A 56,213-nucleotide genomic window follows, 5' to 3' on the forward strand; every position below is an offset into this window, starting at 1 on the left:
AACAGGCGAGTCCTGCAGCGGAACAAGGCCGATAACAACGATGATCCCGGGGATCGATTGAACGCTTGGCCCCCGCTGCGCGAACTACAGAATGGCCAGGGCGGAAAGCCCAGAACAGGCCGGATATACGAATGCAACCGCGCTGACGATAAGTGCAAAAGAAAAGCTTTGCCCACTATTTGTGGGGAGAGTCCATATACAGTTGTTAGGCGCGACCACTGATTAGCCTCAACTCAAGCGCCCACTCAGAAATCATATGGTCAATGCCATGCTCATGTAGAAGCACCGATAGATGATCAATGTCTTGTTCTGTTTGCTTATGAACGAACTGCCCTTGATACATGTCGCAGAACTCGAAGCGACGAGGGATTATTAGATGTGCGATGGATGTGTAGGGGAATGGTTGCCCCCAGTTTCCTCCATCGTTAACACCGTGCTCCCCGTACTCACCTGTTTTGGGAAGGCCTCTTGCCCAATAAAGGGCGTCACTAGTTACTCGTTTGAATGTAGTCCAGGAGCACCAGTTCTTGGAGTGGTAAAGATAATAGTCTCCTTCACCGAGTACTTGATTGCACAGGTCGAAGAATTTGATCCAGTCCTTGGTGTTCATAGAGTGCCTAACGTTTGGTTAAGGGGCGGGCTTTAGCCCGTCCCAGTGAGCGAAGCGAACGGTTTGAACCATTTGTTAGGGTTTTGCCGATTTGGAGCGCCATAAATAATAAGCCCAAACAAATATTAGTATTTCAAGAGCAAACGACCAGTGCAGAATAAAATTTAGCCACCAAGGCTTATAAACAGCTTCTACAGTGAAAAGTGCGTAAGGTTTATCTATGAATGGAGCAAGCCACCATATATCGCCTACTATTGAATCTAACAGCATGTGAATAAATCCGCTGATTGAGAAAATTAGCACGAGTGCTGCGATTGATTTATTGTTGGCGAGTTTAAACCAGATGCTCGACGCTGCCAGGATAGTCAGCCAAACTACAGGGTAGTGCGGCCAGTATGTATGATGATGATTCTGCCTATTGTCGATTAAGTAAAAGTAGAACATATCAAAGTCTGGTGCGACTCCGCCAAGCACTCCGGCCAAGACAAAGAGTTTTGCGGAAATTCCAGTATCTGCGAACTGCTTAAACAGCAATTTCGCGGAAATATACCCAGCTGGGAGATGGCCAATGAACATAAAGACCCTAACATTTGGTTAAGGGGCGGGCTTTAGCCCGTCCCAGTGAGCGGAGCGAGCGATTTGAACCACTAGTTAGGGGCAACCTAGTTTGGTTCATAAATGACCTCAAAATCAGGGCCAAGCTCCGCTTGAAGCTCCGATAAAAAAGCGAGTGCTTCTGTCTCGAATTTTGCGTATTCGTCGGGACCCCAAGGGCCTGGATCGGGTGGATACTCCCAATTTAAGGCCGTGTCGTGCCATTGCGATAATGCGTTTAATCGTTCAAGCACTGTGTTGCTCAGAGATAATTTATCTTCTACAGGGCCGACATCAAACTTTCTTGATGCTGATTCATTGCCGCACCACAAAGAACCTCCGCCCCATTCGAACATCAGTCTTATTCGGTACGCGCGGGACATTGATGTTGCCTCTAACGTTTGGTTAAGGGGCGGGCTTTAGCCCGTCCCAGTGAGCGCAGCGACCGGTTTGAACCAATTGTTATAGGAATTCACCACGAGCTCTATTTTGTGCGGTAATGGTTGTAAATGTCTTTAGCCTTAGAGCAGCCATAAAAGGCCAAGTAGCAGAAAGCAAAAATAGTTATTGTTGGCCCCATCACATTTATCTCAGCCATATAAGTTATATAGATTGCGCTAAGAATGATCAGGGTCACGTAACTGGCGGATGTTTTGTTTTTTGCAGACAGAATTAATGGCGCTGCTGACAGAACAATTATGTGGATTGAAATTGCGGTGATGATTTCTAGGGCTAGTTCCGTTGGGATTGTGCCGGTTTGTGCCTGGGTGATTAGAATAATAGCTTGGTACGAATAATAATTTAAAACAGACGCAATAGCTGTGCTGATGAAAAGGATTGGTGCATATTTTTTAATTGCGTTGTACATAGAGGCAGAATGATCCCTATAACGCCGCCAACACGGGCCGCAATGGAGCTGCGAAGCAGCGGAATGCAGGTCCAGCCAGCTTTGCTGGCGATCGTGCTTGGCTTTGTTATGCATTTTTCATGCGCTAACTTCTTCGCTGCGGACCCAGCTATGCTTAATATAAACCTCATCTATGAGCTCTAGGCCAGTTTTCTCATTAAACAGGCTGCAGTACGGATTTCGAAATGAAATATAGAATCCATTTTCGTCTTCAGCTTCCCTAGTGAAGCAAGGATGTAGCGGGTTTACCAAATTTGCGCAGGCCTGACTAATTGGGCCTTTAAACGCTTCTTCAGTAAACTTCATAACTTCAATTAATTCATTTTTCTCTGGCGTGAGGTTTTCGAAAAAGTCAGCCATATTTGAATCTATCTCAGCTTTCCACTGGACTTTTACGTAATCTCGGATTGCGGGATGAATTTTATAGAGATCGGTATCACTATCAATATTTGTGGTGCGAATAATATATTTGTTGGTTTTGAGAGAGTCTACATACTCTAAATGCCACTCCATTCTTTGCTCCTTATCTATAAGGAGCCTAAGAGCATCCCTTTTCCAATAAGGGAAATGTTCAAATGCCTTTTTGAACCCCTCTAGAAATTCTTCATTTGCTTGATCTACTGATCGTTGTTGAGCTTTCTCAAATTCGTCTTTTTTCTGCTTCTCTTTCTTCTCCTTGACAGAAGTTTCAATTTTCTCCCATATTGAAGAAACTACAACGTAGATAGCCTGACCAATAAGAGATCCGATACCAAGCCCAATTAGCAATACTATAAGGCTATGATGTTCTTTTGGTGCGCCCAAAGAAGCTAGGGTGTTATCGAGATACTTCCATGAAAGCACAAGGAAAATACCCACTGATATGTATTTGACTGAAGCCTTTGGCGAGGTCAAAGCGGACAATAGCTTGATCACTGTGCCTGCAGTTTCACTCATATATTGATTCTCCGGTACTTAGTGCATAACGTTGCGCACACCGGCGCGAGCTTGCGAGCGTCCGGCAGCCGAAGGCTGCGTAGTGCTGCGCTTGGTTATGCATTTTTTAGTCTTGGCTGATTGTGTAAAAACAACACTAAATCTTTCACCGAATTGACTTTGTTCCAATAGGGATTATTTTCAGGGTTTGACGTATCTATTGCCAACCGATCAGCAACTGCCCAATACGCGTCATCGAGGTCATCTGGATCGAAGTTATAGGTACTCTCGAAAAGATCTTCGGCTTTAATAGGAAACATTTGGCCATCGTAGCTCCCAAGATTTAGCCCTATTTCATTCCAAACTTCCCGTATTATCTTTGTATCTATTTCTCTGTAATCGAATGAGCGTGCAAACTCACAAATGTTAGGCTGCCCTCTCTCGCGGGCAATGCCTTGCAGTCTTCGGTGGTCATATATTGAGTATATAACTCCAAAGACAAGGATCGTCCCGATGATGTAGAGAAACTCCATAAGTCACCCTAGTGCATAACGATTAAGCTGAGGGGCCGGCTTTAGCCGGTCCCAGTGAGCGAAGCGAACGATTTGAGCGCATTGTTAGCTGCCAACGCCGCAGTTTTGCGCATACTTTATAAGAGCCTTTATTGCACTTGCTTCGTTGAGTGAGTGGCTGCAGTAAAACTCCCTACCAACTAACTCAATTGACTTGTCCGACAATGTGATAATTATGTGCTCTTTGTCAGTGGCTGTGGTCATTCTGGAGTTTAATAAGCGATATATGCGGTAGGACTCCAGCTTTAACTCTTTTGGTGGTTTGCCCTGAATATTGAAGTAGGATGTTTCTTCAGCGCTCATGTGTATTGTTATAAATTCATGTGGAGCACCGACAGGGCTTGTGCGGAAGGTAAGCATGTAATCGATGATTGGCTCGCAGTCGTCCCAGTGCATGAAAGCGAAATCGTCACTTGATGGTGGCAGTATGTCTGTTATTGGTATATAGCTCTGATTCATCTTTGGCCGCTAACAGTGATTAGATGGAAGGCGGTACTAATCCGATAGTAGAGCCTTCCATCTAACTCCGCACTATCGTCATCGCCGCCCCGGAAAAATTCTTTTCAAATCATGGCATTACCAGCCAGCCCCTGATGTCTGGATGTATTCGCTTGACTTCCTCTTTTTGCGCTACCATTACTACTGTACAAAAACACAGCCAGGGAGTCGGCCATGGAAACCTCCAGCAAACCTCGCCTGCAAGAGCAATTCAGGGCGGTGATGCGCTTGCATCATTACAGCATCCGCACAGAAAAATCCTACTGGTACTGGATTCGCTATTTCATCCGTTTCCATCAACTGCGCCACCCGCTGGAACTCGGTGCTGCCGAGGTCAACACCTTTCTCACCTGGTTGGCAGTTGAACGTCAGGCGGCTGCCGCCACCCAGAATCTGGCGCTCAATGCACTGGTTTTCCTTTACGCCAAAGTGTTGCAACAACCCCTCGGGCAAGTTGGTGAAGTGGTGCGAGCAAAACGCTCGGCGCGTATTCCCTGCGTACTTACGCATGAGGAAGCCACGGCGCTCATTTCCAGGCTTGGCCAACCGCATCAGCTACTGGCTTCGCTGATGTACGGCGCCGGTTTGCGTGTAGTGGAGGCCGCACGTTTGCGTATCAAGGATGTGGATTTCGATAAGCAGGTCATCACCATTCACGACGGCAAAGGCGCCAAGGACCGAACAACACTCCTGCCGGCGCCCTTGATCGCGCCGCTGCTGGAGCGCAGAGAGCGAATGTTTCGCGCCTGGAAACAGCGGGACAGTTTTTATCACGCTCCCGTCAGCCTGCCATTTGCGTTACGTCGCAAATACCCCAAGGCCGGATGTTCATTCGAGTGGCAATGGTTGCTCCCTTCGACGGGACTTTGTACGGATGAGGACGGGCAGATCGTTCGTCATCACCTTCATGTCAGTGCAATTCAGAAAGCTGTCAGACATGCCGTCCGGCAATCCAATCTTCACAAGCCTGCCAGTTGCCACACTTTTCGCCACAGTTTCGCCACCGAGCTGCTGCGTCGGGGGAGCGACATTCGCACAGTGCAGACGCTACTGGGGCACGCCGATATACGTACGACGCAGATTTACACGCATGTGCTGGGCCAGGGGTTTGCCGGTGTAGTCAGCCCGCTGGGTTGAGCGCAGCAGGCGCTTGGCCGGATTGTCGCGACGGCCATTCCCCGGATTGCATCCGGGCTACGGAGGTCTGTGCTGCTAAGCCTTGGGCAGCGCCTCCAGCACCTGCCGATACAACCCCTGCAGACGCTGGGCATCCTCTTCTTCCAATGTCTCTTGCTGCAGGCGGCGCGCGAAGACGTCTTCCACTGACAGCTCGTCCAGCGTTTCCCGTGCTTCGCTGGCCAGGCTGGCGGCCGCATTGCCACGCTCACGGCGAATGCGCAGCACTTCCACCGGCAGCCCCTCACAGAGTGCGTTGATGCGGCTTTGCAGGTCGCTCAGGTAGTCGTCGGTGCTTACTTGCACTTCCAGCCATACGGGCCGCTCAGGTGTGCCCTGGTCTGCTACCTCGGCGATAGCATTGGCCAGTTCCTTGAGCGAGCCGCGCAGGCTGGCCATGGGCTGGAATATCGGCACGGGCAGTGGCGTGATCGACTGCAAGGTGGCGCCCTCGAACGTCAGCAGCAGCACTTCCTTCTGCTGGCGTGCTTCGTCGAAGGACAGGGCAATCGGCGAGCCGCTGTAGCGGATGTGTTCCAGGCCGCCGACCTTCTGCGGGCGGTGGATATGGCCAAGGGCGATGTAGTCCGCCGGCGGGAAGGCGCTGGTGGGGAAGGCCTCCAGGCTGCCGACGTAGATCTCGCGCACCGACTCACTGGCGCTGGCGCCAACCGTGGTGAGGTGGCCGGTGGCAATGATCGGTAGCGTCAGGCCCAGCTCGTCACGCTTGCTCGACGCCAGCTCGTACAGCGCCCGGTAATGCTCGGCGATGGCTTGCTGCAGTGACTGCTGCTTGTCCTGCGCGCTCTGCCCAGCCTGGCTGGCCAGCACGTCGCGCGGGCGAATGAAGGGAATGGCGCAGAGGATGGCGCCCGGCCGGCCGTTTCGTCCGTGCAGCACCAGTACCTGTTCGGCCAGGTCGACGCCCACGCTCGGCACCACCTGGGTGCCCAGTTGCGCCAACAGGCTGCGGCTTTCACCGAGCATGGCCGGTGAGTCGTGGTTGCCGCCAAGTACGACCAGGGCGCAGCCTGCGTCGCGCAGCTCCACTACCAGCCGGTAGTACTGCTCGCGGGCGTAACTGGGCGGTGCGCCGGTGTCGAACACGTCGCCGGCGATCAGCAGCACGTCCACGTCGTGCACACGCACCTGCTCCAGCAACCAGGCGCAAAAGGCCTGGTGTTCGGCCTGACGGGTCTTGCCCATGAAATGCTGGCCCAAATGCCAGTCGGAGGTGTGCAGGATGCGCATGCGAAAACGACCAAGGCGAAAAACCCGCCTACAGTGCCTGCGCGCCCACAGGCTGGCAATGCCGCAGTGACGGATCGGCCGATTACATCCGGTTACACAGCCGCAGGCGCTGCGGTTAGTGGCCTGAAGCGCGTTCTTGCCCGATCCTGCCGCACATCGGTACGAACCTCGCCCCCGCTCACCAGTCGGAAAAAAATCGCCACCCGTGAGGAGCTTTTCCCGATGAGCGCTCTATCCGTTCGTAGCTTCGCCTCCTTCACCCTGCCCGTCGGATTGCTGGCCGGTCTGCTGATTAGCCCGGTGCAGGCCCAACAACCACCACGACTCGACGTCCCCTATGTGCCCACGCCGGAGCCTGTGGTGGCGCATATGCTCCAGCTGGCCGAAATCGGCCCGGACGATTACCTCATCGACCTGGGCTCGGGCGATGGTCGCATCGCCATCTCCGCCGTGCAGGATCACGGTGCCAGAGCGGCCTACGGCATCGACCTGGACCCCGAGCGCGTCAGCGAGGCGCAGGAGAACGCCGAACGCGAGGGCGTGGCGGACAAGGTCACGTTCGAGCAGGGCGACCTGTTCCAGAAGGATATTTCCGAGGCCGACGTGCTGACCATGTACCTGCTCTCCACGGTCAACATGCGCCTGCGCCCGGTGATTCTCGACACCCTCAAGCCAGGTACTCGGGTGGTGTCGCACGCCTTCAACCTCGGCGACTGGGAGCCTGATCAGAGCGATGTGATCAATGGCAGTTCGGTGTTTCTGTGGATCGTGCCAGCCAAGGTCGCGGGGCAGTGGACTCTCGAGCTGGATGGCCAGAATTATCAGGTCGAACTCGACCAGCGCTTCCAGAAGGTGGTCGGCAAGGTCGATGGCCAGCCCGACATGCTCAGCGGCCAGCTGAAAGGCAGCGAGCTGCGCTTCACCCTCGATGACAGGCTGTATGTCGGCCAGCTCAATGGCGACCGTATCGAAGCAGTGCCAGCGGATGGTGCGCAGCAGGGCTGGGTCGCGCGCAGGAGCTGAGTCATGACCTCACTAGCGTCCTCCAGGCGCGCCGGGCTGTCGGTCGTCGATGCCGTCGCGATGCTGGTCGGCGTGGTGATCGGTGTTGGCATCTTCGGCCTGCCGCCGCTGGTGGCGCAGCATGCCAGCAGCGCCGAGCTTTATCTGGCCCTGTGGCTGGTCGGCGGGCTGGTGATGCTGATCGGCGCGCTGTGTTACGGCGAGCTGGGTGCGGCGCATCCGGACCAGGGCGGCGAATACCATTATCTGAGCCTGGCCTGGGGACCGCAGATCGGCCTGCTGTTCGCCTGGGCTCGCGGTACGGTGATCCAGACCGGCGCGATCGCCGTGGTCGCGTTTATATATGGCGACTACGCCCAGCGCCTGCTACCGCTCGGAGACTATGGCAGCGCCTGGCATGCCGCCCTGGTGGTGGTGGCGCTGACCCTGCTCAATGTGCTCGGCACGCGCGAATCACGACGTGCCCAGCTGTTCTTCACCAGCGTTACGGTGCTGGCGCTGCTGCTGGTGGTGCTGGCCGGCCTGGTGCTGGCCGAACCGCAGCCGAACACCGCCAGTGCCGCACCTGCCAGCGGCAACCTGGCGGCGATGCTGGGCATGGGCATGGTGTTCGTGCTGCTCACCTATGGCGGCTGGAACGAAGCGGCCTACCTGTCCGGCGAACTGCGCAACCCGGCGCGCAACATGAGTCGCGTGCTGCTGATCGGCACGGCGCTGGTGACGGCCATCTACCTGCTGGCGAACCTGGTATTTCTCAATATCTTCGGCCTCGACGGCCTGCGCCAGAGCGATGCCGTGGCGGCGGACCTGATGAACATAGTCGCCGGCCCCCGAGCCGAGGTCATGCTGGCCGCGTTCGTCTGCCTGACCGCCTTGAGTACCCTGAACGCCACGCTGTTCACCGGTGCGCGGGTCTACTACGCGCTGGGCCGCGACGTGCCGCAACTGGCATTCATCGGTCGCTGGAACGAACGCGGCGCGACCCCGGTACGCGCCCTGCTGCTGCAGTGCGCTCTTACCCTGCCACTGATCCTGTTCGGCGCCCTGACTGCGAACGGCGTGCAAACCATGGTGGCTTACACCGCGCCGGTGTTCTGGCTGTTCATGTTCCTCGTCGCGCTGGCGCTGATTCGCCTGCGCCGTCGGCAACCCTGGGTGCGGCGGCCATTCAGCGTACCGCTGTATCCGCTGACGCCGATCCTGTTCGCCCTCACCTGCCTGGGCCTGTTCTACTCCAGCACGCTGTACGCCGGCAGCGGCGCGTTGCTGGGTCTACTGGTGCTCGGCGCCGGTCTGCCACTGCTGATATTGCAACGCCCACAAGCCGTCGAGCAGGACGAACACGCCGAGTGAGCAACGCTACATCGCCCAGTCCTTGACCACCACATGGGTCTTGACCTTCTGCATGCCGGGGAACGCCTCGATGGCACCGCGCACCTCGCTCAGGCGCGTCATGCTCGGCGCTTCGATGAACACCAGCATGTCGGTTTCCCCACTGATGCCGCTGCAGTGACGCACCTCGGGCAGGGCGCGCATGCGCTCGACATAGTCCTCGCAGCGTCCGCCCTGATAGAAGAGTTCGAGAAAGGCCTTCACGCTTGCCTCGCCCGGTTCGGCCACCTGCGCGTGATAACCGCGAATCACGCCGCTGCTTTCCAGATATCGAATACGCTCGCTGACCGCCGAACGTGACAGGTTGACCTCACGGGCGATCTGGCTGACGGAGGTGCGCGCATCGCTGCGCAGCAGAGCGAGGATCTGGCGATCGAACTTGTCCACGGGGGCTTCTCGGGCGGCAATCGGATTGACGGTGAAAACCGCCATTTCGTCGGCAAAAGGCGACAGCCTGCAACTGGCCGGCGCCCTACCATGGCGGTATCTGAAAAATGATGAGCATACCCCATGAGTCGATTGAACAAGGAATTGGGCCTGCTGCAGGGCATCGCCCTGCTCAGCACCTCGCTGCTCGGCACCGGCATCTTCGTGGTGCCGGCGCTGGCTGCCACTGCGGCTGGCGAAGCGTCGCTGTGGGCGTGGATGATCCTCATAGCCCTGGTGCTGCCGGTGGCCTTCACCTTCGCCCAGTTGGGCAAGCGCTTCCCTCATGCCGGCGGCGCGCCGCACCTGATCGGCCGTGCCTTCGGTCTGCGCATGGAGGGGGTCAGCGCCCTGCTGTTTCTCGCCGTGCTGCCGGTCGGTTTGCCCGCAGCCCTGCATATCGCCAGCGGCTTCTGGCTGGCCTTGTTCGATCTCGATCGCGCCGGCCTGCTGCTCATCGAACTGGCCACACTGGGCGCCATCCTCCTGCTCGGCCAGCGCCCGCCGAAAGCATCAGGCATGCTGCAGGGGCTGATCGCCGTGGCCATCGTCGCCAGCGTGGCACTGATCTGGTGGGTCGGTGACCTGCCGCGCGCCAGCAAACCGCTGCTACCAGCTATGGACGGCCAGTGGCACCTGCTGCCAACAGCACTGGGCGTGATGTTCTGGTGCTTCGTAGGCATCGAGGCCTTCACCCACCTGGGCGAAGAGTTCAAATACCCCGAGCGCGACTTCCCACTGGCGCTGCTGCTCGGTGTGCTGCTGGCCGGCCTGGTGTACTGGGCCTGCTCGGTGGCGGTACTGAGCTTCGCCACCTACGGCGACGTGCGCAGCGACACCACCGCCCTGCCGCGCCTGTTCGAGCAACTGCTGGGTGAGCAAGCGCGCGTGCCGGTGGTCGTGCTCGGTTACCTGGCCTGTTTCGCCTCGATGAACGTTTACATCCAGGGCTTCGCCCGGCTGATCTGGAGCCTGGCCGACGAAGGACGTCTGCCGGCCAGGCTGGCCATGCGCAACCACCATGGTGTCCCCGGCAGCGCCCTGCTGCTGGTGGTGATCAGCTGCGCGCTGTGCGCCATGCTCTCGGCGACCTTGAACCTGTCGGTGGACGATCTGATCCGCTACGCCAACGGCAACTTCGTGTTGATCTACCTGCTGAGCATGGCCGCCGGCTGGGTGCTGCTGCGTGGTATCTGGCGCCTGCTGGCCGGGCTCAGTGGGCTGCTCTGTGCAGCGGTGCTGGCGATGCTCGGCAGCGATGCGCTGTATGCAGTGGCCTTGCTGGGTACATTGCTGCTGCTCAGCCATCTACGCGAAAGGCAGAAGATGCTGACGTAGGGTGCATCACGGCTCACCGATCCACCGCGCGCCTGACGGTGGATGAAAGAGCGTCATCCACCATCAGGATGACCTTGAGGCGCATGGGGTTCTATCCTTACCCTGAATTCGCTGAAAGGAAGCCCCATGCGCCGTGTACTCAATGACCTGAAAATCATGATCCTGGCCAACCTGTGGATAGTCCCGGTGGTGGCTGGCCTGGTCTGGGCACTGTTCCAGTTCGTCGCGCCGCCACCGCCGATGAGCGCCAGCATGGCCACCGGCGCCCAGGGGGGCGCCTATCAGCAGTTCGCCGAACGCCTGAAGGAAGAACTGGCCAAGGAAGGTTTCGAACTGAATCTGGTGCCGACCTCGGGCTCGCGCGACAACCTGCAACGTCTGCTGGCGAAAGACCCACAAGTGGAGATCGCCCTGGTGCAGAGCGGCCTGGAGCGCCAGCTGGCACCCGAGGAGCAGCGCAAGCTGGAGAGCCTGGGGGCGATCTATCAGGAACCGCTATGGCTGTTCTACCGGCGCGAAGTGAACCTGGATCGCATCGCTGATCTGTTGCCACTGCGCCTCGGTCTGGGCGGCGAAGGCAGCGGCACCCGTGCCGCCAGCGACGCCATTCTCGGCGCCAATGCCATCGAGCCCGAACAGTATCCCGATACCTGGCAGAGCATCGGCGGCGGCAAGGCGGCGCGCGCGCTGCTGGCCGGCGAACTGGACGCCGCCTTCTTCGTCGGCCCGGCAGAAAACTCACTGGTGCAGCAACTGGCGGCCAACCCCGACATCGCCGTGGCACACTTTCGTCGCGCCGCCGCCTACGAGGCGCGCCTGCCGTTCTTCAATCAGGTGAAGGTCGGCGAAGGCCTGCTGGATCTTGCCAACAACGCACCGGACCGCGACATCGTCACCCTGTCTCCGGTCGCCACGCTGGTGGTCAACGAGGACTTCAACCCCGGCCTGGTGCCGCTGTTTCTCGAGGCTAGCCGTGAAGTGATGCGAAGCGGTACCCTGCTCGATGCCGCCGGCACCTTTCCCAGCGCCGAGCCCCGCACCTTCGAGCTGCACAAGGATGCCGGGCATTACTACGACAAGGGCCTGCCGATCCTGCAACGCTACCTGCCGTTTCGTATCGCCTCGCTGGCCGACCGCTACATCATCCTGCTGATCCCCTTGATCGTGGTGATGATTCCGCTGTTCAAGGCTGTCGGACCGATCTACCAGTGGCGCATCCGTGCGCGCATCTACCGCTGGTACAAGTACCTGCGCGAGATCGACCGCAAGCTGCACGCAGGTTCCTTGCCCGGCGAACTGGACAGCGAGATCGAACGCCTGGAGCAGATGGAAGACGAGCTGGCCGCGGTGGAAGTGCCGCTGTCGTACTCCAACGAGTTGTACGAACTGCACATGCATGTGCGTTACGTCATCGAGCGGCTGCGCGTATTGCAGCGGCGCCGCGGCGATGACCCGGAACAGGCACCCTCGGTGGTGCCGAGCCCGGACCGCCGCTAGCCAGGGCAAGCGCTCATGACAAAGGTTCTTCGCGTTCTCGCGGGGAGGATACGCTTGACACCGGACTGGCAATTACGTGTGAGCTGTCGATGACTTGGCACTCTCCATTACCGAGTCCACTGAGCGTTTGGGTTGCGCCCCTTACGGGCGCCACACCTTGATTCGCTTTGCTCACCCTTCGGGCCAGCCTGCGGCTGTTACTGCGCTTCGCTACGTTTCTATGCTTGCCCAAGAAAGGTGTGCCAAAGAAGGGCACCCCGACATCCGGGTTTCGCTGCGCGAAACTTGATTCGCTTTGCTCACCCTACGGGCCAGCCTGCGGCTGTTACTCCGCTTCGCTGCGTTTCCTCGCTCCGGTGCTGCTCCGGGGGCCGGCTTACATGGGCCATCCCTGGCCCATTAAGCCTCTCGCCGCATCCATGCGGCTCGCTCCCCTACACAGCACCTCTACTCGGCCTCCTGACGGGACCGGGGCGCGAGCTTGCGAAATCTCCGGAAGATCAAAGTCGGTAGCGTTTGGTTTTTGCTCTTGAAGCGCGATCTCACAGACGACGCCCAAATCCCCTTCAGGAGGCCGAGTGGAATCGCCGTGGAATGGGTTGAGCGGCATGGATGCCGCGAGAGCCGTGATGGGCCAGGGATGGCCCCTCACGGCGTGCCCCTGGAACGGTGATGGAACGAGGGAACCCCGGCGCAGCCGGGGCCGTATGTAGGGGTGTGTTTCTTTGCTTACTTTCTTTGCACAAGCAAAGAAAGTGAGTCGCCCGTAAGGGGCGAAACCCATAAGACCAGGCGGCGTGCTAATGGAGAGTGCCAAGTCATCGACAGCTCACACGTAATTGCCAGTCCGGTGTCAACCCGCACTTTCTCCAAACTATGCGAAGAACCATGAAAAAGCCCGCGATGCATTCGCGGGCTTTTTCATGGGCGCGCCATGCGCACCGGCAGGGGTGCGCACAGCACACGAGGCTATTTGACCCAGTGCTTGCCCCAGTGGGTGATTTCGTAGGTTTGGGCGCTGCGCATCATCGTGCGCGAATCCCTGGACGCGGCGATCTCGTCATCGACGATCTTGGTCGACAGCGCCAGCCAACTGGCGACGAAGGCCATGGCATCGCCATTGACCTCCAGCGCGCGCAGATCGACGTTGTTCAGGTCATCGCAGGCTTCGTGGTAGCACGGATCGAAGGCCTCGCCCGCAGTACCACCATAACGGCTGGCCTGCTCTTCGGACTTGACCACCTCGGCCCCGGTGAACAGCCCGCCGAAGGCGATGCCATCGGTGAAGAACTGCGCATAGTCGGAACGGAAGCTGATCTCGTCACCCTCGAACGGCAGACCGCGCAGGCGGTAGTACTCGCCGAACAGACGCTCGATCGCGGCCGAACCGGGCGGGCCCTGCAGGCCGAAGTCCGAGCCGTCGCCGTCATAGACGAAGTAGGCGAAGTTCGGCGAGGCGATCATGTCGAAATTGAGGTACGCCTTGATCTTGGCCTTCTCCTCGTCGGGCAGCTGATTGACGTAGAAGGTCGAGCCCACCAGCCCCGACTCTTCGGCGCCCCACCAGGCAAAACGCAGCTTGTTCTTCGGCTTGGCCTTGGCCATCTGCACGGCCAGCTCCAGCAGCGCGGCGCTGCCCGAACCGTTGTCGTTGATACCGGCCCCCTCGAACACCGAATCCAGATGCGCGCCGAGCATCACCACGTTGCCCGCGTTGCCGCGCTTGCTCTCGGCCACCAGGTTGTGGGTCTGGGTCCGCTCACGCACCACGTCGGTGACCATGCGCACCTGCTGCTCGGCCGTCTGCGCCAGGCTCACGCCCACGTCATAGGTGGTGAACAGCACCGGAATGCCACCGGCATAGGCATCGCCCAGGGTCGCGTTGAGCAGGCCCTTGCGGTCCTCGCTGTCGCCCTGGTTGAAGATCACCACACCCACTGCGCCAGCAGCGGCAGCGTTCTCGGCCTTGATCTGGAAGTTGCAGGTCCCGCGCTGCAGCAGGGCAATGGAGCCAGCCGGGAAACCGGCGAAATCCTCGGCCTCGCAGCCGCTGCTGGACTGGTTGCCCTCGCCCAGGGCAACGTCCACCGCCGCCACCGGTGCGCTGACATCGCCGGCATCGGTCTGCGACAGGTAGGTGAAGTCCACCTCCCACTCGAACTGCGCCGGGGTCGGCGCCAGGCTCTGCAGCACGCCGGGTCCCTGTGGGTAGAACGCGCTGAACGGGAATGCCTGACGGGTGACCTTGTAGCCGGCACTTTCCAGCGTCGCCTGCACATAGTCGAGCGAGCGCTCGTAACCGGACAGGCCGGCGGCGCGGTTGCCACCGTTGGCCAGGGCGATGTCATTGAACATCTGCAGGTGGGTCATGCTGTTGGCCGCCTGCATGCAGCGAGGCAGCAACAGCGGCGTAGCACTCAGCACAGCGGAGCGGCACTCCGCCGGCCCGAGCCGGGTGGGGCTCCAGAACTGATCGAACAGTTCGGTGACGTCGAGCCCCTTGGCCGCAGTGGCCTGCCCGGAAATGGCCGCCAGCAAGGCGGCGCCCAGTAGACGGCGATTATTGGTCTTGTTGCGCATGTAATCCTCCAATCCATATCTGGAGATCGAGAAAGGCGGCAACGCTTGTGGCGTCACCGCAGTGCGTCCCTTTACTACGTCGTGTGGACGTGAAAAACGCTAGACCGAGTTACGCCATCGCGCGAATCGAGAATCGTGCTTTTTTGTAGAAAATAGAGCTCTATCACTGCAGATACCGGCAATTAGCCAGCAAAGACTTATCCTGCCGCTGCGCCCGTCGGCATCTCATGACGATGTCAGGTAGACTTTGCCCATGCCGCTGCGCCGCTGGCCTGAGCACTCACTCGCCCGGCTGCGCGGCCAACCCCCATCGCGAACCCGCCAAAGACCGAAGCCCCATGCCGATCCGCCACTGCATCGTCCACCTGATCGACAAGAAACCCGACGGCAGCCCCGCCGTGCTGCACGCCCGCGACAGCGAGCTGGCCACGTCGCAAGCCATGGAGAACCTGTTGGCCGACCTCAACGAGAGCTACAACGCCAAGCAGGGCAAGGCCTGGGGTCTGTTCCACGAAGAGTCCGGCGCCTACCCGTTCAGCGGTTGGCTCAAGGCTTATCTCGACGGCGAGCAGGATTTCACTGCCTTCAGCCGCCAGGCCGTCGAACACCTGCAAAAGCTGATGGAAGAGTCCAACCTCTCCACTGGTGGCCACGTGTTGCTGGCCCATTACCAGCAAGGCATGACCGACTACCTGGCCATTGCCCTGCTGCACCACAGCGAAGGCGTGGCGGTGACCGACGCGCTGGACGTGACCCCAGCCAAGCACCTCGATCTGAGCCAGCTGCATCTGGCCGCGCGCATCAACATCAGCGAGTGGCAGAACAACAAGCAGTCCAAGCAGTACATCTCCTTCATCAAGGGCAAGAACGGCAAGAAGGTCTCGGACTACTTCCGCGACTTCATCGGCTGCCAGGAAGGCGTCGACGGCCCGGGCGAGACCCGCACCCTGCTCAAGGCTTTCAGCGATTACGTGGAAAGCGAGGATCTGCCCGAAGAGCAGGCCCGTGAGAAGACCAAGACCCTGGTCGGCTACGCCACCGGCCAGGCCAAGATGGGCGAGCCGATCACCCTGGAAGAACTGTCCGGCCTGATCGACGAAGAGCGGCCCAAGGCCTTCTATGAGCACATCCGCAACAAGGACTACGGCATGGCCCCGGAATTTCCGGCGGACAAACGTACCCTGAGCCAGTTCCAGCGCTTCACCGGGCGTGCCGAGGGCCTGTCGATCAGCTTCGAGGCGCACCTGCTGGGCTCGAAGGTCGAGTATGACGAGGGTCGCGACATGCTGATCATTCGTCAGCTGCCGACCCAGTTGAAGGATCAGCTCAAGCGCCGTCAGGATTGATACATTTGTAGGGTGGGCCGGGCGGCGATCCGCTTTAGCCCACCGAAATAGAACAGATGGGCCAAGATCGTTCTGGTGGGCTGAAGCCCACCCTACGCCCACCCTACGAGCCACGGGCTGATATGGCGGTATGACCTGGCGCGGTTTACCCTGAGATGACCGCGCCATCACACAAGGACGCGAAAAGATGAAAACGATTCTGCTGATTCTCGCCGCCCTGGCCCTGTGGCAGAACTGGGACAAGATCGAGCGCTGGATCGACCCACCCCAGGCGGGCAACGCCAGCGGCGAGGTGGTGCTCTACGCCACTCAATGGTGTGGTTACTGCGCCAAGGCTCGCGAGCTGTTCGCCGAGGACGGTATCGCCTATCGCGAAGTCGATATAGAAAAGGACAGCGCCGGCCGCGCCCAGTACCAGGCACTCGGCGGCCGCGGCGTGCCGGTGATCGACCTGCGCGGGCAGGTCATTCACGGCTACGACGTACGCGCCATCCGCGCCGCCTACTGACAGGCGGCGCAGCAGGCCTCAACGCGCCTCGATACGGAAACCCAGCCGCGGGAAGTGCACGTGCACGACACCAGCGCGCTCATCCTCACGACGCAGAATCAGTTCGTCACGCCCGGCGTGGAGCAGCTCGCCCTGCACCGGGTCGACGCCATAGTCCACTGCAGCAATGCTCACCTGCTGGCCAGCCTGGAAGCCATTGGGGTCGACGAAAGCCTCGTCCGGCAGCGCTGCCGGGCTCGCCTCACGCGCCACGGCGATCGCCTGCTCGCCGCTCATCTCGCTCAACGAGCCATGGCCGAAGCCGAGCACACGACCGAGCCAGGCAGCGACCTCAGGGTAATCGTCGACCAGCGGCGAGGTAACCGGCGTGCCACGCAGGAACCACAGGCAATGGGCCACGGAAAAATCGGCGAGCGACGGTTCACCGAAGAGGAAATCGCCCTGCTCGCGCTGCAGCTGGCGTTGCAATGCGCCCATCAGTGCCGGCCATTGATGCTTGGCCTGCTCCAGCGGCAGACGGCTCGCCGTCCCCCCGGAAAACAGCGCACCACGGTCGGCGGCGAAGGCCTTGGCGAACTCCGGCGGCGCCTTGGCGAAGCGCAGCGCCATGGACTCGGGCTGGAACACCAGGGCCACGGCATGCTGGAACAGCACCGAGTCTGCCCACTGCGCCAGCAGGCTGACATTGAACTCCTGGCCTTCGGGCAGCAGCGCCGGGGTTGCCTTCTCGGCTTCCAGGCGACGAGCGATCAGCGCGGTATCGCAGTAGATGTCGGCGCCAACCTGCAGCACCGGGGTCTTGCGGTAGCCGCCGGTCAACGCGGTGAGATCGGGCTTTGGCATCAGTGGCGGGATCATCACCGAACGCCAGGACAGTTGCTTGAAGCCCAGCATCAGGCGGGCCTTCTCGGCGAACGGCGAGGTCGGATAGTGATGAAGGATCAACTCATGCATGGCGCGCTCCGCGTCGGATCGAAAGCCCTCAGCTTACCCGCGCAGCCGGGGCACGCAACCGCCTCAGGCTGATGAACCGCCATCAACGGCCAGAATGAGCGCCTCTTTGGCGCTTTTGCTCAGGCGCTTGATCGCGCGTTCACGACGCAGCGCATCGCCCTTGCCGGCGCAGGCTTCGACGTAGGCCAGCGCCAGCGCGGGGCTGGTATGGAAGAAACGGGCGCCCTTGCCACTCTGGTGCTGGGCGAAACGTCGCTGCGGATCGTCGCTGATACCGCAATACAACGCGCCATTGGCAGCGCGCACCAGGTAGACGAACCAGGCTTTTTCGACGGCTGCATTCATCCGCGAGCGGGAAACCACTCACGCGCCGAACGCCACAGGCACATGCCGACGAAGTAGGCCGAAGCCAACCACCACAGTGCCAGCAGCCAGAACTGATTGACCGGGTACTGCAGAATCAGCAGCGCGCTTGAGAGCATCCAGACGAAGGTCACCAGAATGTTCAGCGGCATGAACTGGCGCACGCGAAACGGGTGCAGGAATTTCATCTTGGTCAGGGTCAGGCCGGCCAGCAGCACGATCATGCCCAGCGTGATCCAGGGATGGACATCGAGGATGTAGAAATACAGCACGACCACGTTCCACGCCGCCGGGAAGCCGACGAAGTAGTTGTCCTTGCTCTTCATGTTCAGGTTGCAGAAGCAGAACAGCGAAGACAGCAGAATCAGGCCCACGGCAAACAGCGGCGTGTAATCCGGCAGCGGGATGAAGCGGTAGAGAAAGATCGCGGGAATGAATACGTAGGTGAGGTAGTCGATCACCAGGTCGAGGGTCGAGCCATCGAAATGCGGCAACACGCCCTTGACGTCGTAACGTCGCGCCAGCGAGCCGTCCAGACCATCGACCAGCAACGCCAGGCCGAGCCACAACAGGCATTGCTTGGGTTGACCGTCGAGTACGGCCAGCAATGCCAGCAGGGCGAGGATCACGCCGCTGGCGGTAACAGCATGGACCCCCCAGGCTTTGGCCTGTTTTACGGCAACGATCAATTCGGTCACGGCAGGTCTCGATTGGCAGTGGAGGTGCGGCACCCGGTGTGCGCACTCTTTATTGAAGGATAAGACCGGCTAGCCTACCACTGCGTTCCTTCGCCCGCCTCAGCGCGTGCCGCGAAACTGGGCCAGACCGCGTGCCGCCTGTCGACGAATGGCAGCCTGAACCGGTGGCGCCCAGCCCAGCAGAAGCCCTTTGCCACCTAGTGCCTGACGCGTCCAGCGCCATAGATCGAAGTGATCGCGATGCTCGACGATCAGCCCGTCGCGAAACACGAAGCGCGCCTGGATATTGTTGACCACCTGACGACCGGTGGCGCTGAAACGGTAGCTGGCTACCCAGCGTGCGCTGCCGGCATGATCGTCGGCGTGCACCGAGTCGAACGTCAGCGAAAAGTCTTCGGCGCGGCTGCACAGCATACGCCACATATCGCCCGCCTCCGTGCCGCGCAGATCGACGAAGACCGGGTCAGAGAAGCGCACGTCCTCGGCATAACAGCCGGCCATGGTATCGGCATCGAGCTGCTGGAAGGCGCTGTAAAAACGCTGGATCAACTCGGCGTTGGCATGACTGCTCATGGGGCGCTCCTGGGGGCTTGTTGGTGATGGCGGCGGTGCGCGCGGCGCATCCTACGACTTGTGGGTGAATGCAGCCTAGTTTGTGCCTCGTCCGCCATCGTGGCGATTGGCGCCAAAGACATCTTTGTGTCAATAATCGCCAAACTCATGACAGGCCACCGCCATGCTGCGTATTGCACTTTATGTCTGCCCGCAAACCGTCTGCTCCAGCCTGAGCATGGCACAGGACGCCTTCAGCCTGGCCAATCGCCTGGCGGGCGCGCCCCGCTTTCAGCTGCAGCGCTTCAGCCTCGATGGCCAGCCAGTACAGTTGGAGTTCGCGCAGATTCTGGTCGATGGCGGCCTTGAGTTGGCCGAGCAGGCCGATCTGCTGATCGTGCCGGCCACCGGAAGCGCCATCAGCAGCACCCTGGAGAGCAACGCCAAACTGCTGCCCTGGCTTGCCCTGCGCGACCAGCAACAGGTGGCAAGCCTGTGCAGCAGCGCCTTCCTGCTGGCGGCTGCCGGCCTGCTAGATGGTCGCCAGGCGACCACCCACTGGGCCCTGGCTGACGCCTTCGCCCGGCGCTTTCCCCAGGTGAAGCTGCGCAGCGACCTGCTGCTGACCGAAGATGGCCCACTGTTCTGCTCCGGCGGTGCCCAGGCCGGGCTCGATCTGTGCCTGCACCTGATTGCCCTGCATGCCGGCGAATGGCTGGCGCAGCAGGTCGCCAGCGCCATGGTGATCGAGCGCCAGCGCGGTACGCAGAGCCGATTCGCACCGTTGCTGCCCGACAGCGAGGACAAATCCCTTGCCCCGCTGCTGACCTGGCTGCGCGAGCATCACGCCGAGGCGATCGACCTGAATCGCCTTGCCCAGCAGGCACACTGTTCTGCGCGCACCTTGCTGCGACGCTTCCGCCAGGCCACCGGGCTGACGCCTGGAGACTACCTGCAGCGCCTGCGCATCAGCCTGGCACAACAGGCGCTGGCCGAGTCGGCGCAGTCGCTGGAACAAATCGCCAGCCAGGTCGGCTTTGCCGACCGCGCGACCTTCGCCAAGCGCTTCAAGCAGCTGTGCGGGGAAACACCAGGGGCCTTTCGCAAGCGCATGCGGCGCAGTTGAGGCCCAGCAACGAAAAAGGGAGCCCGAAGGCTCCCTGATCGATGGCGCGATCCCGGCTCAGTGCAGGATCTGGCTGAGGAACAGCTTGGTGCGCTCGTTCTGCGGGTTGGTGAAGAAGGCGTTCGGCTCGGCCTCCTCCACGATCTCGCCCTTGTCCATGAAGATCACGCGGTTGGCCACGGTACGGGCAAAACCCATCTCGTGGGTCACGCAGAGCATGGTCATGCCGTCTTCGGCCAGGCCGATCATGGTGTCGAGCACCTCTTTCACCATTTCCGGGTCGAGTGCCGAGGTCGGCTCGTCGAACAGCATGATCTTCGGCTTCATGCACAGCGCGCGGGCAATCGCCACACGCTGCTGCTGACCACCGGAGAGCTGGCCCGGATACTTGTGTGCCTGCTCAGGAATACGCACGCGCTCGAGGAAATGCATGGCAACTTCCTCGGCCTGACGCTTGGGCATCTTGCGCACCCACATCGGCGCCAGGGTGCAGTTCTGCAGCACGGTCAGGTGCGGGAACAGGTTGAAGTGCTGAAACACCATACCCACTTCGCGGCGAATCGCCTCGATGTGCTTGAGGTCGCTGGTCAACTCGGTGCCATCGACGACGATGCGCCCCTGCTGATGTTCCTCCAGACGGTTGATGCAGCGAATGGTGGTGGACTTGCCCGAACCGGACGGGCCACACAGGACGATACGCTCGCCCGGCTGCACGCTGAGGTTGATGTCCTTGAGCACGTGGAACTGGCCGTACCACTTGTTCACGCCCTGCAGCAGGATCATCGGCTCGGCGCTAGGTTGCTTGATTGCTTCACTCATAATTCACTCCTCTCGAGGGGCTGATTCAGGATTTCGAGCCAGGGCCAGGCGCTTGCAACAGCGCCTGGCCGACACGCAGCAAATACTGATCAGCTCCTAACGCTTGTGGCCGGTGTCCAGCTTGCGCTCCAGATGCATGGAGTAGCGGGACATACCAAAACAGAAAATCCAGAAAACCAGAGCGGCGAATACATAGCCCTCGGTGGCCATGCCCAGCCAGGCCGGGTCGGTGGTCGCCTGCTTGATGCTGTTGAGCAGGTCGAACAGACCGATGATGATCACCAGACTGGTGTCCTTGAACAGCGAAATGAAGGTGTTGACGATGCCGGGGATGACCAGTTTGAGTGCCTGCGGCAGGATCACCAGGCCCATCACCCGCCAGTAGCCCAGGCCCATGGCCGCAGCGGCTTCGTACTGCCCCTTGGGAATGGCCTGCAGACCACCACGCACCACTTCGGCGACATAGGCGGACTGGAACAGGATCACCCCGATCAGCGCACGCATCAGCTTGTCGAAGTGCATGCCCTCGGGCATGAACAACGGCAGCATCACCGAGGACATGAACAGCACAGTGATCAGCGGCACACCGCGCCAGAACTCGATGAAGGTAACGCTGATGACCTTGATCGCCGGCATGTTCGAACGCCGTCCCAGCGCCAACAGGATACCCAGCGGCAGAGCACCGGTGATGCCAACGGCGGCGATCACCAGGGTCAGCATCAGACCACCCCACTGGCTGGTGGAAACCACGCTCAGGCCAAACACACCGCCGTGCAGCAGACACCAGGCGATCACCGGATAGATCGCCAGGAAGGCCAGGCCGTAGATCGCCTTGCGCGGCATTTGCGGAACGAACAGCGGCGCTGCACCGATGATGGCCAGCCACAGGGTAGCGTCCACCCGCCAGCGCAGTTCACTGGGATAGAAACCGTACATGAACTGGCCAAAACGCTGCTGGATGAACACCCAGCAGGCGCCTTCCTTGGTGCAGTCGGCGCGAGTGCTGCCGACCCAGTTGGCATCGATGAAGGCCCACTGCAGCAGTGGCGGCACGATCAGCCAGATCAGGTAGGCGGCGAACAGGGTCAGCAGAGTGTTGAACCAGCCGGAAAACAGGTTGGCCTTGAGCCAGCCCACCACGCCGACGCTCAGGCGCGGCGGCGGCAGGTCGGGTTTGAAGGTATGAGTTTGCATGGCTGCTCCTTACCGCTCGATCAGCGCAATGCGCTTGTTGTACCAGTTCATCAGCAGGGAAATGCTGATACTGATCGCCAGGTACACGCTCATGGTGATGGCGATTACCTCGATGGCCTGGCCGGTCTGGTTGAGCACGGTACCGGCGAACAGCGACACCATGTCCGGGTAACCGATACCGGCGGCCAGCGAAGAGTTCTTCGCTAGATTGAGGTACTGGCTGGTCAGCGGCGGGATGATCACGCGCAGTGCCTGCGGGATGATTACCAGGCGCAGGGTGATGCCCGGGCGCAGCCCCAGCGAACGCGCGGCCTCGGTCTGGCCATGGCTGACGGCCATGATCCCGGCGCGTACGGTCTCGGCGATGAAGGCAGCGGTGTAGATGGTCAACGCGAGGGTGAGCGCCATCAACTCGGGAATCATCACCCAGCCGCCGCGGAAGTTGAAACCACTCAACTCCGGCACGCTCCATACCAGCGGGTTACCACCGATCAGCACGGTCAGCGCAGGAATACCGACGATCATCGCCAGCGACGTCCACAGCAGCGGGAAGATCTTGCCGGTGGCCTCGCGCCGCTTCTTGGCCCAGCGTCCCAGGGCAATGATGCCGACGATGGTCGCCACCAGGACCACGGCGAACAGACCGAAGCTCTCCGACGGACCGGGCGACGGCATGTACAAACCGCGACTGTTGAGAAAGAACACTTCGCCGACATCCAGGCTCTGCCGTGGGCCAGGCAGGGTCAGGAATACCGCGAAATACCAGAAGAGAATCTGCAGAAGCGGCGGGATGTTGCGGAAAATCTCGATGTAAACGGTAGCCAGCTTGCTGATCAGCCAGTTCGGCGACAAGCGGGCAATCCCAATAATGAAACCAAGAACGGACGCCAGCACGATACCGATGAACGACACCAGCAGCGTATTGAGCAGACCGACCAGAAAGACCCGGCCATAGGTATTGCTTTCGGTGTACTCGATCAGGTGCTGGGCAATGCCGAAGCCCGCACTGTTGCTCAGGAAACCGAAGCCGGACACGATACCGCGCCGCTCCAGGTTGGTCTGAGTGTTCTGGTACAGGAACCAGCCGAGCGCCACGACGGCGACTACGGCAATAATCTGGAATAGCCACGCGCGCACCTGAGGGTCGGTCCAGACCGAACCTCGCGGGCGCGGGACATTAGCACTAGTTTGCATAACAGCCCTCTTGGAAGCTCCATGCCCGCATTCGCGGGCATGGAGTTCACCTCATCAGAACAACCGGCGCGCCATGCTGCGCGCCGTACAGACGATCAACGCACTGGCGGTGCGTATTGCAGACCACCTTTGTTCCACAGGGCATTGAGGCCACGCTCGATCTTCAGCTCGCTGCCGGCACCGACGTTACGGTCAAAGGACTCACCGTAGTTACCGACCTGCTTGACGATCTGCACTGCCCAGTCCTTCGGCAGCTTGAGGTCTTTGCCAAACTCACCTTCGCTACCCAGCAGACGCGCTACATCCGGGTTCTTGGTGTCTTTGGCAGTGGCTTCGGCGTTGGCCGAGGTCACGCCCAGTTCCTCGGCGTTGACCATGGCGAACAGGGTCCAGCGCACGATGTTGAACCACTCGTCATCGCCCTGGCGTACGACCGGGCCCAGAGGCTCCTTGGAGATGACTTCCGGCAGCACCACGTAGTCGTCCGGGTTGGCCAGCTTGATGCGCTGTGCGTACAGCTGCGACTGGTCGGAGGTCAGTACGTCGCAACGACCGGCTTCGACCGACTTGGCGCTCTCGTCGGAGGTATCGTAGGTAATGGGGGTGTACTTCATGCCGTTGGCACGGAAGTAGTCGGAGAGGTTCAACTCGGTGGTGGTACCGGCCTGGATGCAGACAGTAGCGCCATCCAGTTCCTTGGCGCTGGAAACACCCAGCTTCTTGTTCACCAGAAAGCCCTGACCGTCGTAGTAGTTCACGCCAGCGAAGTTCAGGCCCAGACCTGAATCGCGCGAGCTGGTCCAGGTGGTGTTACGCGACAGGATGTCGACTTCGCCGGACTGCAGCGCGGTGAAGCGCTCCTTGGCGGTCAGCGGGCTGTACTTGACCTTGGTGGCGTCACCGAAAACCGCAGCTGCAACAGCGCGGCAGACGTCAACGTCGAGCCCCAGGTAATTGCCTTTTTCATCGGCGTAGGAGAAGCCAGGCAGACCGTCGCTGATACCGCACTGCACGAAGCCTTTCTTCTGCACTGCATCCAGGGTGGCGCCTGCCTGAGCAAAGCCACTGACACCGAGCACAGCTGCGGTGGTCAGCACAGCCAGGGTGGATTTCACCATCTTCATCAAAAACCTCCAGTTGCTCTTGTTGTGTTGGAGTCTCCGTCCGCCTTCCCCACCCTTTTGAGGCACGCGATCCGCTGGCAGCAACGGTATCGACGAGAAGTTCGAACGTAAGGCGGGAGTCTAGTCGGCTTTACCCTCTGCTGGCCAACTGCTCCTACCCTGCCCATTGGTTGAACGGGCCTGAGACGGATCGTCATCCGTCTGGGCGGTTAACCACCCCGACGGTCTATTAGGAACCCCACACAGCAGATTCCTGCCTGTTGAGCGGTGCGCAGTGGCACAGTGTTACCGTTAGCGCACCGCGTCGTCAGTTCAAATGAGCCATAGCAAGCCCCGTACCAGCACATGGCAAATTGCCGGATATGCGAGGGTCAAGGGCAAAAGTTTCACCCGTGCGACAACTTATTCACAGATTAGCCAAGCCTTGAACAGGGCGTCGCCCCAAAACAAGGCGCCCGCACCACACTGGAGCTACCAATGACCGCACCCATGATTTTGCAGCCCCCACAATCCGCCGATGCCAGCGTGATCTGGCTGCATGGGCTGGGGGCTGACCGCTACGATTTCCTGCCGGTCGCCGAGATGCTGCAGGAACGCCTGCCCACCACACGCTTCATCCTGCCGCAAGCGCCCACCCGCCCGGTGACCATCAACGGCGGCTGGAGCATGCCGAGCTGGTACGACATCCTCGCCATGAGTCCGGCACGGGCCATCGACCAGGCACAACTGGAGGAGTCCGCCGACCAGGTTATCGCCCTGATCGAAGCAGAGCTAGAGAGCGCCATCGCCCCTGAACGCATCGTCCTGGCGGGCTTCTCCCAGGGTGGTGCGGTGGTGCTGCACACTGCCTTTGTGCGCTATCTGCAACCCCTCGGTGGGGTACTGGCGCTCTCGACCTACGCGCCGACCTTCAGCGACGACATGCATCTGGCGGATACAAAAAGACAACTGCCGGTGCTTTGTTTGCATGGCAAATTCGACGACGTGGTGACACCCGACATGGGGCGTGCCGCGTATGACCGCCTGCACGCCTGTGGGGTGCCGGTGCAATGGCGCGACTATCCGATGGCGCACGAGGTGCTGCCGGAAGAGATTCGCGATATCGCCCAATGGTTGGGCCAACTACTGGCCGACTGACCGAACCGAAGAGATGCACGATAAATGAGCACAGCGCCCCTCATTCGTACACTGCAGGATATCGAGCAGATCGAGAGCACCCCGCTGAGTGATCGCGACCTGCCCAGCAGCACCTTCGAGCTGATTCGCCGCACGGCGCAGGCCAGCCCCGATGCACCGGCGCTGTCGTTCATTCTCCAGGGTACGGGGGAGGAAACTCCGCTGCGCCTGAACTATGCCGAGTTGCTCGGCAAGATCACCCAGACCGCTAACGCATTCCACCGCCTGGGCCTGCGTCCGGGCAAGGCGGTATCGTTCCTGCTGCCCAACCTGCCCCAGACCCACTACACCATCTGGGGTGGCGAGGCGGCCGGCATCGTCAACGCGATCAATCCACTGCTCGATCCCGAGCACATCGCCGAGCTGATCCACGCATCCGACTCCGAGCTGCTGGTGACCCTGGCGCCCTTCCCCGGTACCGAGCTGTGGGACAAGGTCGACTCCCTGCGCGATCAGTTGCCGGAGCTCAAAGCAATTCTCTGTGTGGACATGGCCAACCTGCTGCCAGAACCGCAACGCAGCGCGCTCAAGGCACAGCGCGGCCCCTTGCCTGACGGCGTGCTGGATTTCGATGAAACCATCGCCGCCTGCCCCGCCGACCACCTGGAAAGCGGCCGTGTGATCGCCGCCGACGACATCGCCAGCTACTTCCATACAGGCGGCACCACCGGCACGCCGAAACTGGCGCCGCACAGCCACGGCAATGAAGTGGCGATGGCCTACAGCATGAATCTGGTCACCCGCTTCTGCCAGGGTGACGTGACGCTCTGCGGCCTGCCGCTGTTCCACGTCAACGGCGTGATCGTTACCGGGCTTACGGCCTTCATCGGCGGCGCCGAGGTGCTGCTGGCCACCCCGCAGGGTTATCGCAACACCACACTGATCGGTAACTTCTGGAAGGTGATCGCGCGCCACAAGGTCAGCTTCTTCAGTGGCGTGCCGACCATCTATGCCGGCCTGCTGCAGATTCCCAGCGAGGGCCATGACCTGTCCTCGCTGAAATACGCCCTGTGCGGCGCCGCGCCGATGCCGGTGGAACTGATCCGCCAGTTCGAGGCCAAGACCGGCCTGACCCTGATCGAAGGTTACGGCCTGACCGAGGGCACCTGCGGCAGCTGCGCCAATCCACCGGCAGGCGAACGCCGCCCCGGCTCCATCGGCCTGCCAATGCCCTATTGCGACGTGAGCATCAAGGTGCTCGACGAGCAGGGGCAGTATCTGCGTCAGGCCGCGCCCAACGAGATCGGCAACCTGTGCATCCGTGGCGCCACGGTGTTCAAGGGCTACCTGCAAGCGAGCAAGAACGCCGGCATCTGGGTCGATGGCGACTGGTTCAACACCGGCGACCTGGGTCGCGTCGATGCTGACGGCTATATCTGGCTGACCGGACGCAGCAAGGATCTGATCATCCGTGGCGGGCACAACATCGACCCGCAAATGATCGAAGAAGCCCTGCACAAGCACCCCGCCGTGGCCATGGCCGCCGCCGTGGGCAAACCGGATGAAAAGGCCGGTGAACTGCCGGTGGTCTACGTGCAACTCAAGCCGGGCAGCCAGGTCAGCGAAGCGGAACTGCTGGAGCACGCCGCCGCGCACATTCCCGAGCGCGCCGCAGTGCCCAAGGACGCCTGGATCATCGATGCCATTCCGCTCACCGCGGTGGGCAAGACCTTCAAACCAGCGCTGCGCTTCGATGCCATCGCCCGTGTTTACCAGGCCGCCATCGGTGAGTTACACCCGGCTGTGCGGGTCGATGTGCTGAGCGACGACAAGGCAGGTCAACTGGCCCACATCCACCTGCCGAATCAGGATCAGGCATTGGCGGCAGCCATCGGCGAGCGCCTGGCCGGCTACGCGGTAGGCCATCGCATCCACTTCGCAGCGTGATCCAGAGCGCACCGAGACGCGCGCCAGTTAACAACTTCGCACTTTAGTGCAACCACTGGTCGGCCGAGCTTCAGGCAAGCATTGCCACGCCTGAAGCCCGGGAATAATGTCGAACGCTATTCTTCGTAGATTCAACAAGGAGCGTTGGTGGTGCCTCCGGCCTTTATCGCCCGGTCAGGCCCGACGAGATTGCAATGAAACCGGCGCACTGGCAGGCAGACCTGCAGCAAGTTCAACAGTTGCGACTATTTCATAATGTCGCCACCAGCAGCCTGGATCAGTTGCTGCGGGAGTTTCGCGCCTGCGAGCTGGAAGCCGGTGAAGTACTGCTCTCCCCCTTCAATCGCAACCAGCATCTCTACCTGCTGATCGAGGGCCAGCTACGCGTCTACCTCGGGTCACTGGAAAACCAGGCCGTCAGCACCCTCGAAGTCGGCGACTGCGCCGGTGAAATCAGCTTCATCGACAACGAACACCCCTCCGCCTACGTGGTCGCCGAACGCCCCTCCATCGTCCTGCGCCTGCATCGCGAGTCTCTGGTGGCGCTGTTTCAGCAATCCCCGCAGATGATGCAGAACCTGCTGGAACTGCTCTGCGACCGCGTGCGCAAGGGCAACCGGCAGATTCTCGACAGCGAGCAGAACGCCAACGTCGACACCCTCACCGGTTGTTTCAACAGGCGCTGGCTGGAGCACGTGTTCGAGCGCGAGAGCACCCGCTGCGCCTTCAACGATGAACCCATGGCGCTGCTGATGCTGGATGTCGATCACTTCAAGGCCTACAACGATCAGCACGGTCATCTGGCCGGCGATTACGCCTTGTGTCTGGTGGCGCATACCCTGAGCAGCCAGCTGAGGCCCAAGGACAGCCTGATACGTTTCGGCGGCGAGGAGTTCGTCATTCTCCTGCCGGAAATCGCCGATGAGGCTGCACGCGGTATCGGTGAGCGCCTGCGTATCAGCCTGGAGCAGATCGCCTCCTTCTACTCACCGGTTGGCGTTCTGCCCGGCGTCACCATCTCCATCGGCCTGGCGCAGATGCAGCACCAGGACAGCCTGCAAAGCCTTATCGCGCGTGCCGATGCGGCGCTGTATCAGGCCAAGCAACAAGGGCGTAACTGCCTCTGCGGTTGAGCCACCAGCACCGCCCCCTGCTAGAGTGCCGGCATAACAACACGCCTGGATGGCTCCTCATGCGCAAACTGCTGATCGCCCTGCTTCTGCTGGTTCCCCTCTCCGCTCTCGCCATGCTGGGCCTGCCTCAGGTCATCGACGCACAGATGAACAGCGTCGCCAGCCCGCCTCCCTATCCGGCCAGCGCCAGCGCACAGAAGCTGCACCAGGGGTTGTTCGTCGCCGACCTGCACGACGATGCCCTGCTCTGGGAGCGCGACCTGCTCAAACGCTACGACTACGGTCACTCCGATCTACCGCGCATGCTCGAAGGCCGCCTCGGCCTGCAGGTGTTCTCCACCGTAACCAAGACCCCGCGCGGGCTGAACATGGAGAGCAACGCCGCCGATAGCGACAACATCACCCTGCTGGCCATGGCCCAGCGCTGGCCGCGGGAAACCTGGAGCAGCCTGCTGCAGCGCGCGCTGTACCAGGCGCAGAAGCTGCAGGACGCGGCCGACGCCAGCGAAGGTCGCCTGGTGCTGATCCGCAGCCGCGCGGACCTGGCCCGTTTCATCGAGGCCTGGGACAAAGACCCGCAGCGCGTGGCAGGCCTGCTCGCCACCGAGGGCCTGCAGCCTATCGAGAACCAGCTGGAGAACATCGATGCACTCTACGCGGCGGGCTTTCGTATCGCCGGCCTGACTCACTTCTTCGATAACGAAGTGGGCGGTTCGGCTCACGGCATGGGAAAAGGCGGCCTGACCCCGCTGGGGCGCCAGGTGATCGCGCGCCTGGAAGAAAAATCCATGCTGGTGGACCTGGCCCACGCCTCGCGCCCATTGATCGACGATGTACTGGCGATGGCCACGCGCCCGGTTTTGGTCTCGCACACCGGGGTCGAAGGCACCTGCGCCGGCACCCGCAACCTCAGCGACAAGCATCTGCAGGCCATCGCCGCCACGGGTGGGGTGATCGGCATCGGCTACTGGAGCACTGCGGTGTGCGACACCTCGGTCGCTGCCATCGTCAAAGCCATCCGTTACACGGCAGACAAGGTCGGCGTCGAGCACGTCGCCCTGGGCTCGGACTTCAACGGCACCGTGCATACGCCGTTCGACGTCACCGGCCTGGCGCAAATTACCGAGGGCCTGCAAACCGCCGGTTTCGATAATGACGCCATTGCCGCAATCATGGGCGGCAATGTACAGCGCCTGCTGCTGACCAGCCTGCCGGAGAAATGAGGCGCCGGGCGCACGGTCCTCTTGACAGACGCGAGCGAAGCACTTCGCCCCGTCCGCGTCTTGCATTACACTGGCGGGCGTTCACTCCTTAACCAGTCGATGAGAAGCCCGTGCTCAAAGCACTCAAGAAAATGTTCGGCAAAGCCGAAGACGAGCAGCCACAACCAGCGCCGTCACCCGTAACAGCGCCCGCCCAGAGCGGTGACGCAGAGCAGAAGCGTCCCCGCAAGAACAAGCCCGCCCGCACTGCCAGCGAGAGCGCAGGCGATAGCCCGGCGCAGCAACAGCCCCGCCCGCCCAAGGCCGACAAACCGCGCCGCGAGCGCCCAGCCAAGCCAGTAGATACCTGGAAGCTGGAAGATTTCGTGGTCGAGCCTGCCGAAGGCAAAACCCGTTTTCATGACTTCAAGCTCGCTCCCGAGCTGATGCACGCCATTCATGATCTGGGTTTTCCCTACTGCACGCCGATTCAGGCTGAGGTACTGGGTTACACCCTCAAGGGCCAGGACGCCATCGGCCGCGCCCAGACCGGCACCGGCAAGACTGCGGCCTTCCTCATCTCGATCATCACCCAGCTGCTGCAGACCCCGCCGCCGAAAGAGCGCTACATGGGCGAGCCACGCGCGCTGATCATCGCGCCGACCCGCGAACTGGTGGTACAGATCGCCAAGGACGCTGCCGAACTGACCAAGTACACCGGCCTGAATGTCATGCAGTTCGTCGGCGGCATGGACTTCGACAAGCAGCTCAAGCAACTGGAATCGCGCTTCTGCGACATCCTCGTGGCCACCCCGGGCCGCCTGCTGGACTTCAACCAGCGCGGCGAAGTGCACCTGGACATGGTCGAGGTGATGGTACTGGACGAAGCCGACCGCATGCTCGACATGGGCTTCATCCCGCAGGTGCGCCAGATCATCCGCCAGACGCCGATGAAGGGCGACCGCCAGACCCTGCTGTTCTCCGCCACCTTCACCGACGACGTGATGAACCTGGCCAAGCAGTGGACGGTCAACCCGGCCATCGTCGAGATCGAGCCGGAGAACGTTGCCAGCGATACCGTCGAGCAGCACGTTTACGCCGTGGCCTCGGCGGACAAATACAAGCTGCTGTACAACCTGATCAGCCAGAACGACTGGACGCGGGTGATGGTATTCGCCAACCGCAAGGACGAAGTACGGCGCATCGAAGAGCGCCTGACCCGCGACGGCATCAGCGCCGTACAGATGTCCGGCGACATTCCCCAGCACAAGCGTATCCGCGCCCTGGAAGGCTTCCGCGAAGGCAAGATCCGCGTCATGGTAGCCACCGACGTCGCCGGTCGCGGCATCCACGTCGATGCCATCAGCCACGTGATCAACTTCACCCTGCCGGAAGACCCGGACGACTACGTGCACCGCATCGGTCGTACCGGCCGCGCCGGCACCAGCGGCACCTCGATCAGCTTCGCCGGCGAAGACGATGCCTTCGCCCTGCCGCCGATCGAAGCGCTGATCGGCCGCAAGATCCAGTGCGAAATGCCGCCGGACGAACTGCTCAAGCCGGTACCGCGCAAACACTGAGCAGGTAGCTGGAAAACAAAAGGCGAAGCCGTGCGGCTTCGCCTTTTTCGTTTGTAGGTGCTGCTCAGGGATTCACCATATGCGGCTGCCCCTCCAGCCGAGGCGCCCAGTCCTCGACCTCCGCCTTCTCCAGGCGTCGCTCCAGGGTTCTTCGCCAGGACGGCACCAGCGGCAGGGCCAGGCATTCACGCAACAGCTCGGGCTCCACACGCCTGTCGAACAACACCGCCGAAAGACGCCTGAGCGGCCAATCGACATGAGTGCGCTCCACCACCTGCAACCGGTCTCCCACGCGAACTACGCCTTCCTGCAGAACCCGGTAATACCAACCCGTACGACCGGACTGCTGCACCCGTAACGCCAGATCAGCAACGCCGAAGCGATCGCTCAGTTTCCAGCACGGCATGCGCCCCTGGGAAACCTGCAGCAGGGCTGACCCCGCACGTATGAGGTCGCCCAGGCAGACATCGTCCTCGGTCCAGCCCGTGGTGCTGAAGTTTTCGCCGAAAGCACCGGGTTGCGTCAGCAGTGGATGCTCGCCCAACTCGGCCAGCCAGGCGGCGTAGTGTTCGCGCGGGTAGTGATGAATAGCCTTTTCCACGCCGCCATGCACCCGCAGGTCGCCCTGCTCGTCTCCAACCAGCCCCAGCGTGGTCACCGCCAGTGCTTCCTGGCGTGGCGCCTTGGCAATGCCGCTGCGCGAGCCAGGCCGGGTGAAAGGCTGGGCACGGCCCGTCAGCAGTGCATCGAGTTGCAGGCTGTTCATGCGGCCTCCGGGGGCTGATGTTCACGGCAGATCAATTTGGCATCGCCTGGCTGCAGCGGCTCCTGGGTCAGGCCGCAGAACGGCTGGCCATCGACCTGTTGATGAAAACGGCAGCTACCACAGAGTCCGAAGCCAGGCACATCGGTGTCGCGCTGAATTTCCCGCAGAAGATCGGTCAGCAGGGTTTTCAACTGCCCAGCCTGAGCACCCAGGCGCGCTTCGCCAGCAGCAAGAAAGTCCGGCGGCAGCAGCGTCTGCAGCAACGCCCAGGCCGGCTCGGTGAGCGCCAGGTGCACGCTGCGCTTATCGCGCGCGTCCTGCGTCTTGATGATCAGCCCCTTGCCTTCCAGCGCCTTGAGCGACTGCGACACCGTGCCCTTGGTCAGGCCGAGGTAATCGGTCACCCCCAGCGGTGTATTCGAATAGTGATTGCAGCGCGCCAGGTACATCAGCGCACTGAGTTGGATGGGCTGCAACTCGGCCAGCAGCGGGTGCTGGCGAAACCAGATACGGGTCAGGCTGGAAAGTCTTTCGAGCAGATCGAAGAGAGTCGTGTCGGTCATGTATCACTCCTGTCGAAACATAGTATCGACTAAATACCATATTGACAAAGATCGATTTGAGCGTAGCCTGTGATTAAGTATCGATTCGATACCAAATTGACGAACAGGAGATTGACCATGACTCAAGCACGCTTCTATCACGCCGGTTGCCCCGTCTGCGTATCGGCCGAACAGACCCTGTTGAACCTGCTGGCTCCGGAGGTGAAGGTGGAGATCGTTCACCTCGGCGAACAGGCCACCCGCGTGGCGGAAGCCGAACAGGCCGGGGTCAAGTCGGTCCCCGCACTGGTGGTCGACGGCCAGGTGCTGCACCTGAACTTCGGCGCCTCCATCGACGACCTGAAGTAACCCAGAGCGTGCGAGACGCCCTGCGGCGTCTCGCTCCCCAGCGAGGAGAAACGATATGAAGGTGAATGTTTTCGATACCCACGTACGCACGCGCGACGGCCGCTACCTGCACTTCGATGTACTGATCGAGGGTAACGACCAGGGGCGAGCCAACCAGTTCGCCCAGGACTGGATGGCCGAACGCGGCCTGCAAGGCGACGATATCGAACAAAGCCGCTGCCAGTTCTGCCACAGCGAGCCCGCACACCCCGAAGTCGCTGCGGCCATCAGCAGCAAAGGCTATTTCATCATTCCTCTGCAAGGCTGCTAGGAGACACCCCATGAACGCGTATCGCCCCTTGAATTGCGACCTGCACGACTACCTGGAAATTGCCTGCATGCATGACTATCGCTTGCTGATCGAACGACTCGAGGGTCCGAGCGTCGAGGCCAGGGCGCTGACCACGCGCACGACAGCCAGCAAGGAAGAATTTCTGGTGGTGCAAGGCGACACCGGCCAGCAGGAGCTACGCCTGGATCGGTTGCTGGCCATCACCCCGCTCAACACCGGCGCCAGCTTCGGGCGGATCGTGCTGGCCGACAGTTACTGCGCCGTCTGAACGCCTCTCGTCTGCCTGAAATCAGGTCGCATTGCATCCGAGGATGAATCATCCATGCCCATCTTCCGCCTCACCATCCGCCATGACGATCAATTGCTCGGCCATTTTGAGTCCGATCTGCCTGCGGCACTGCAGGCCATCCGGAAAATCGCTGCCAGCCTGAGCGCATCAGGGTACAGTCTCGACCTGCTCGTGGCGCACAGCGAACGGCGCTTGCTGGAAACTGGCCCTGACGGCGTGCGCATGATCAGCCGGGAACCACTGTTCGCCCCTGCACCTCTCGAGCAGTACCTGGACAGCGCCCCCTGACGAAATCACCTTGCACACTGGATAGACGCGGCATGCAACATTGCGATTACCTGATCATCGGCGCCGGCATTGCCGGCGCGTCCACCGGCTACTTCCTCGCCAGCCACGGCAAGACGCTGCTGCTCGAGCGCGAGGCGCAGCCCGGTTATCACGCTACCGGTCGCTCGGCCGCACTCTACACCGTGGCCTACGGCACGCCGCAGGTCCGCGCGCTGACGGCCGCCAGCCGCGCCTTTTACGATGCGCCGCCAGCCGGTTTCGCCGAACATCCCTTGCTCACGCCGCGCGGCGAGCTGGTGGTGGATTTCAGTGGTGACGCTGCCGAGTTGCAGCGCCAATACGAGCAAGCCCGCGAGCATGTCGCAGAGGCTCGTCTGCTCAGCGCCGACCAGGCCTGCATGCTGGTTCCAGTGCTGCGTCGTGAGCTCGTGCATGGTGCGCTGTTCGACCCAAGCGCCGCTGATATCGATACCGCAGCGCTGCACCAGGGCTACCTGCGTGGCATCCGCCAGCAAGGTGGGGAGATTCACTGCAACCGCGAGGTGCTGACGATCACCCGCCACGCTGCCGGCTGGCAGGTGGATTGCGCCGGGCAAAGCTACCGCGCGGCCGTGCTGATCAATGCGGCCGGTGCCTGGTGCGACGAGATCACGGGCCTGGCCGGCGTGCCGGGCATCGGCCTGCAACCCAAACGTCGTGCGGCCTTCACCTTTGACGGTCCGCCGGGCGTCGACTGCCAGGCCTGGCCCGCATTGGTGAGCCTGGACGAGTCCTTCTACTTCAAACCCGATGCCGGCCTGCTGCTGGGCTCGCCAGCCAACGCCGACCCGGTGCTACCGCACGACGTACAGCCGGAAGAGTTGGATATCGCACTGGGCATCCATCAGATCGAGCAACACACCACCTTGCAGATTCGCCGCCCGGCGCATACCTGGGCCGGCCTGCGCAGCTTCGTCACCGACGGCGATCTGGTCGGCGGCTTCGATCCCCACGCGGATGACTTCTTCTGGGTGGCAGCACAAGGCGGCTACGGCATCCAGACCAGCGCCGCCATGGGCCAGGCATGCGCAGCGTTGATCCGTCGACAACCATTGCCCCTAGACTTGGCGGATTTCGGCCTGAGTGCGGAACAGCTCAGCCCGAAAAGACTGTTCTCATGAGCAACTCAGGTCCCGCGTTGAGCTGCTCGATACTGGCGCGCCGGTTGCTGCAGGGTCTGGGAATTCCAATGAGCGCGGGGCTGTTCATCGGGCTGCTGACCGGCAAACTCAGGTACGGCCAACTGACCCTGGAGTGGCCACAACTGCTTGCCACAAACAGCCACCCATTCGTCGAGGTGCTGCTTGGCTCGCTGCCCGGCCTGGTGCTATTCATCGCCTGCCTGGCACTGGGCGCGCTGCGCCATTCTGTGAATCTGCTGTGCGCCTTCGTGCTCACGAGTGCCATCTCGGCCTACTGCTGCGCGCTGTTGTTCGCCCAGGCATTCGGCAATACCTGGGCCGCTGGAGAAGTCTTTCGCGAACTGTACCTGGCGCAGCTGCCCCTGCTGGCAATGGCGCTGCTGCCTGGGCTGCTGATCGCGCTATGGCTACAACCGAGCTCGCGACCAGCGGCTTTCTAGACTCAGCCCGAATGCGACACGGCGCTGGCCGGCAGGCCAGCTACTACGGCAGCAGAATACGGGTGCGTGGGCCGAGCGATGGCCTAACAGGCCGTTGAAAAACGTAGGCGACGACTGCATGGATGCAGGAGGTAGAGCGAAGCAGGAAGCCCGAGCCGAGGCAGCCAGTGCAATACCGATGGCGGCCCCGCAAAAACAGGCGAAAAACGGTCGGAGTCGCGCTCGCCTTTACGGGCTGTAAATGAGCATTTTGATCGGACTCGCGCACGAGCCTGTTTTAACGCAGCAATGGCAACACAGGCAGTTTTTCAACAGCCTGCTAGAACAACCCGAGTTGCCCATCCACCAGGCGCTCGAAGTCGCCACCGACGAAGGGCAGGATGGCGTCGGCCACCGGCTTGAGTTGACGGCTCAGGTAGTGCTCGTAGTCGATGGGTGACTGCAGGCGCTCCAGCGGCTGCGGTCCGCCGGTGGTGATCAGGTAGCTGATCCAGCCACCGCGCTGGTACTGCAGTGGCCGGCCCAGGTGCTGATTGTACTCGTCGGCCAGGCGCGCGGCGCGCACGTGTGGCGGCACGTTACGCTGGTAGTCGTCGAGGCGCCGACGCAGGCGCTTGCGATAGACCAACAGCTCGTCCAGCTCGCCAGCCAGGGTGCGTTTGACGTAGTCACGCACGTAGTCCTCATAGGGCAGACCGGTGAACACCAGGCGATACAGCTCCTGCTGAAAGCGCTGAGCCAGTGGCGACCAATCGCTGCGCACTGTCTCCAGCCCCTTGAAAACCATGCGTTCGCTGCCATCCGCCTCACGCACCAACCCCGCGTAGCGCTTCTTGCTGCCCTCCTCGGTGCCGCGAATGGTGGGCATCAGAAAACGCCGGTAGTGGGTCTCGAACTGCAGTTCCAGGGCACTGACCAGACCATGTTGCTGCTGCAGATGTTCTCGCCACCAGGCATTGACCCGCGCCACCAGCGCGCGGCCGATCTGCGCCGCCTCGGCTTCGTCATGAGGGCGACCAAGCCAGACGAAGGTGGAGTCGGTGTCGCCATAGATCACCACATGCCCCTCCGCCTCGATCAGCTCGCGGGTGCGCTTCATGATCTGGTGCCCACGCAGGGTGATGGATGAGGCCAGGCGCGGATCGAAGAAGCGGCAACCGCTGGAGCCAAGCACGCCGTAGAAGGCGTTCATGATGATTTTCAACGCCTGCGAAAGCGGCTGGTTGTTCTCGCGCTTGGCCGCTTCGCGCCCCTGCCAGACGCGCTCGACGATGGCCGGCAGGCAGTGTCGAGTGCGTGAGAAGCGCGCGCCGCGAAAACCTTCCACCGAGTGCGCATCGTCCGGTTGCTGCAAGCCTTCGACCAGCCCCAGCGGGTCGATCAGGAAACTGCGGATAATCGAGGGATACAGACTCTTGTAGTCCAGCACCAGCACCGAGTCGTAGAGGCCGGGGCGCGAGTCCATGACGAAACCGCCAGGGCTGTTCTCACCACGGATGTCGCCGAGGTTCGGCGCGACGAAGCCGAGACGGTGCATGGGCGGCAGGTACAGATGGGTGAAAGCGGCCACCGAGCCGCCGCTGCGATCAGCCGCCAGGCCGGTTACGCTGGAGCGCTCCAGAAGGAAAGCGAGCAACTCGGTACGGGCGAAGATGCGCGTGACCAGCTCGCAGTCCTTGAGGTTGTAGCGGGCCAGGGCCGGTTTGTCCTCGGCGAACATGCGATCGATCTCGGCCATGCGCGCGTAGGGTGTATCGATCGCCTTGCCCTCACCGAGCAGCGTCTGCGCCACCGACTCCAGGCTGAACGAGGTAAAGCTCCAGGTCGCCGAGCGCAGCGCCTCGATACCGTCGATGATCAGTCGCCCGGCCGCTTCGGCGAAGTAGTGTTGGCTGCTGTTGTGCTGGCGCCAGCCCATCACGTCGCCGCCACGGCCCAGACGCAGCGGCACCTTGAATTGCTCGGCATGCTCATGCAGCACCCGCAGGTCGAACTGCACCAGGTTCCAGCCGATGACGGCGTCCGGGTCGTGCACGTCGAGCCAGTGATTCAGGCGCTCGAGCAGGGCCTTGCGGCTGTCGCAGTATTCGAGGTCGAAGTCCACCAGACTGGCGTCGCCGTTGGCCGGCCCGAGCATGTAAACCTGACGCTGGCCGCAGCCCTCCACGGCAATGGAATACAGCTCGCCGCGAGCGGTGGTCTCGATGTCCAGCGAGGCCAGACGCAGCGTCGGCCGATAGTCCTCAGCGGGTCTGAGCTGCTTGCAGAGCAGGCTGCCGTCGCTTTGCGCGATGCCGTCGAAGGCCACCGTCGCCGTGATGAAGCGCTCCATCAGGTAGCGATCCGGCGGACGTATATCGGCCTCGTAAACGTCGACGCCAACCTGACGCAGCTTCTTCTCCAACTGCAGCAACTGGCGATATTGGCGGCAGTACAGGCCCAGCACCGGGCGGCGCTTGAAGTCACGCAAGGCCAGCTCACGTAGCTCGGCGCCCTTTTCCTCGCGCAGCAGCGGCTCGACCCAGGCGCGCTGCTCGGCCGGGATGAAGGCCACCGACTCCTGGCACGGCAGGCGCACCTGGCGCGGGCCGTCATCGGTCGCCAGCCAGAAGGCCACCTCGGTGCCTTCCGGCGTGTCGCGCCAATGGCGGCTGAGCACGAAGCCTTGCTGGGGTTGCGTCATCGGGATTCGGTCACGTGTTGCACGGCGGGTCATGAGCCACTGTAGGAGCGGCTTCAGCCGCGAGAGTCGCCGCTAAAGCGCCTCCCACAAGATTTGGCGCCTCAAACTGGCAGGCCATTCTACGCGAGCGGTTACAATGGCGCCTTTTCCGGACAGCCTTCGATGAGCGACACACCTCCCTACGGCACCGGTGATGCCTCCTACCAAGCGGCTGGCGGCATCATTGGCCTGCGCCGTCTGGTCGACGATTTCTACCGGCTGATGGACGAGCGCCCCGAAGCGGCCGCCCTGCGCGCGCTGCACCCAGCCGACCTGAGCGCCTCGCGTGACAAGCTGGCCTGCTTTCTCAGCGGCTGGCTGGGCGGGCCGCGCCTGTTCGCCGAGCAGTACGGCAGCATCAGCATCCCGGCCTTTCATGCACAGTGGCCGATCGATCAGGCGCTGGCCGAAAGCTGGCTGAGCTGCATGGCTGGCGCCATCGCACTGCAGGGCTATACGCCCGCCTTCGCCGACTACCTGCTGACCCAGCTACGCGTGCCCGCCGAGCGCTCGGTACAGGCCAGCCAAAATCGTCACCGCAAGGAAAACCCGACATGAGTAACGAACTGATCATCGAAAACCTGCAACCCGGCGACGGCAAGGCCGTGGTCAAGGGTGCCCTGATCACCACCCAGTACCGTGGCTGGCTGGAGGACGGCAGCGAGTTCGACTCCTCCTATTCTCGCGGCAAGCCGTTCCAGTGCGTGATCGGCACCGGTCGGGTGATCAAGGGCTGGGATCAGGGCCTGATGGGCATGCAGGTCGGTGGCAAGCGCAAACTATTCGTGCCCGCGCACCTGGGTTACGGCGAGCGCGCCATGGGCTCCATCCCCCCGAACTCCAACCTGATCTTCGAGATCGAGCTGCTGGAAGTGCTGACCCGCGATGACTGAGACCGCCCTCGCCACCCTGCGCGAACATCTGCTGCAGGCGCTGGAAAATCACCCTGGCCCGGAAACCCGCCGCCTGTTCCATGGCCGTGGTCGCTGCTGGCCTGGGCTGGAGCAGATCACCGTCGATTGGCTGTCAGGCATCGTGCTGGTGATGCTGTTTCGCGAACCCGAAGCGAAGCAACTTGCCGCCCTGTATGACCTGCTGGGCGAGCTGACCCGCTCGCCGCAGTGGCAGTACAGCGGCGCACGCGGTCTGCTGCTGCAACATCGTCACCGCGAAGGCAGCGCAAGCGAGTGGCTGGCCGGCGAACCGCAGACGCAGTGGCAGATTACCGAGCACGACCTGCATTACCTGCTCGACCTGGGCAGCAAGCAGAACAGCGGGCTGTTCCTCGATATGCGCCTCGGACGGCAATGGGTTCGGGAAGAGGCGCGCGGCAAGCGCGTGCTCAACCTGTTCGCCTATACCTGCGGTTTCTCCGTCGCGGCCATCGCCGGCGGCGCCGAGCAGGTGGTCAATCTGGACATGGCGCGCGCCGCGCTTTCACGTGGGCGCGACAACCATCGCCTGAACGGCCACGATCTGAGTCGTGTGGAGTTTCTCGGCCACGAGCTGTTCAAGTCCTGGGGCAAAGTGCGCAGGAGCGGGCCGTACGATCTGGTGATCATCGACCCGCCGACCTTCCAGAAAGGCAGCTTCGCCCTCACCCAGGACTACCGCAAGATCCTCCGCCGCCTGCCAGAACTGCTGAATGACAACGGAACGGTGCTGGCCTGCGTCAATTCACCGGATATCGGCCCGAACTTTCTGATCGACAGCATGGCCGAGGAAGCGCCGCAATTGCGCTTCGAACGACGCCTGGACAACCCGTCGGAGTTTCCGGATATCGATCCGAACAGCGACCTGAAGGCGCTGGTGTTTCAGGTCCCGTAGGGTGCGCCATGCGCACCGCCAGCCAACGCTGACAGACCCGGTGCGCGCAGCGCACCCTACCGGATACCCAGGCGCTTGGCCAAACGGCTGAGATTGGCGCGATCCACCCCCAACTCACGCGCCGCATCGGCCCATTTGCCATGATGGCGCTCCAGGCACTGCTCGATCAGTTGACGCTGAAAGACGTCCACCGCCGTGCGCAGCTCCAGGCCTGCCGGCGGTAGATCAATAGGCGCCAGCACCACGTCGAAGGCAGCCGTCGCCTGGGGCGCCGGCAAATCCAGGTCCTGCACGTCCAGGCTAAGAATGCGCGGGCGCTCGCCGTGACGCGCCAGCGCCTTGATCGCCGCGCGGCCGACCAGATGTTCCAGCTCACGCACGTTGCCCGGCCAATCGTGACCGAGTAGCGCCTTCTGCGCCTCGGGGCTCAGCCGCAGGCTGCGCAGCCCCAGCCGCGCGCGGTTCTCTTCGAGGAAATAGCCGGCCAGCAGCAGCACATCGCGACCACGCTCGCGCAGCGGCGGCACCGGCAGCGGATAGACGCTCAGGCGGTGATACAGGTCGGCGCGAAAACGCCCGGCGCGCACCTCGGCCGCCAGGTCGCGGTTGGTGGCGGCGATCACCCGCACGTCGACCCGATGCTCGCGATCAGACCCCACCCGCTGCAACTGGCCGCTTTGCAGCACGCGTAGCAGCTTGGCCTGGATCGCCAACGGCAACTCGCCCACCTCGTCGAGAAACAGGCTGCCGCCGTCGGCCAACTCGAACTTGCCGCTGCGCTCGTTCATGGCACCGGAGAAGGCGCCGCGTACGTGGCCAAACAGCTCGCTCTCCACCAGCGCGTCGGGCAGCGCCGCACAGTTGATGCTGACCAGCGGACGCTGCGCACGTGGCGAAACGGCGTGGATCGCCTCAGCCACCAACTCCTTGCCGACCCCGGTCTCGCCGGTGATCAGCACGGTCAGCGGGCTGTCACCGACCAGGCGAATCTCGTCCTGCAGCTTGCGCAGCGCCGCACTCTGCCCCACCAGCTCGCGCGGTTGCTGGCGGGCCTGCTTGTACAGTTCGGTGAGCTGACGCTCGGCTTCCACCCGCTGCGCCAGGCCGCTGATGCGCTCGCTGACTTTCACCGTGGCCGCTGCCAGGCTGGCGAAAGCTTCCAGGTTGTCCAGCTCGAAGCGGCCGAAGCTGGCCGGGTCAAGCGAGTCCAGCGTCAACAGCCCCCAGAGCTGCTCGTCCAGGTACAGCGGGCAGCCAAGGCAGTCATGCACTTCCAGGTGGCCATGCAGCCCCTCCACCAGGCCGTCGTAGGGGTCAGGCAGGCCACAGTCGGCGGCGAAACGTGTCGGCCCGGCATGCTCCAGCAACGCGGCCAGACGCGGATGCTCGCTGACCCTGAAGCGCCGCCCCAAGGTATCGGGGCTCAGCCCCTCGACCGCCAGCGGCACCAGAACTTCGCCATCGAGCCGCAGCAGCGCCACGGCATCGCAAGGAAAGAGCTGGCGCAAGGCAGCGAGCAGGCGGCGATAACGCTCGCCGTCGTCCAGCTCGCGAGACAGATCGGCGACCAGGGGAATAAGAGTTTCCAGCAGAGGATTAGCGGTCATTTCGACTACTCAAAGTCTTTATGACTCACACGCAAAGCGAGTCATAAACACAACAAAATAAGCAAGCCACTGATATTTAAGGATTATTTAATTGGCACGCTTACTGATAGGTATCTATCGCTAACGCTAGCACGCCACAACTGGCCAGACGAGCCACACCGGCGCCTTTATTTGCCTTGCGGAGATACCCCCATGCTGACCCATGCTCAACGCGACCTGATCAAAGCCACCGTGCCGCTGCTGGAAAGTGGCGGCGAAGCGCTGACCACCCACTTCTACCGGATGATGCTCAGCGAGTACCCAGAGGTACGCCCGCTGTTCAACCAGGCCCACCAGGCTAGCGGCGACCAGCCGCGTGCCCTGGCCAATGGTGTGCTGATGTACGCCCGCCATATCGACCGTCTCGAAGCCCTCGGCCCGCTGGTGCGTCAGGTGGTGAACAAACACGTGGCCCTGCAGATTCTCCCCGAGCATTACCCCATCGTTGGCGGCTGCCTGCTGCGTGCGATCCGCGAAGTGCTGGGCGCCGAGATCGCCACCGACGCGGTGATCGACGCCTGGGCCGTGGCCTACCAGCAGCTGGCCGAGATTCTCATCGGCGCCGAAGAACAGCTCTATCAGAACAACGCCACCGCACCCGGCGGCTGGCGCGGCGCACGCACCTTCCGCGTGGCACGCAAGGTGGTCGAGAGCGCCGAGATCACCTCCTTCCACCTGGTCCCCGTCGACGGCGGCGCGCTGCTCGAACATCAACCCGGCCAGTACATCGGCATGCGCCTGCTGCTGGACGGCGAAGAAGTACGCCGCAACTACTCGCTGTCGGCCCTGGCCAACGGTCGCGAATACCGCATCAGCGTCAAGCGCGAGGTCGGTGGCCGGGTCTCCAATCACCTGCACGATAAGGTTCAGGTCGGTGACGAACTGGAGCTGTTCCCGCCGGCTGGCGAGTTCACCCTGAGCGAATCGGACAAGCCACTGGCACTGATCAGTGCCGGCGTCGGCATCACCCCGGCGCTGGCCATGCTCGATGCCACGCGCCACAGCGGCCGGCCGATTCACTTCATCCACTGCGCGCGCAACGCCGATGTTCACGCCTTCCGCGACTGGGTCGACGCTCATGCCGCCGAGCATCCGCAGATTCGCCACTACGTCTGCTACAGCGAACCGCGCGAGGGTGATACGGCCGACGCCACCGGCTTTCTGAGCCGCGATCTGCTGGAGCAATGGCTGCCGGCAGAGCGCGATCTGGACGCCTACTTCCTCGGTCCAAAACCCTTCATGGCCCAGATCAAGCGCCACCTGCAGGCGCTGGGTGTTCCCGCCGAGCAAAGCCGATACGAATTCTTCGGCCCGGCTTCGGCACTGGATAGCTGATCAATCAGGAGGCAAACCATGTATCCGCTCAATCTTCCACCTGTACAGATTCTTCATCTGTCCAGCCAACTGCTCTGGGGCGGCCTGACTCTGCTGCTCGTAGGGCTGGTGGCAGCCTACGGCCTGGAGAAACAGCTGAACGTACCGACGCTGGTGTTGGCCCACAGCCTGACACTGATCGGCCCCAGCGTGCTGAAGATCGGCTACGTGCTACGCCTGATCGCGCAGCAGCGCCTGAAAGACGAGGCATGCGCTCATGCAATTGCGTGATCGCCAGCAGGCACTGGCCATTGCGCCCTTGTGGCGCCTGGGCTTTCGCCCGTTCTTCCTCGCCGGCGCCCTGTTCGCCCTGCTCGCCGTCGCCCTCTGGGCGGCGGTGCTGCACGGTCTGACGAGCCCTGCAGTACCAGGCGGCATACTGGCCTGGCATCGCCACGAAATGCCCTTCGGCTTCGGCCTGGCGATCATCGCCGGTTTCCTGCTCACCGCCGTGCAGAACTGGACGGGCCGTCCCGGCCTCAGCGGGCGCCCCCTGATCGCGCTGTTCGGGCTGTGGCTGGCGGCGCGCCTGGCCTGGTTCACACCGGTACCGCTGCACCTGCTGATCGCCCTGCAACTGGCCTTTGCCGGCCTGTTGATCGCACAGATAGCGCGCCAGTTGATTACGGCAAGGCAGCGCAACAACTATCCGATTCTGCTGGTGCTGAGCCTGCTCGCGCTGTGTCAGTCACTCACCCTGGTCGGTCTGGCGCTGGGCGACGACGACCTGCAACGCCGCGGGGCGCTGGCCGCACTGTGGCTGATCGCCGTAATGCTGAGCCTGATCGGTGGACGCGTGATCCCCTTCTTCACCCAGCGCGGCCTGGGCCGGGTCGAGGCTTTCGCCGCCCATCCCTGGCTGGATCGTTTACTGCTGGTCTGCGGCGTGCTGGTGGCGGCGCTGTTCGCCAGCGGCCACAACCTGCAGGCTAGTCCATGGCTGGCCCTGCCCTTCATCATGCTGAGCGTGCTGCATGGCCTGCGCCTGTGGCGCTGGCACCTGGCGGGCATCTGGCGGGTACCGCTGCTGTGGTCGCTGCATCTGGCCTACGCCTGGCTACTGCTCGCCACGCTCGGCATGGCGGCCTGGCATTTGGGCTGGCTGACGCAATCCAGCCTGGCCAGTCACGCGCTGGCGGTGGGTGCGATGGGCGGCCTGATCCTGGCGATGATGGCGCGAGTCAGCCTCGGCCACACCGGGCGCGCGTTGCAACCACCCAAGGCGATGGCCTGGGCGTTCGGCCTGCTCAACCTGGGCGCGCTGATCCGGGTCACGGCCGGTGGCGGCTGGCTATGGTTGGCAGCGCTGTGCTGGGGCATGGCCTTCGCCCTGTTCGCCTGGCATTACGCGCCGATGCTGTGTCGGGCGAGGGTCGACGGGCATCCGGGATGATGGGCGGAAATCTCGGTGCGCACGGCGCACCCTACAGACCGTAGCCCGGATGCAATCCGGGGCAACGATTTCCCGGATTGCATCCGGGCTACGTTTTTAAAGTAATGACATCAATCGACTAGCGTACAGGCCATTACCAGCGCGTCTTCGCGCCCACCGACTGCTGGGTAATAGTCGCGGCGGCGACCAACCTCGTTGAAACCGAAGCGCTCGTACAGACGGTAGGCGCCCTGGTTGCTGGCGCGCACTTCGAGAAAGCATTCCCGCCCACCCAGCTCGTAGGCCTCTTTCATCAGGTGTTCGAGCAGACGCAGGCCGAGGCCACGGCCCTGGCTTTCCGGCTTGACGGTGATATTGAGCAGGTGGGCTTCGTCGAGAATCAGGTTGATCACGCCATGGCCGACCTGCTGATTGCCCTCGAACATCAGCCAGCAGTTATAGGACTTGAGGCTGTCGGTAAAAATACCGCGGGTCCAGGGATGGCTGAAGGCGGCGTATTCGATCTTCAGCACGGCATCGAGATCCGCCTCGGTCATCGGGCGGAAGGAAATCGCATCGCTCATTGGGCGTAACTCGGGAACAAAGACGGGGTTCTCAGGAATGAGCGGGAGCTGACCAGCGCAGACGAACGCGTCGCATGGCCTGCCACAGTTCGCGTTTGCGCGCTGGCTCTTCCATCAACAGTTCCAGGCCTGGCAAGGCCCAGCAGGCGCCAACGCCTTCGATCTGCAGTTCGCGGTTGTAGCTGTGCTCATCGCCCTCGCCGGCAAAGCGAATGGCCGGCAGACCAACCAGCCACAGGCAGGCGCTGGGCTGTTCTTCGAGACGCGCGGCAACGAAGCTCTGCACGAATTCCAGCGCCGCTTGCGGGCCTTGATCCATATTGCCGCGCACCAGCAGCGGCCAGCGCACCGGCTCACCAAGCAGTTGCGGGCTGTCCGGCAAGCCGGCCGCACGCAGCAGGTCCTTGAGCAGGATGTAGGCCGGGTCGCGACTCTGGAACGGCTGGCCGGTGGGCAGTTCCACCAGCAGAGCGCAATCGCCGGCGCACAGCAATTGCAGGGAAAAACGTGGTGGTGGTGCGCTGACTCGCGCAGGTTTTTCCTCGACCGGCTCAGGCTCTGCCGCTGGCACTTCGGCCACCGCCTGGCGCGGCTGGGCGCCCGGACGCGGGATCTCGATCTTCGGCCGCTCGAGCGGTGCCTCGCGCACGGGTGCCGGAGTGACGGCAACGGGTTCTGGCACAGGCTCGCACGACTCCTCCTGCTGCGGCTCGAGCAGCTCCAGACGCGACGCTGCCGCGAAGGGCAGTTCGGTACGCGGTAGCCAGGTGGCCACCTGCATGGCGTCGAGGTAGGCGCGACGGCGCTGTTCGGGAATCACAGGCGCTCCAGAGAGAGGATTTTCAACAGGGGCGGATTGTCGCGTGAAATGGCCGGAGCGGGAAGCGTCGCAACGGGATTGCGACCAAACAACCTGTTTCCCCCCATAAAACAAAAGCCCCGCTGTTCGCACAGCGGGGCTTTCGGGGTTCACCTGGGCTTACTGATCCCAGGGACGGTCGCCGTGCTCGTCCTTGATACGGGTGGGCAGGCCCATCACATCCAGGAGCTTGAGGAACGGCTCGGCCGGCAGCTGCTCGACGTTGACCATGCGCTGCGCGTCCCACTCACCACGGGCCACCAGCAGGGCAGCGGCGACCGGCGGCACGCCGGCGGTGTAGGAGATGCCCTGGCTGTCGGTCTCGGCGAAGGCTTCTTCGTGGTCGGCCACGTTGTAGATGAACAGCTCGCGCGGCTGACCATCCTTGGTGCCCTTGACCAGATCACCGATGCAGGTCTTGCCGGTATAGCCCGGCGCCAGCGAGGCGGGGTCCGGCAGCACGGCCTTGACCACCTTGAGTGGCACCACTTCAAGGCCTTCGGCGGTCTTGACCGGCTGCTCGGAGAGCAGGCCGAGGTTCTTCAGCACGGTGAACACGTTGATGTAGTGGTCGCCGAAGCTCATCCAGAAGCGCACGTTCGGTACGTCGAGGTGCTTGGACAGCGAGTGCACCTCGTCATGGCCGGTCAGGTACAGATTCTGTACGCCCACCACTGGCAGATCGTCGGTGCGTTTGACCTCGAACATGGTATTGCTGGTCCACTGGCTGTTCTGCCAGCTGTAGACCGTACCGGTGAATTCGCGGAAATTGATTTCCGGGTCGAAATTGGTGGCGAAGTACTTGCCGTGCGAACCGGCGTTGACGTCGAGGATGTCGATCGACTCGATCTTGTCGAAGTACTGTTGTTGCGCCAGAGCGGCATAGGAGTTGACCACGCCCGGGTCGAAGCCGACACCGAGGATGGCGGTAACGCCTTTCTCCTGGCATTCGGCCAGGTGCTTCCACTCGTAGTTGCCGTACCACGGCGGGGTTTCACAGATCTTGCTCGGATCTTCGTGGATGGCGGTGTCCAGATAGGCGACGCCGGTGTCGATGCAGGCGCGCAGCACGGACATGTTGAGGAACGCCGAACCGACGTTGATGACGATCTGCGATTCGGTCTCGCGGATCAGTGCCTTGGTCGCTTCCACGTCCAGGGCGTTCAGCGCATAGGCCTTGATCTCGCCGGGCTGCTTGAGGCCGCCCTTTGCCTGCACGCTGTCGATGATGGCCTGGCATTTGGAGATGTTGCGCGACGCAATTGCAATGCGACCTAACTCGTCATTGTGTTGCGCGCACTTATGGGCCACCACCTTGGCAACACCTCCTGCACCAATGATCAGAACATTCTTCTTCAATTGTTTCACCTCCAGAGAACTGCGTTGTTTAAAACGTTTTGATGCGTATTTTGGCTGGTGGGCTGAAGCCCACCCTACGGGTCATGCAAGGCGCAGGGTGGGCTGGGCGGCGATCCGCTTCAGCCCACCACCAAAGGTGTCACGACAGACTGGACAGGTAGTCGTCGAAGCCAAACTGGCGCGCCACCTCGACACTACCGTCGAGTTGTTTCACCACGATGGACGGCATTTTCAGACCGTTGAACCAGTTCTTCTTGACCATGGTGTAACCCGCCGCGTCGACGAACGACAGGCGATCGCCGATCTGCAGCGGCTTGTCGAACTGGTACTCGCCGAAGATATCGCCGGCCAGGCAGGATTTACCGCACACCATATAGGTGTGCTCGCCATCATTCGGCGCCATCTTGGCGTTGAGGCGGTAGATCAGCAGGTCGAGCATGTGCGCTTCGATGGAGCTGTCGACCACCGCCAGGTTCTTGCCGTTGTACAGGGTGTCGAGCACGGTCACTTCCAGCGAGGCGCAGAGGGTGATCGCCGCCTCGCCCGGCTCCAGATAGACCTGTACACCGTATTTTTCCGAGAAGGCTTTCAGGCGCGCGCAGAAGGCATCGATCGGATAGCCCTCGCCAGTGAAGTGGATGCCGCCGCCGAGGCTGACCCACTCGACCTGGGCGATCAGGTGGCCGAAGCGCTCCTCGATGGTGCTCAACATCTTGTCGAACAGCTCGAAGCTGCCGTTCTCGCAGTTGTTGTGGAACATGAAGCCGGAAATCTGCCCCATGACCTTTTCGATTTTTTCCGGGTCCCACTCGCCGAGGCGGCTGAATGGACGCGCCGGGTCGGCCAGCAGGTAGTCGGAGCTGCTCACCTGCGGGTTGACGCGCAGGCCGCGGATGGTGCCCTCGGTACGCTCGGCGAAGCGCTCGAGCTGACCGATGGAGTTGAAGATGATCTTGTCGCAGTTGGCGACCATCTCTTCGATCTCGTCGTCGGCCCAGGCCACGCTGTAGGCGTGGGTTTCACCAGCGAACTTCTGGCGGCCCAGTTTCAGCTCGTAGAGGGAGCTTGAGGTGGTGCCGTCCATGTACTGCTGCATCAGGTCGAAAACCGACCAGGTGGCGAAGCATTTCAGCGCCAGCAGCGCCTTGGCACCGGAGTTCTCACGCACATAGGCGATCTTCTCCAGGTTGACCAGAAGCTTCTGTTTGTCGATGAGGTAGTACGGCGTCTGGATCATGTCGTCGCCCCAGCAAGGTCAATCAATGGAGGTCTTTCGGGCACCTCTAAAAACTACCTGCGTTGCCATCGCTGCGTTAAAAACAGGCTCAAAATGCTCATTTACTACTCGTAAACTCCGCTTTTTCGCCTGTTTTTGCCTTGCGCTGACGGCCTCGCCTACGTTTTTAGAGATGCCCTTTCAGCCCCCGGAAAAAAGTGGACGCGAATTGTGCCGATAACCAGCGAATATCGAAAGGGCATTGGGGATTTTTTGTACAACCGGTGATGACCGGCCCCAGCTTGGCTGAGCGAAGACGCTAAGCCCTGGCGGTTACAGCGGTATGACCGGGCAAGGCTTATCCATCACCTGCGCCACCCAGGGCGGGCAAGGCTGGCGCGAGTCAGATTACCGCACCATGCGACGCGCTCAGTGCTGGCGGAACAGGGTCAGCAGGTGCTCGGCGATGGCGCCGCGGATGGTGTCGATGCTCAAGCGCGAGCAGTGAGCGAGCTTGGCGGGATTGATACGGTGCAGGTGCAGCGATGGCATCCGCGCCTCGTACTCACGCAGATCGCCCTTCACCAGCACAGGCAGAAAATGCTCGCCGCGCGCCCGGTAGCGCTCGATCAGCAGACGCAAGCCGGCCTGGAACGGCACCTCGCGCGAGGCAATCAGGCGCGACTCACCTGGCACCTTCATATACAGGCCGTCGAACCCCACCGCTTCACCGGGCAGGATGTGCACGCCGGTGGGCTCCACCGCATCGGCGGGAATATCTTGAAAGGTGTCATGCCAGGCCATCTCGTCCGGCAGGATGGTGATACCACCCTCCTCATCCTGCGGCACCACGAAGCTGTAGTTGCTGTAGAGCTTCTCGACATAGCTGGAGTAAATGCACAGGCGGTTTTCGAAACGACGCAGAAAAGCGATGGCCTGAGCACGGTCGGTAATGGCGTGCAGGTCCCAGTTCAGATCGCGCTGGTGCTGCAGCTCATGCCAACGGGCATCGACGTTCAGGGCAAGGGCAGACATCAGGGGCTCCAAAATCGGGTTCACTGTTGTCCGGCAGAAAGCGTGCCACCTCTCCGCCCCAGGTTTTCCCAGCTTTTCAAGCACTTGCCAACGCCCTCTCCGCACAGCCCGTCCCAATGTGCCGAATAGCGTCACCTGCCTCTGATCGATTCGGACTCAAACCCGGCATCCACCTTGCAGTACAATCGCCGCTTTTAACCTGCCTGGAACCGGCGCCTCGATGATCGATCCCAAGCGCGTATTGCGCGCCCTCGCCGAACACTGGACGTTGCTCGAACCACTCTGCGAACGCTTCGACGCGGGCACCCTGAGCCTGGTCGAGTTGCGCGGCCAGCTCGCCACGCAGCTGCCCGACGCCACGCCCAGTGACACCACTGCCCTGCTCGACACCTGGATTCGCCTGGACATCCTGGTCCCGGTGGCCAAGAGCCCCAACCGTTTCGAGCTCAACGCGCAGATCCACGACTTTCTCGCCTACCTGCGCCGCGAACACCGTCTCGGCCTGTGTCTGGAGATCGAAGCTTACCTGCGCCACCTGGAGCGACTGGCCGGCTATATCCAGGACGCCTTCGAGGTACGCGATGCCAACGATCTGGCGCGCCAGCTGCGCCTGCTCGACATGCGCGTGCGCGACGTACTGAAGAAGCTGGCCAACGACGAACAGGCGCTGGTCAGCGTGGCCGACCGGGCCAAGACCTCGGATCGGCAGATTCCCCTGCGCCAGCGCTACGCCGAGGTGCTGGCCACCTGGGACGAATACGTCGAACCGATGATCCAGCTGGTCGCCGCCGACGGCGCCTTCGAGCAAGGCGTGCGCCGCGTCGAACAGGTGCTGCTGCGTCTGCTCGGCGACCAGCAGCGTCTCGGCCAACTGGTCGACGACGACCTGCTGCTGCGCACCCATGCGCGCATCCTGGAAATGCAGACTACCGCCCAGCTGACCCTGCGCAAGGCCCGCGAGCTGCTGTTGCCACTGCGCGAGGAAGCACGCCGGCACAACGCCGTGACCCGTGGCGCGGCGCTGGCGCTGTCGGTGATCCGCAAGAAGGGCATCGACGCCGTGCCGCAGGCGGCCATGCCGCTGTTCACCCGGCCGCAGAGCAACTTCCTCGGTTCGGCCAGCCAGGTCGAGGCCTACGTCTACGCCCTCGCCCGTTTCGAAGCCAAGCCGGCGCATTTCCCCAAGGCCAGCGGCAGCCGCAAGGGCGGCGCACCCAAGGCGCCGAAAACCGCGCGGGAGATGATCGAGCGTTGCGAGCAGGCCCTGCCGCTGCCAGACCTGATGGCCTGGCTGCTGGAGCAGGAGCCGGAAGGCGCCACCGACGAGCTGCTCTACTGGTTCTCGCGCCTGTCGCGCGAGTCGCGGTTCCAGCGTGAACGCCTGGAGCGCCGCGAGTACCTGACGCGCGAGCATGAGGTCAGCCTCGCTTCCTTCGCCCTGGTAGGCCAGCCCAATGGCTGAGCTACCCGCAGGGTGCGCTGTGCGCACCGCAACCGACGACATGGTGCGCACAGCGCACCCTACGACTGCCCGTGAGCATTGCGTATGAATATCGATCTGAAAGAAATGACCCAGCTCGCGGCTGCTTTCCGCGATCTGTTCAAGGGCTACCACATCTCGCGCAGCGAGCCGGAATGCTACGCCCAGCTGTCCAGCATGCAGGACCAGTACCGCGCGCTGTTCCGCGCCCTCGGCTTCGAGCTGGTGTGCGACCCGCGCGGCTTCTACTACTTCGTCCCCGAGCAGGTCGCGCCGCAGGTGAACAAGACCGCCCAGCGTCTGGCGCTGTTCACCTTCATCTTGGTCGAGCACCTGGCCGACCAGGGCCGCGACCCGCTCTCCGTGCTCGACGGCGGCAGCATTGGCCGTGACGAGCTGCCGGCGCTGCTGGAGAAATACCGCGACCTGTTCCTGCAGGCCGAAGTGACCACCTTCGAGGAGCTGGAAGACAAGATCATCCGCCGCCTCATCCAGCTCGGCTTCGCCGAGGACAGCAACGGCGTGTACCGTTTCCTGCCGCCGATGCACCGTTTTCTCGACGTCTGCCTGTCGGTGCAGCACGACCGCGACCTGGCCGCCAGCCTGCACAGCAGCGATCTGCCGCTGCCGGCGCCAGTGCTGCTGGACGACGATGGCGACGCCGAGGTGGTTGATGCCATCGACGCAGAAGAATCCGAGGAAGACGCCCTGGCCCGCGCCATGGCCGAAGAACGCGCCGCACAGGAGATGGACGCATGAGCCAGGAACGCTACGGCATCCGCCGCTTCGCCCTGCTGAACACCGCCGGCTACAGCCTCGGCCTGTTCCCGCTGGAAAACCCGCTGTCGGTCTACGGCGCCAACAACCTGGGCAAATCCGCCTCGATCAACGCCCTGCAGTTCCCGATCCTGGCGCGCATGTCGGACATGAGCTTCGGCAAGTACAGCCTGGAAGCCTCGCGCAAGTTCTACTTCGCATCGGACACCAGCTATATCCTCGTCGAAGTCGCCCTGCCCCATGGCCCGCATGTAATCGGCGTGGCCGGGCGCGGCCCGGGTGGCGGCTTCGGCCACCAGTTCTTCGCCTACGCCGGTGAACTGGATCTGGAGCACTACCAGCAAAACGGCACCTGCCTGCGTCAGCGCGAACTGTTCAAGAACCTCGGCCAAGCCGGCATCACCGCCTACGAGCTGAAGCCCGACGAACTGCGTCGCCTGCTGGTCGGCGGGCACACCAGCATCCCGCTGGATCTGACCCTGATCCCGCTGCGCTCGACCAGCGAGCAGAGCCTGAAGACCTTCCGCGCGCTGTTTATCAACCTGCTGCACATGCGCGAGATCACCGCGGCCAAGCTCAAGCAGCTGTTCCTCGATGCCTTCGAGCACAGCCTGCGCTCGGGCAGCGTCGACTACATCGCCGCCACCGAAGAAGCCTTCCGCGACGTACGCCGCATGGAACAGGACTACCAGGCCCTGGTCACCGCCGGCCCGCTGATCGAGGCACTGGCCTCGGGCGTCACTCAGCGCGAGACGCTGCGCGGCAAGCTGCACCGTCTCTCGCCACTGCTCGACAACCTACTGGGCACCTGGCACGACTACGCTGACGCGCGCAAGGAAGAGCTGGTGATCCAGGCCGAGCACTATCGTAACGAGCAGGACGGCCTGCAGAACGAGCAGCGCGGCGGCACCAGTGAGCTGATGCGCCTGGAACGCGAGATCAGCGAGATCCAGCGCTGGCTGGGCGAGCTCTCCGTACTGAAGAACCGCTTCGCCCTGGTGGAGAACGCCAAGGTGCTGGAAGAGCACCTGCTCGCTGCCAAGGACGCTCACGACGAACTGGCCGGCGCCCTGGCGCAGTCGCGCCAGTTCTCCAGCGAAGACCTCGACGAGCGCCTGCGTGACCTGGAAAAACGCCTGAAGTCGGTCAAGCAGCAACTCGACCACGCCGACAACAACAGCTACTCGCGCCTGCGCGAGGAATTCAGCCAGGCCGATGTCGACCGCCTGATGCGCCTGTTCAACGGCCAGCTGTTCAGCCTGCCGCTGGGCGAGAAAGGCATTCAGGCCGAGGGCGACGACTGGGTCAAGGCGGTCGAAGCGGTACTGGATCGCTTCAAGGGCGACACCTTCGCCGTGCCAGGCCTGTCCATCGACCTCAGCCATATCGAACCACCGGCATTGCAGGCGCTGGCCGACCGCGCAGCCCTGCGCGACCAGAAGGATCGCCTGGAGCGCGAGCTCAAGCAGCTCAAGACCCAGCAGTCGGTAGCCGCCGACCGCGCCGCCAGCAAGGCCCAGGCCGAGACGCTGTACCAGGCCGTGCTGGACGCGCAGAAAGCGCTGGAAGACTTCCGCAAGAGCCAGACCCTGACCGCCGAGGAACCGCAGAAGCTGGAGCGCCTGGCCGAGCTGGAAGGCGCCCAGGACGAACTCAAGCGCGCCAGCGATGCCTTCGCCGAGCGCGTGCAGCAGCTCTCCGCCAAGCTACAACTGGTCGGCCGTCAACTGGCGGATCTGGAAGCCAAGGAACGCACCCTGGAAGACGCCCTGCGTCGCCGCCAGCTGCTGCCCGCCGATCTGCCCTTCGGCACGCCGTTCATGGAGCCCGTCGACGACAGCCTGGACAACCTGCTGCCGCTGCTCAATGACTACCAGGACACCTGGCAGGCACTGCAGCGCATCGACGGTCAGATCGAAGCCCTCTATGCCCAGGTGCGCCTCAAGGGCGTGGCCAAGTTCGACAGCGAAGACGATGTCGAGCGCCGCCTGCAACTCCTGGTCAACGCCTACGCCCACCGTCAGGACGAAGCCCTCACCCTGGCCAAGGCGCGTCGTGCGGCGGTCACCGACATCGCACGTACCCTGCGCAATATCCGCAGCGACTACGACAACCTCGAGCACCAGCTGGCGCTGTTCAACCGCGAGATCAACAAGCGCCAGGTGTCCAACCTGCAGAGCTTCCGCATCGTGCTGGCGCCGAACAAGGAAGCCCTGCGCCATATCGACCAGATCATCCACAGCGCCGGCCAGTACGAGGAAGGCGAGACCCTGTCGGTGTTCGACCTGTCGCAATCGGCCGATCAGGACGCGAAGAACGAGGAGGCCAAGGACTACCTGTCGCGTCTGGTCGCCGCCAACGGCAACCAGCTGGGCCTGAAGGACCTGTTCGAACTGGCCTTCGAGATCACCAAGGTGCACGGCCAGCCGATCATCCATACCGACATCGATGGCGCTGCCTCCAACGGCACCACCATGACCATCAAGGCGCTGACCAACATGTACCTGCTGCTGCACCTGATGGACCGCGAGCAGGCCGGGCGCGTGCGCCTGCCCTACTACCTCGACGAGGCGGCCGACATCGACGAACGCAACCAGCAGGCGTTGATCGAGACCAGTCTGCAGCTCGGCTTCGTGCCGATCCTGGCCTCGGTCAAGCCGCAGGTCTCGGCCCACGTGGCCATCGACCTGGAAGGCGGCAGCGGCCCCAACGGCATCTATATCGACGAAGCGGACTGGAAGTTCATCAAGCCGCGCGAAAGTGCCAAGGTCGCGGTGCCGAAGCAGCAGGAGACCGCTGAACCGGCCTGACACCATCGCGGCTGAAGCCGCTCCTACGGTCAATCTTGTGTAGGAGCGGCTGGGCGGCACTCCGCTTCAGCCGCGAGCTTTTATGAACCTAAAATGAAAGGGCCGCTCAATGCGGCCCCTTTGATTTCTACGGCTTGCTCACTGCTCCAGCACGATCTTCGGCGCCCACTGCATCCAGACATCCTGTGGCTCGTCGAACAGTGCAAACGTCTGCCCCGGCTGCGCCGGCCCACCCATCTCGGGATTGTTCGGCGTAGCAAAGGCGATGCCGCCCTCGAGCAGCGCCTCCAGCGATTCGGTCCGCACTTTCACGCCCTTGAACAGCCCGGCATCCACACCGATGCCACTGGCGTTCCAGAAGCGGCTACCCGAACGTACCAGCGGCGCATAACGTGGTTCGATCAGTACATGAATCAGCACACGATCCGAAGTCGGTCCCAGTTCGAAATCCACCACCTTGCCCACTGGCACCTCGCGGTAGCTGACGATCACGCCTGGCTTGATCGAACCACGCCGCGGCGCACTCAGCACCAGGCGCAAGCCCTCCTCACGCACGGCCTGATTCGGCGAACTGGCCAACGCGGTGAATTCGGTTCGGCGCGCGCCCTTCTGCGCCGCGGGCTGCACTTCCAGATACTGGCCACTGACCAAGGTGCCGAGATTCGCGGCACGGATCAGGCTCAGTTCCGGCTTCACCACCCAGAAGCGTGTCCCCTCACGGGCGATCTGCTCGGCTGCCTGAGTGATACGCACGTTGAGGATCACCGCTTGCAGGTCATCGGTCAGGCTGAGGTTCTCGACCTTGCCAACCTCCAGCCCCTTGTAGCGCACCAGCGTGCCCGGTTGCAGGCCATCACCATCGGCCAGCCGAATGGTGATCTGCTGACCCAGTTGCAAGGCACTGTCGCGGTCAGCGTGTAAAGCGAAGCGCTGCACCTGGCGATCCGATCTAGCGGCTTGCAGATCAAGCGTGTCGAAAGCGATGCCGCCCGCCAACAGCGTCTGCAGCGACTCACTCTTGATCTCGACACCGGACAACCCGCCCTTGAGAGTGATACCACTGGAATTCCAGAAACGCGTGGAGGTATTGACCAGGTGTACGTAGTCCGGCTCGATATGCACACCCAGCACGACCTGGTTGTTGTCGCGTCCCAGTTGGTAACTCTGCACCGAGCCCACCTTGATCTGTCGGTAGAGCACGGGGCTGCCTACTTCGATGGAGCCCAACTGATCGGTGAACAGCACCAGATGCAGGCCTGGCGCGCCAAGATCCAGGGGCGGCGCCTTGCTCCGCGCGACGAAGTTGCGTGC

The 56,213-nt window shown here is 62.1% G+C and carries 56 protein-coding genes (1 of these 56 only partly in view); 28 read left to right on the top strand and 28 right to left on the bottom strand.

The features are described from left to right. Nucleotides 1–205: 205 nt before the first annotated feature. The 7 genes from BLR77_RS25310 to BLR77_RS22345 all read right to left on the bottom strand — a co-directional run bounded on the left by BLR77_RS25310 (nt 206) and on the right by BLR77_RS22345 (nt 4,057). Nucleotides 206–610 (bottom strand): hypothetical protein, encoded by a 405-nt coding sequence (locus tag BLR77_RS25310; protein ID WP_074682005.1) that lies wholly within the window; start codon nt 608–610, stop codon nt 206–208. Nucleotides 611–685: 75 nt separating this feature from the next. Continuing rightward, complete coding sequence (locus tag BLR77_RS22330; RefSeq protein WP_074682007.1) at nt 686–1,186, bottom strand: metal-dependent hydrolase; 501 nt, start codon at nt 1,184–1,186, stop codon at nt 686–688. Nucleotides 1,187–1,272: 86 nt separating this feature from the next. Next, nucleotides 1,273–1,560 (bottom strand): hypothetical protein, encoded by a 288-nt coding sequence (locus BLR77_RS22335; RefSeq protein ID WP_202907460.1) that lies wholly within the window; start codon nt 1,558–1,560, stop codon nt 1,273–1,275. Between the two features lie 128 nt (nt 1,561–1,688). Beyond that, nucleotides 1,689–2,186, bottom strand: a complete 498-nt coding sequence (locus BLR77_RS25315; RefSeq protein ID WP_139203074.1) for a hypothetical protein — start codon at nt 2,184–2,186, stop codon at nt 1,689–1,691. Between the two features lie 3 nt (nt 2,187–2,189). Then, the gene (locus BLR77_RS25320; protein WP_139203075.1) at nt 2,190–3,047 is read right to left on the bottom strand and encodes a hypothetical protein; all 858 of its coding nucleotides are present in this window, start codon (nt 3,045–3,047) and stop codon (nt 2,190–2,192) included. 95 nt (nt 3,048–3,142) lie between these two features. Then, nucleotides 3,143–3,559: a hypothetical protein gene (locus tag BLR77_RS22340; protein WP_074682011.1), complete on the bottom strand. Its 417-nt coding sequence runs from the start codon at nt 3,557–3,559 to the stop codon at nt 3,143–3,145. Between the two features lie 84 nt (nt 3,560–3,643). After that, nucleotides 3,644–4,057, bottom strand: a complete 414-nt coding sequence (locus BLR77_RS22345) for a hypothetical protein (RefSeq protein WP_139203076.1) — start codon at nt 4,055–4,057, stop codon at nt 3,644–3,646. A gap of 213 nt (nt 4,058–4,270) precedes the next feature. Here BLR77_RS22345 and BLR77_RS22350 point away from each other — a divergent pair, with 213 nt between their 5' ends. Continuing rightward, nucleotides 4,271–5,233, top strand: a complete 963-nt coding sequence (locus BLR77_RS22350) for an integron integrase (RefSeq protein ID WP_074682015.1) — start codon at nt 4,271–4,273, stop codon at nt 5,231–5,233. 75 nt (nt 5,234–5,308) lie between these two features. On the opposite strand, the gene sbcD is transcribed toward BLR77_RS22350, so the two are convergent. Next, nucleotides 5,309–6,523 (bottom strand): exonuclease subunit SbcD, encoded by a 1,215-nt coding sequence (gene sbcD / locus BLR77_RS22355; RefSeq protein WP_074682017.1) that lies wholly within the window; start codon nt 6,521–6,523, stop codon nt 5,309–5,311. Between the two features lie 222 nt (nt 6,524–6,745). On the opposite strand from sbcD, the gene BLR77_RS22360 reads away from it, so the two are divergent. Both BLR77_RS22360 and BLR77_RS22365 read left to right on the top strand, forming a co-directional pair. After that, nucleotides 6,746–7,546, top strand: coding sequence for an SAM-dependent methyltransferase (locus BLR77_RS22360; RefSeq protein WP_074682019.1), 801 nt, complete (start codon nt 6,746–6,748; stop codon nt 7,544–7,546). A gap of 3 nt (nt 7,547–7,549) precedes the next feature. Next, on the top strand, nt 7,550–8,899 hold the full coding sequence (locus BLR77_RS22365) for an APC family permease (RefSeq protein ID WP_074682021.1): 1,350 nt from the start codon (nt 7,550–7,552) through the stop codon (nt 8,897–8,899). A gap of 6 nt (nt 8,900–8,905) precedes the next feature. Here the strand turns inward: BLR77_RS22365 and BLR77_RS22370 are convergent, their stop codons facing one another. Next, nucleotides 8,906–9,325, bottom strand: coding sequence for an Lrp/AsnC family transcriptional regulator (locus tag BLR77_RS22370; protein WP_074682106.1), 420 nt, complete (start codon nt 9,323–9,325; stop codon nt 8,906–8,908). 123 nt (nt 9,326–9,448) lie between these two features. Between BLR77_RS22370 and yjeH the strand changes: the two genes are divergently transcribed. Both yjeH and BLR77_RS22380 read left to right on the top strand, forming a co-directional pair. Next, nucleotides 9,449–10,702, top strand: a complete 1,254-nt coding sequence (gene yjeH, locus BLR77_RS22375; RefSeq protein ID WP_074682023.1) for an L-methionine/branched-chain amino acid transporter — start codon at nt 9,449–9,451, stop codon at nt 10,700–10,702. A 126-nt stretch (nt 10,703–10,828) separates the two neighbouring features. Continuing rightward, nucleotides 10,829–12,199: a TAXI family TRAP transporter solute-binding subunit gene (locus BLR77_RS22380; protein ID WP_074682025.1), complete on the top strand. Its 1,371-nt coding sequence runs from the start codon at nt 10,829–10,831 to the stop codon at nt 12,197–12,199. Nucleotides 12,200–13,168: 969 nt separating this feature from the next. On the opposite strand, the gene BLR77_RS22385 is transcribed toward BLR77_RS22380, so the two are convergent. After that, nucleotides 13,169–14,779 carry a M28 family metallopeptidase gene (locus tag BLR77_RS22385; protein ID WP_074682026.1) on the bottom strand — a complete coding sequence of 537 codons (1,611 nt, stop codon included), beginning with the start codon at nt 14,777–14,779 and terminating at the stop codon, nt 13,169–13,171. A gap of 338 nt (nt 14,780–15,117) precedes the next feature. Here BLR77_RS22385 and yejK point away from each other — a divergent pair, with 338 nt between their 5' ends. Further along, complete coding sequence (gene yejK / locus BLR77_RS22390) at nt 15,118–16,125, top strand: nucleoid-associated protein YejK (protein ID WP_074682027.1); 1,008 nt, start codon at nt 15,118–15,120, stop codon at nt 16,123–16,125. Nucleotides 16,126–16,312: 187 nt separating this feature from the next. Further along, on the top strand, nt 16,313–16,633 hold the full coding sequence (locus BLR77_RS22395) for a glutaredoxin family protein (RefSeq protein ID WP_074682029.1): 321 nt from the start codon (nt 16,313–16,315) through the stop codon (nt 16,631–16,633). A gap of 18 nt (nt 16,634–16,651) precedes the next feature. Here the strand turns inward: BLR77_RS22395 and BLR77_RS22400 are convergent, their stop codons facing one another. The 4 genes from BLR77_RS22400 to BLR77_RS22415 form a co-directional block, all read right to left on the bottom strand. Further along, nucleotides 16,652–17,587 (bottom strand): glutathione S-transferase family protein, encoded by a 936-nt coding sequence (locus BLR77_RS22400; RefSeq protein WP_074682031.1) that lies wholly within the window; start codon nt 17,585–17,587, stop codon nt 16,652–16,654. Nucleotides 17,588–17,650: 63 nt separating this feature from the next. Then, a complete protein-coding gene (locus tag BLR77_RS22405) occupies nt 17,651–17,932 on the bottom strand; it encodes a GIY-YIG nuclease family protein (RefSeq protein ID WP_013716902.1) in 282 nt (93 codons plus the stop codon). Beyond that, entirely contained in the window at nt 17,929–18,648 is a 720-nt protein-coding gene (gene pcsA, locus BLR77_RS22410) for a phosphatidylcholine synthase (RefSeq protein ID WP_074682033.1), read from the bottom strand. The genes BLR77_RS22405 and pcsA overlap by 4 nt, the downstream gene beginning before the upstream one ends. A 99-nt stretch (nt 18,649–18,747) precedes the next feature. Then, on the bottom strand, nt 18,748–19,221 hold the full coding sequence (locus tag BLR77_RS22415) for a nuclear transport factor 2 family protein (protein ID WP_074682035.1): 474 nt from the start codon (nt 19,219–19,221) through the stop codon (nt 18,748–18,750). A 163-nt stretch (nt 19,222–19,384) separates the two neighbouring features. Here BLR77_RS22415 and BLR77_RS22420 point away from each other — a divergent pair, with 163 nt between their 5' ends. Next, a complete protein-coding gene (locus BLR77_RS22420; RefSeq protein ID WP_074682037.1) occupies nt 19,385–20,326 on the top strand; it encodes a GlxA family transcriptional regulator in 942 nt (313 codons plus the stop codon). 57 nt (nt 20,327–20,383) lie between these two features. Here BLR77_RS22420 and BLR77_RS22425 read toward each other — a convergent pair whose 3' ends face one another. The 4 genes from BLR77_RS22425 to BLR77_RS22440 form a co-directional block, all read right to left on the bottom strand. Then, entirely contained in the window at nt 20,384–21,145 is a 762-nt protein-coding gene (locus BLR77_RS22425) for an amino acid ABC transporter ATP-binding protein (RefSeq protein ID WP_074682039.1), read from the bottom strand. A gap of 96 nt (nt 21,146–21,241) precedes the next feature. Next, nucleotides 21,242–22,339, bottom strand: coding sequence for an amino acid ABC transporter permease (locus tag BLR77_RS22430; protein ID WP_074682041.1), 1,098 nt, complete (start codon nt 22,337–22,339; stop codon nt 21,242–21,244). A 9-nt stretch (nt 22,340–22,348) separates the two neighbouring features. After that, on the bottom strand, nt 22,349–23,533 hold the full coding sequence (locus tag BLR77_RS22435; protein WP_174578090.1) for an amino acid ABC transporter permease: 1,185 nt from the start codon (nt 23,531–23,533) through the stop codon (nt 22,349–22,351). A gap of 95 nt (nt 23,534–23,628) precedes the next feature. Beyond that, nucleotides 23,629–24,657 carry an amino acid ABC transporter substrate-binding protein gene (locus tag BLR77_RS22440; RefSeq protein ID WP_074682045.1) on the bottom strand — a complete coding sequence of 343 codons (1,029 nt, stop codon included), beginning with the start codon at nt 24,655–24,657 and terminating at the stop codon, nt 23,629–23,631. Between the two features lie 477 nt (nt 24,658–25,134). Between BLR77_RS22440 and BLR77_RS22445 the strand changes: the two genes are divergently transcribed. From BLR77_RS22445 to rhlB, 5 genes are all read left to right on the top strand, one after another. Then, a complete protein-coding gene (locus BLR77_RS22445; protein WP_074682047.1) occupies nt 25,135–25,794 on the top strand; it encodes an alpha/beta hydrolase in 660 nt (219 codons plus the stop codon). 24 nt (nt 25,795–25,818) lie between these two features. Further along, nucleotides 25,819–27,720, top strand: coding sequence for an acyl-CoA synthetase (locus tag BLR77_RS22450; RefSeq protein ID WP_074682049.1), 1,902 nt, complete (start codon nt 25,819–25,821; stop codon nt 27,718–27,720). 194 nt (nt 27,721–27,914) lie between these two features. Further along, a complete protein-coding gene (locus BLR77_RS22455) occupies nt 27,915–28,853 on the top strand; it encodes a GGDEF domain-containing protein (protein ID WP_074682051.1) in 939 nt (312 codons plus the stop codon). 59 nt (nt 28,854–28,912) lie between these two features. Further along, entirely contained in the window at nt 28,913–30,076 is a 1,164-nt protein-coding gene (locus BLR77_RS22460; RefSeq protein ID WP_074682053.1) for a dipeptidase, read from the top strand. Nucleotides 30,077–30,186: 110 nt separating this feature from the next. Further along, on the top strand, nt 30,187–31,635 hold the full coding sequence (rhlB, locus tag BLR77_RS22465; protein ID WP_074682055.1) for an ATP-dependent RNA helicase RhlB: 1,449 nt from the start codon (nt 30,187–30,189) through the stop codon (nt 31,633–31,635). Nucleotides 31,636–31,699: 64 nt separating this feature from the next. Here the strand turns inward: rhlB and BLR77_RS22470 are convergent, their stop codons facing one another. Continuing rightward, entirely contained in the window at nt 31,700–32,401 is a 702-nt protein-coding gene (locus BLR77_RS22470; RefSeq protein WP_074682057.1) for an MOSC domain-containing protein, read from the bottom strand. After that, nucleotides 32,398–32,964, bottom strand: a complete 567-nt coding sequence (locus BLR77_RS22475; RefSeq protein ID WP_074682059.1) for a MarR family winged helix-turn-helix transcriptional regulator — start codon at nt 32,962–32,964, stop codon at nt 32,398–32,400. The genes BLR77_RS22470 and BLR77_RS22475 overlap by 4 nt, the downstream gene beginning before the upstream one ends. Before the next feature lie 117 nt (nt 32,965–33,081). Here BLR77_RS22475 and BLR77_RS22480 point away from each other — a divergent pair, with 117 nt between their 5' ends. Genes BLR77_RS22480 through BLR77_RS22505 form a run of 6 tightly spaced genes read left to right on the top strand, consistent with a single transcriptional unit; the run spans nt 33,082 to nt 35,841 of the window. Beyond that, on the top strand, nt 33,082–33,312 hold the full coding sequence (locus tag BLR77_RS22480; protein ID WP_017675260.1) for a thioredoxin family protein: 231 nt from the start codon (nt 33,082–33,084) through the stop codon (nt 33,310–33,312). 55 nt (nt 33,313–33,367) lie between these two features. Further along, entirely contained in the window at nt 33,368–33,622 is a 255-nt protein-coding gene (locus tag BLR77_RS22485) for a DUF2024 family protein (protein WP_017675261.1), read from the top strand. A gap of 10 nt (nt 33,623–33,632) precedes the next feature. After that, entirely contained in the window at nt 33,633–33,911 is a 279-nt protein-coding gene (locus tag BLR77_RS22490; protein WP_074682061.1) for a Rho-binding antiterminator, read from the top strand. Nucleotides 33,912–33,965: 54 nt separating this feature from the next. After that, nucleotides 33,966–34,220: a cytoplasmic protein gene (locus BLR77_RS22495; protein ID WP_074682063.1), complete on the top strand. Its 255-nt coding sequence runs from the start codon at nt 33,966–33,968 to the stop codon at nt 34,218–34,220. Between the two features lie 32 nt (nt 34,221–34,252). Next, complete coding sequence (locus BLR77_RS22500; protein WP_074682065.1) at nt 34,253–35,380, top strand: NAD(P)/FAD-dependent oxidoreductase; 1,128 nt, start codon at nt 34,253–34,255, stop codon at nt 35,378–35,380. After that, a complete protein-coding gene (locus BLR77_RS22505; RefSeq protein ID WP_139203077.1) occupies nt 35,377–35,841 on the top strand; it encodes a hypothetical protein in 465 nt (154 codons plus the stop codon). Before BLR77_RS22500 ends, BLR77_RS22505 begins: the two co-directional genes overlap by 4 nt. Nucleotides 35,842–36,160: 319 nt before the next feature. Here BLR77_RS22505 and BLR77_RS22510 read toward each other — a convergent pair whose 3' ends face one another. Further along, nucleotides 36,161–38,524 (bottom strand): DNA polymerase II, encoded by a 2,364-nt coding sequence (locus BLR77_RS22510; RefSeq protein WP_074682067.1) that lies wholly within the window; start codon nt 38,522–38,524, stop codon nt 36,161–36,163. A 162-nt stretch (nt 38,525–38,686) separates the two neighbouring features. Here BLR77_RS22510 and BLR77_RS22515 point away from each other — a divergent pair, with 162 nt between their 5' ends. Genes BLR77_RS22515 through BLR77_RS22525 form a run of 3 tightly spaced genes read left to right on the top strand, consistent with a single transcriptional unit; the run spans nt 38,687 to nt 40,390 of the window. Then, nucleotides 38,687–39,121 carry a group II truncated hemoglobin gene (locus BLR77_RS22515; RefSeq protein WP_074682069.1) on the top strand — a complete coding sequence of 145 codons (435 nt, stop codon included), beginning with the start codon at nt 38,687–38,689 and terminating at the stop codon, nt 39,119–39,121. Further along, nucleotides 39,118–39,456, top strand: coding sequence for an FKBP-type peptidyl-prolyl cis-trans isomerase (locus tag BLR77_RS22520; RefSeq protein ID WP_074682070.1), 339 nt, complete (start codon nt 39,118–39,120; stop codon nt 39,454–39,456). Before BLR77_RS22515 ends, BLR77_RS22520 begins: the two co-directional genes overlap by 4 nt. Next, nucleotides 39,449–40,390 (top strand): class I SAM-dependent methyltransferase, encoded by a 942-nt coding sequence (locus tag BLR77_RS22525; protein WP_074682072.1) that lies wholly within the window; start codon nt 39,449–39,451, stop codon nt 40,388–40,390. The genes BLR77_RS22520 and BLR77_RS22525 overlap by 8 nt, the downstream gene beginning before the upstream one ends. Before the next feature lie 56 nt (nt 40,391–40,446). On the opposite strand, the gene norR is transcribed toward BLR77_RS22525, so the two are convergent. Continuing rightward, nucleotides 40,447–41,997 carry a nitric oxide reductase transcriptional regulator NorR gene (norR, locus tag BLR77_RS22530; protein WP_074682074.1) on the bottom strand — a complete coding sequence of 517 codons (1,551 nt, stop codon included), beginning with the start codon at nt 41,995–41,997 and terminating at the stop codon, nt 40,447–40,449. Nucleotides 41,998–42,189: 192 nt separating this feature from the next. Between norR and hmpA the strand changes: the two genes are divergently transcribed. Genes hmpA through BLR77_RS22545 form a run of 3 tightly spaced genes read left to right on the top strand, consistent with a single transcriptional unit; the run spans nt 42,190 to nt 44,803 of the window. Further along, a complete protein-coding gene (gene hmpA / locus BLR77_RS22535; RefSeq protein ID WP_074682076.1) occupies nt 42,190–43,371 on the top strand; it encodes an NO-inducible flavohemoprotein in 1,182 nt (393 codons plus the stop codon). Between the two features lie 18 nt (nt 43,372–43,389). Then, nucleotides 43,390–43,641, top strand: a complete 252-nt coding sequence (locus BLR77_RS22540; RefSeq protein ID WP_074682078.1) for a transmembrane sensor/regulator PpyR — start codon at nt 43,390–43,392, stop codon at nt 43,639–43,641. Then, a complete protein-coding gene (locus BLR77_RS22545; protein WP_074682080.1) occupies nt 43,628–44,803 on the top strand; it encodes an NnrS family protein in 1,176 nt (391 codons plus the stop codon). The genes BLR77_RS22540 and BLR77_RS22545 overlap by 14 nt, the downstream gene beginning before the upstream one ends. Before the next feature lie 110 nt (nt 44,804–44,913). Here the strand turns inward: BLR77_RS22545 and rimI are convergent, their stop codons facing one another. From rimI to BLR77_RS22570, 5 genes are all read right to left on the bottom strand, one after another. Continuing rightward, nucleotides 44,914–45,366, bottom strand: a complete 453-nt coding sequence (rimI, locus tag BLR77_RS22550; RefSeq protein ID WP_074682082.1) for a ribosomal protein S18-alanine N-acetyltransferase — start codon at nt 45,364–45,366, stop codon at nt 44,914–44,916. A gap of 31 nt (nt 45,367–45,397) precedes the next feature. After that, nucleotides 45,398–46,186: an energy transducer TonB gene (locus tag BLR77_RS22555; RefSeq protein WP_074682084.1), complete on the bottom strand. Its 789-nt coding sequence runs from the start codon at nt 46,184–46,186 to the stop codon at nt 45,398–45,400. A gap of 159 nt (nt 46,187–46,345) precedes the next feature. After that, nucleotides 46,346–47,584, bottom strand: a complete 1,239-nt coding sequence (locus BLR77_RS22560; RefSeq protein ID WP_074682086.1) for a saccharopine dehydrogenase family protein — start codon at nt 47,582–47,584, stop codon at nt 46,346–46,348. 139 nt (nt 47,585–47,723) lie between these two features. Beyond that, nucleotides 47,724–48,821, bottom strand: a complete 1,098-nt coding sequence (locus tag BLR77_RS22565) for a carboxynorspermidine decarboxylase (protein ID WP_074682088.1) — start codon at nt 48,819–48,821, stop codon at nt 47,724–47,726. A 408-nt stretch (nt 48,822–49,229) separates the two neighbouring features. Beyond that, nucleotides 49,230–49,835, bottom strand: coding sequence for a hypothetical protein (locus BLR77_RS22570; protein WP_074682090.1), 606 nt, complete (start codon nt 49,833–49,835; stop codon nt 49,230–49,232). Nucleotides 49,836–50,055: 220 nt separating this feature from the next. On the opposite strand from BLR77_RS22570, the gene mksB reads away from it, so the two are divergent. The 3 genes from mksB (at nt 50,056) to mksF (ending at nt 54,902) form a co-directional block, all read left to right on the top strand. Beyond that, the gene (gene mksB / locus BLR77_RS22575) at nt 50,056–51,297 is read left to right on the top strand and encodes an Mks condensin complex protein MksB (protein ID WP_074682092.1); all 1,242 of its coding nucleotides are present in this window, start codon (nt 50,056–50,058) and stop codon (nt 51,295–51,297) included. 84 nt (nt 51,298–51,381) lie between these two features. Beyond that, nucleotides 51,382–52,074 (top strand): Mks condensin complex protein MksE, encoded by a 693-nt coding sequence (gene mksE / locus BLR77_RS22580; protein WP_074682094.1) that lies wholly within the window; start codon nt 51,382–51,384, stop codon nt 52,072–52,074. Next, nucleotides 52,071–54,902 carry an Mks condensin complex protein MksF gene (gene mksF, locus BLR77_RS22585; protein ID WP_074682096.1) on the top strand — a complete coding sequence of 944 codons (2,832 nt, stop codon included), beginning with the start codon at nt 52,071–52,073 and terminating at the stop codon, nt 54,900–54,902. The genes mksE and mksF overlap by 4 nt, the downstream gene beginning before the upstream one ends. A 138-nt stretch (nt 54,903–55,040) precedes the next feature. Here the strand turns inward: mksF and BLR77_RS22590 are convergent, their stop codons facing one another. Next, nucleotides 55,041–56,213, bottom strand: the 3' portion of a protein-coding gene (locus BLR77_RS22590) for a PqiB family protein (protein ID WP_074682098.1). 1,131 nt of this gene lie beyond the right edge of the window; 1,173 of the gene's 2,304 nt are visible here — the last part of the coding sequence; its start codon lies beyond the right edge, outside the window — the gene reads right to left on this strand; it ends in the stop codon at nt 55,041–55,043.

Origin of the sequence: Ectopseudomonas alcaliphila (assembly GCF_900101755.1) — a bacterium.
Lineage (GTDB): Bacteria > Pseudomonadota > Gammaproteobacteria > Pseudomonadales > Pseudomonadaceae > Aquipseudomonas > Aquipseudomonas alcaliphila.

Coding starts and splice junctions, on each gene's coding strand:
- BLR77_RS25310 (WP_074682005.1), bottom strand. CDS start 610: ATGAACACCAAGGACTGGATCAAATTCTTCGACCTGTGCAATCAAGTA.
- BLR77_RS22330 (WP_074682007.1), bottom strand. CDS start 1,186: ATGTTCATTGGCCATCTCCCAGCTGGGTATATTTCCGCGAAATTGCTG.
- BLR77_RS22335 (WP_202907460.1), bottom strand. CDS start 1,560: ATGTTCGAATGGGGCGGAGGTTCTTTGTGGTGCGGCAATGAATCAGCA.
- BLR77_RS25315 (WP_139203074.1), bottom strand. CDS start 2,186: ATGCATAACAAAGCCAAGCACGATCGCCAGCAAAGCTGGCTGGACCTG.
- BLR77_RS25320 (WP_139203075.1), bottom strand. CDS start 3,047: ATGAGTGAAACTGCAGGCACAGTGATCAAGCTATTGTCCGCTTTGACC.
- BLR77_RS22340 (WP_074682011.1), bottom strand. CDS start 3,559: ATGGAGTTTCTCTACATCATCGGGACGATCCTTGTCTTTGGAGTTATA.
- BLR77_RS22345 (WP_139203076.1), bottom strand. CDS start 4,057: ATGAATCAGAGCTATATACCAATAACAGACATACTGCCACCATCAAGT.
- BLR77_RS22350 (WP_074682015.1), top strand. CDS start 4,271: ATGGAAACCTCCAGCAAACCTCGCCTGCAAGAGCAATTCAGGGCGGTG.
- sbcD (WP_074682017.1), bottom strand. CDS start 6,523: ATGCGCATCCTGCACACCTCCGACTGGCATTTGGGCCAGCATTTCATG.
- BLR77_RS22360 (WP_074682019.1), top strand. CDS start 6,746: ATGAGCGCTCTATCCGTTCGTAGCTTCGCCTCCTTCACCCTGCCCGTC.
- BLR77_RS22365 (WP_074682021.1), top strand. CDS start 7,550: ATGACCTCACTAGCGTCCTCCAGGCGCGCCGGGCTGTCGGTCGTCGAT.
- yjeH (WP_074682023.1), top strand. CDS start 9,449: ATGAGTCGATTGAACAAGGAATTGGGCCTGCTGCAGGGCATCGCCCTG.
- BLR77_RS22380 (WP_074682025.1), top strand. CDS start 10,829: ATGCGCCGTGTACTCAATGACCTGAAAATCATGATCCTGGCCAACCTG.
- BLR77_RS22385 (WP_074682026.1), bottom strand. CDS start 14,779: ATGCGCAACAAGACCAATAATCGCCGTCTACTGGGCGCCGCCTTGCTG.
- yejK (WP_074682027.1), top strand. CDS start 15,118: ATGCCGATCCGCCACTGCATCGTCCACCTGATCGACAAGAAACCCGAC.
- BLR77_RS22395 (WP_074682029.1), top strand. CDS start 16,313: ATGAAAACGATTCTGCTGATTCTCGCCGCCCTGGCCCTGTGGCAGAAC.
- BLR77_RS22400 (WP_074682031.1), bottom strand. CDS start 17,587: ATGCATGAGTTGATCCTTCATCACTATCCGACCTCGCCGTTCGCCGAG.
- BLR77_RS22405 (WP_013716902.1), bottom strand. CDS start 17,932: ATGAATGCAGCCGTCGAAAAAGCCTGGTTCGTCTACCTGGTGCGCGCT.
- BLR77_RS22415 (WP_074682035.1), bottom strand. CDS start 19,221: ATGAGCAGTCATGCCAACGCCGAGTTGATCCAGCGTTTTTACAGCGCC.
- BLR77_RS22420 (WP_074682037.1), top strand. CDS start 19,385: ATGCTGCGTATTGCACTTTATGTCTGCCCGCAAACCGTCTGCTCCAGC.
- BLR77_RS22425 (WP_074682039.1), bottom strand. CDS start 21,145: ATGAGTGAAGCAATCAAGCAACCTAGCGCCGAGCCGATGATCCTGCTG.
- BLR77_RS22430 (WP_074682041.1), bottom strand. CDS start 22,339: ATGCAAACTCATACCTTCAAACCCGACCTGCCGCCGCCGCGCCTGAGC.
- BLR77_RS22435 (WP_174578090.1), bottom strand. CDS start 23,533: ATGCAAACTAGTGCTAATGTCCCGCGCCCGCGAGGTTCGGTCTGGACC.
- BLR77_RS22440 (WP_074682045.1), bottom strand. CDS start 24,657: ATGAAGATGGTGAAATCCACCCTGGCTGTGCTGACCACCGCAGCTGTG.
- BLR77_RS22445 (WP_074682047.1), top strand. CDS start 25,135: ATGACCGCACCCATGATTTTGCAGCCCCCACAATCCGCCGATGCCAGC.
- BLR77_RS22450 (WP_074682049.1), top strand. CDS start 25,819: ATGAGCACAGCGCCCCTCATTCGTACACTGCAGGATATCGAGCAGATC.
- BLR77_RS22455 (WP_074682051.1), top strand. CDS start 27,915: ATGAAACCGGCGCACTGGCAGGCAGACCTGCAGCAAGTTCAACAGTTG.
- BLR77_RS22460 (WP_074682053.1), top strand. CDS start 28,913: ATGCGCAAACTGCTGATCGCCCTGCTTCTGCTGGTTCCCCTCTCCGCT.
- BLR77_RS22470 (WP_074682057.1), bottom strand. CDS start 32,401: ATGAACAGCCTGCAACTCGATGCACTGCTGACGGGCCGTGCCCAGCCT.
- BLR77_RS22475 (WP_074682059.1), bottom strand. CDS start 32,964: ATGACCGACACGACTCTCTTCGATCTGCTCGAAAGACTTTCCAGCCTG.
- BLR77_RS22480 (WP_017675260.1), top strand. CDS start 33,082: ATGACTCAAGCACGCTTCTATCACGCCGGTTGCCCCGTCTGCGTATCG.
- BLR77_RS22485 (WP_017675261.1), top strand. CDS start 33,368: ATGAAGGTGAATGTTTTCGATACCCACGTACGCACGCGCGACGGCCGC.
- BLR77_RS22490 (WP_074682061.1), top strand. CDS start 33,633: ATGAACGCGTATCGCCCCTTGAATTGCGACCTGCACGACTACCTGGAA.
- BLR77_RS22495 (WP_074682063.1), top strand. CDS start 33,966: ATGCCCATCTTCCGCCTCACCATCCGCCATGACGATCAATTGCTCGGC.
- BLR77_RS22500 (WP_074682065.1), top strand. CDS start 34,253: ATGCAACATTGCGATTACCTGATCATCGGCGCCGGCATTGCCGGCGCG.
- BLR77_RS22505 (WP_139203077.1), top strand. CDS start 35,377: ATGAGCAACTCAGGTCCCGCGTTGAGCTGCTCGATACTGGCGCGCCGG.
- BLR77_RS22510 (WP_074682067.1), bottom strand. CDS start 38,524: ATGACGCAACCCCAGCAAGGCTTCGTGCTCAGCCGCCATTGGCGCGAC.
- BLR77_RS22515 (WP_074682069.1), top strand. CDS start 38,687: ATGAGCGACACACCTCCCTACGGCACCGGTGATGCCTCCTACCAAGCG.
- BLR77_RS22520 (WP_074682070.1), top strand. CDS start 39,118: ATGAGTAACGAACTGATCATCGAAAACCTGCAACCCGGCGACGGCAAG.
- BLR77_RS22525 (WP_074682072.1), top strand. CDS start 39,449: ATGACTGAGACCGCCCTCGCCACCCTGCGCGAACATCTGCTGCAGGCG.
- norR (WP_074682074.1), bottom strand. CDS start 41,997: ATGACCGCTAATCCTCTGCTGGAAACTCTTATTCCCCTGGTCGCCGAT.
- hmpA (WP_074682076.1), top strand. CDS start 42,190: ATGCTGACCCATGCTCAACGCGACCTGATCAAAGCCACCGTGCCGCTG.
- BLR77_RS22540 (WP_074682078.1), top strand. CDS start 43,390: ATGTATCCGCTCAATCTTCCACCTGTACAGATTCTTCATCTGTCCAGC.
- BLR77_RS22545 (WP_074682080.1), top strand. CDS start 43,628: ATGCAATTGCGTGATCGCCAGCAGGCACTGGCCATTGCGCCCTTGTGG.
- rimI (WP_074682082.1), bottom strand. CDS start 45,366: ATGAGCGATGCGATTTCCTTCCGCCCGATGACCGAGGCGGATCTCGAT.
- BLR77_RS22565 (WP_074682088.1), bottom strand. CDS start 48,821: ATGATCCAGACGCCGTACTACCTCATCGACAAACAGAAGCTTCTGGTC.
- BLR77_RS22570 (WP_074682090.1), bottom strand. CDS start 49,835: ATGTCTGCCCTTGCCCTGAACGTCGATGCCCGTTGGCATGAGCTGCAG.
- mksB (WP_074682092.1), top strand. CDS start 50,056: ATGATCGATCCCAAGCGCGTATTGCGCGCCCTCGCCGAACACTGGACG.
- mksE (WP_074682094.1), top strand. CDS start 51,382: ATGAATATCGATCTGAAAGAAATGACCCAGCTCGCGGCTGCTTTCCGC.
- mksF (WP_074682096.1), top strand. CDS start 52,071: ATGAGCCAGGAACGCTACGGCATCCGCCGCTTCGCCCTGCTGAACACC.